The 57,671-nt window shown below is 47.4% G+C and carries 49 protein-coding genes and 1 riboswitch (2 of these 50 running past the window's edge); of the genes, 13 read left to right on the top strand and 36 right to left on the bottom strand.

The genetic code is table 11. The annotated features are described in order from the left end of the window. From WA407_RS20515 to isdC, 7 genes are all read right to left on the bottom strand, one after another. A protein-coding gene (locus tag WA407_RS20515) for an ABC transporter ATP-binding protein (protein ID WP_235309949.1) crosses the window boundary here: on the bottom strand, positions 1–41 show its 5' portion. Its footprint begins 739 nt before the window's first position; the window shows 41 of its 780 coding nt (coding positions 1–41); the start codon lies at positions 39–41; the stop codon falls past the left edge of the window. Next, positions 31–1,014: a FecCD family ABC transporter permease gene (locus WA407_RS20510; RefSeq protein ID WP_336078268.1), complete on the bottom strand. Its 984-nt coding sequence runs from the start codon at positions 1,012–1,014 to the stop codon at positions 31–33. Before WA407_RS20510 ends, WA407_RS20515 begins: the two co-directional genes overlap by 11 nt. A 14-nt stretch (positions 1,015–1,028) precedes the next feature. Then, entirely contained in the window at positions 1,029–1,988 is a 960-nt protein-coding gene (gene isdE, locus WA407_RS20505; RefSeq protein ID WP_235309948.1) for a heme ABC transporter substrate-binding protein IsdE, read from the bottom strand. A 158-nt stretch (positions 1,989–2,146) separates the two neighbouring features. Further along, on the bottom strand, positions 2,147–6,118 hold the full coding sequence (locus WA407_RS20500) for an NEAT domain-containing protein (RefSeq protein ID WP_336078267.1): 3,972 nt from the start codon (positions 6,116–6,118) through the stop codon (positions 2,147–2,149). A gap of 98 nt (positions 6,119–6,216) precedes the next feature. Beyond that, positions 6,217–6,714, bottom strand: a complete 498-nt coding sequence (locus tag WA407_RS20495) for an NEAT domain-containing protein (RefSeq protein WP_071642952.1) — start codon at positions 6,712–6,714, stop codon at positions 6,217–6,219. A gap of 31 nt (positions 6,715–6,745) precedes the next feature. Next, positions 6,746–7,213: an NEAT domain-containing protein gene (locus tag WA407_RS20490; RefSeq protein WP_025718712.1), complete on the bottom strand. Its 468-nt coding sequence runs from the start codon at positions 7,211–7,213 to the stop codon at positions 6,746–6,748. Positions 7,214–7,285: 72 nt separating this feature from the next. Then, the gene (gene isdC / locus WA407_RS20485; RefSeq protein WP_235309946.1) at positions 7,286–7,801 is read right to left on the bottom strand and encodes a heme uptake protein IsdC; all 516 of its coding nucleotides are present in this window, start codon (positions 7,799–7,801) and stop codon (positions 7,286–7,288) included. Between the two features lie 398 nt (positions 7,802–8,199). Here isdC and WA407_RS20480 point away from each other — a divergent pair, with 398 nt between their 5' ends. Genes WA407_RS20480 through isdG form a run of 4 tightly spaced genes read left to right on the top strand, consistent with a single transcriptional unit; the run spans position 8,200 to position 11,328 of the window. Next, a complete protein-coding gene (locus WA407_RS20480; RefSeq protein ID WP_336078266.1) occupies positions 8,200–9,180 on the top strand; it encodes an ABC transporter substrate-binding protein in 981 nt (326 codons plus the stop codon). A gap of 9 nt (positions 9,181–9,189) precedes the next feature. Further along, positions 9,190–10,188, top strand: a complete 999-nt coding sequence (locus tag WA407_RS20475) for a FecCD family ABC transporter permease (RefSeq protein ID WP_235309944.1) — start codon at positions 9,190–9,192, stop codon at positions 10,186–10,188. Continuing rightward, positions 10,185–10,976 (top strand): ABC transporter ATP-binding protein, encoded by a 792-nt coding sequence (locus WA407_RS20470; RefSeq protein ID WP_336078265.1) that lies wholly within the window; start codon positions 10,185–10,187, stop codon positions 10,974–10,976. Before WA407_RS20475 ends, WA407_RS20470 begins: the two co-directional genes overlap by 4 nt. Position 10,977: 1 nt before the next feature. Then, on the top strand, positions 10,978–11,328 hold the full coding sequence (isdG, locus tag WA407_RS20465) for a heme oxygenase (protein ID WP_061831483.1): 351 nt from the start codon (positions 10,978–10,980) through the stop codon (positions 11,326–11,328). A 96-nt stretch (positions 11,329–11,424) separates the two neighbouring features. Here isdG and WA407_RS20460 read toward each other — a convergent pair whose 3' ends face one another. From WA407_RS20460 to WA407_RS20450, 4 genes are all read right to left on the bottom strand, one after another. Beyond that, a complete protein-coding gene (locus WA407_RS20460; RefSeq protein ID WP_336078264.1) occupies positions 11,425–12,435 on the bottom strand; it encodes an MBL fold metallo-hydrolase in 1,011 nt (336 codons plus the stop codon). A 211-nt stretch (positions 12,436–12,646) separates the two neighbouring features. After that, positions 12,647–12,757, bottom strand: coding sequence for a cytochrome bd oxidase small subunit CydS (gene cydS, locus WA407_RS26785; RefSeq protein WP_414126406.1), 111 nt, complete (start codon positions 12,755–12,757; stop codon positions 12,647–12,649). A gap of 6 nt (positions 12,758–12,763) precedes the next feature. Further along, entirely contained in the window at positions 12,764–13,795 is a 1,032-nt protein-coding gene (locus WA407_RS20455) for a cytochrome d ubiquinol oxidase subunit II (RefSeq protein WP_069290393.1), read from the bottom strand. Next, positions 13,792–15,138, bottom strand: a complete 1,347-nt coding sequence (locus WA407_RS20450) for a cytochrome ubiquinol oxidase subunit I (RefSeq protein WP_061831486.1) — start codon at positions 15,136–15,138, stop codon at positions 13,792–13,794. The genes WA407_RS20455 and WA407_RS20450 overlap by 4 nt, the downstream gene beginning before the upstream one ends. Before the next feature lie 416 nt (positions 15,139–15,554). Here WA407_RS20450 and WA407_RS20445 point away from each other — a divergent pair, with 416 nt between their 5' ends. Both WA407_RS20445 and WA407_RS20440 read left to right on the top strand, forming a co-directional pair. After that, a complete protein-coding gene (locus WA407_RS20445) occupies positions 15,555–16,688 on the top strand; it encodes a virulence factor (protein WP_069290394.1) in 1,134 nt (377 codons plus the stop codon). A gap of 121 nt (positions 16,689–16,809) precedes the next feature. Then, a riboswitch (Lysine riboswitch) is annotated at positions 16,810–17,012 on the top strand. 134 nt (positions 17,013–17,146) lie between these two features. Further along, entirely contained in the window at positions 17,147–18,613 is a 1,467-nt protein-coding gene (locus WA407_RS20440) for an amino acid permease (protein WP_069290395.1), read from the top strand. Between the two features lie 119 nt (positions 18,614–18,732). On the opposite strand, the gene WA407_RS20435 is transcribed toward WA407_RS20440, so the two are convergent. Together WA407_RS20435 and WA407_RS20430 are read right to left on the bottom strand one after the other, a co-directional pair. Continuing rightward, positions 18,733–20,109: an MFS transporter gene (locus WA407_RS20435; protein WP_336078263.1), complete on the bottom strand. Its 1,377-nt coding sequence runs from the start codon at positions 20,107–20,109 to the stop codon at positions 18,733–18,735. A 47-nt stretch (positions 20,110–20,156) separates the two neighbouring features. After that, positions 20,157–21,284, bottom strand: a complete 1,128-nt coding sequence (locus WA407_RS20430; RefSeq protein ID WP_336078262.1) for a transglutaminase domain-containing protein — start codon at positions 21,282–21,284, stop codon at positions 20,157–20,159. 217 nt (positions 21,285–21,501) lie between these two features. Here WA407_RS20430 and WA407_RS20425 point away from each other — a divergent pair, with 217 nt between their 5' ends. The 3 genes from WA407_RS20425 to WA407_RS20415 are packed head-to-tail and all read left to right on the top strand — an operon-like array spanning position 21,502 to position 24,023. After that, positions 21,502–21,810, top strand: coding sequence for a FeoA family protein (locus WA407_RS20425; protein WP_231887529.1), 309 nt, complete (start codon positions 21,502–21,504; stop codon positions 21,808–21,810). Beyond that, positions 21,801–23,810 carry a ferrous iron transport protein B gene (gene feoB, locus WA407_RS20420; RefSeq protein ID WP_061828895.1) on the top strand — a complete coding sequence of 670 codons (2,010 nt, stop codon included), beginning with the start codon at positions 21,801–21,803 and terminating at the stop codon, positions 23,808–23,810. Before WA407_RS20425 ends, feoB begins: the two co-directional genes overlap by 10 nt. Positions 23,811–23,846: 36 nt before the next feature. Then, the gene (locus WA407_RS20415) at positions 23,847–24,023 is read left to right on the top strand and encodes a FeoB-associated Cys-rich membrane protein (RefSeq protein WP_081112420.1); all 177 of its coding nucleotides are present in this window, start codon (positions 23,847–23,849) and stop codon (positions 24,021–24,023) included. A 74-nt stretch (positions 24,024–24,097) separates the two neighbouring features. Here the strand turns inward: WA407_RS20415 and xylB are convergent, their stop codons facing one another. Both xylB and xylA read right to left on the bottom strand, forming a co-directional pair. Then, positions 24,098–25,621, bottom strand: a complete 1,524-nt coding sequence (gene xylB / locus WA407_RS20410; RefSeq protein ID WP_336078261.1) for a xylulokinase — start codon at positions 25,619–25,621, stop codon at positions 24,098–24,100. Positions 25,622–25,678: 57 nt separating this feature from the next. Beyond that, positions 25,679–26,995 (bottom strand): xylose isomerase, encoded by a 1,317-nt coding sequence (xylA, locus tag WA407_RS20405; RefSeq protein ID WP_336078260.1) that lies wholly within the window; start codon positions 26,993–26,995, stop codon positions 25,679–25,681. Between the two features lie 134 nt (positions 26,996–27,129). Between xylA and WA407_RS20400 the strand changes: the two genes are divergently transcribed. Then, positions 27,130–28,302: an ROK family transcriptional regulator gene (locus tag WA407_RS20400; RefSeq protein WP_336078259.1), complete on the top strand. Its 1,173-nt coding sequence runs from the start codon at positions 27,130–27,132 to the stop codon at positions 28,300–28,302. 179 nt (positions 28,303–28,481) lie between these two features. Here the strand turns inward: WA407_RS20400 and WA407_RS20395 are convergent, their stop codons facing one another. Together WA407_RS20395 and trxB are read right to left on the bottom strand one after the other, a co-directional pair. Next, positions 28,482–28,712: a glutaredoxin family protein gene (locus tag WA407_RS20395; RefSeq protein ID WP_007432162.1), complete on the bottom strand. Its 231-nt coding sequence runs from the start codon at positions 28,710–28,712 to the stop codon at positions 28,482–28,484. A gap of 58 nt (positions 28,713–28,770) precedes the next feature. After that, complete coding sequence (trxB, locus tag WA407_RS20390) at positions 28,771–29,712, bottom strand: thioredoxin-disulfide reductase (RefSeq protein WP_023990316.1); 942 nt, start codon at positions 29,710–29,712, stop codon at positions 28,771–28,773. A 281-nt stretch (positions 29,713–29,993) separates the two neighbouring features. Here trxB and WA407_RS20385 point away from each other — a divergent pair, with 281 nt between their 5' ends. Further along, positions 29,994–30,725, top strand: a complete 732-nt coding sequence (locus WA407_RS20385) for a ZIP family metal transporter (RefSeq protein WP_061828899.1) — start codon at positions 29,994–29,996, stop codon at positions 30,723–30,725. An 82-nt stretch (positions 30,726–30,807) separates the two neighbouring features. Here WA407_RS20385 and WA407_RS20380 read toward each other — a convergent pair whose 3' ends face one another. Together WA407_RS20380 and WA407_RS20375 are read right to left on the bottom strand one after the other, a co-directional pair. Next, positions 30,808–31,269, bottom strand: coding sequence for a hypothetical protein (locus WA407_RS20380; RefSeq protein WP_336078258.1), 462 nt, complete (start codon positions 31,267–31,269; stop codon positions 30,808–30,810). 10 nt (positions 31,270–31,279) lie between these two features. Then, positions 31,280–31,834 carry an NAD(P)H-dependent oxidoreductase gene (locus WA407_RS20375; RefSeq protein ID WP_061828901.1) on the bottom strand — a complete coding sequence of 185 codons (555 nt, stop codon included), beginning with the start codon at positions 31,832–31,834 and terminating at the stop codon, positions 31,280–31,282. A 132-nt stretch (positions 31,835–31,966) separates the two neighbouring features. Between WA407_RS20375 and WA407_RS20370 the strand changes: the two genes are divergently transcribed. Both WA407_RS20370 and WA407_RS20365 read left to right on the top strand, forming a co-directional pair. Then, positions 31,967–32,602, top strand: a complete 636-nt coding sequence (locus tag WA407_RS20370) for an HlyD family secretion protein (RefSeq protein ID WP_336078257.1) — start codon at positions 31,967–31,969, stop codon at positions 32,600–32,602. A gap of 9 nt (positions 32,603–32,611) precedes the next feature. Then, entirely contained in the window at positions 32,612–34,135 is a 1,524-nt protein-coding gene (locus tag WA407_RS20365; RefSeq protein WP_254350681.1) for a DHA2 family efflux MFS transporter permease subunit, read from the top strand. A gap of 101 nt (positions 34,136–34,236) precedes the next feature. Here WA407_RS20365 and WA407_RS20360 read toward each other — a convergent pair whose 3' ends face one another. The 17 genes from WA407_RS20360 to cydC all read right to left on the bottom strand — a co-directional run. Continuing rightward, a complete protein-coding gene (locus WA407_RS20360) occupies positions 34,237–36,219 on the bottom strand; it encodes a heavy metal translocating P-type ATPase (RefSeq protein WP_336078280.1) in 1,983 nt (660 codons plus the stop codon). A gap of 305 nt (positions 36,220–36,524) precedes the next feature. Further along, positions 36,525–37,976, bottom strand: a complete 1,452-nt coding sequence (locus WA407_RS20355) for a PEP-utilizing protein (protein WP_336078256.1) — start codon at positions 37,974–37,976, stop codon at positions 36,525–36,527. A gap of 306 nt (positions 37,977–38,282) precedes the next feature. After that, a complete protein-coding gene (locus WA407_RS20350; RefSeq protein ID WP_336078255.1) occupies positions 38,283–40,724 on the bottom strand; it encodes a heavy metal translocating P-type ATPase in 2,442 nt (813 codons plus the stop codon). A gap of 186 nt (positions 40,725–40,910) precedes the next feature. Continuing rightward, a complete protein-coding gene (locus WA407_RS20345) occupies positions 40,911–41,279 on the bottom strand; it encodes an ArsR/SmtB family transcription factor (RefSeq protein ID WP_336078254.1) in 369 nt (122 codons plus the stop codon). A gap of 158 nt (positions 41,280–41,437) precedes the next feature. After that, positions 41,438–42,559, bottom strand: a complete 1,122-nt coding sequence (locus tag WA407_RS20340; protein ID WP_254329521.1) for an NADH:flavin oxidoreductase — start codon at positions 42,557–42,559, stop codon at positions 41,438–41,440. Between the two features lie 201 nt (positions 42,560–42,760). Further along, the gene (gene cyoD, locus WA407_RS20335; RefSeq protein ID WP_013311980.1) at positions 42,761–43,096 is read right to left on the bottom strand and encodes a cytochrome o ubiquinol oxidase subunit IV; all 336 of its coding nucleotides are present in this window, start codon (positions 43,094–43,096) and stop codon (positions 42,761–42,763) included. Further along, positions 43,097–43,705, bottom strand: coding sequence for a cytochrome o ubiquinol oxidase subunit III (gene cyoC, locus WA407_RS20330; protein ID WP_023990327.1), 609 nt, complete (start codon positions 43,703–43,705; stop codon positions 43,097–43,099). Then, positions 43,705–45,681: a cbb3-type cytochrome c oxidase subunit I gene (locus WA407_RS20325; protein WP_013311982.1), complete on the bottom strand. Its 1,977-nt coding sequence runs from the start codon at positions 45,679–45,681 to the stop codon at positions 43,705–43,707. Before WA407_RS20325 ends, cyoC begins: the two co-directional genes overlap by 1 nt. A 25-nt stretch (positions 45,682–45,706) precedes the next feature. After that, complete coding sequence (cyoA, locus tag WA407_RS20320) at positions 45,707–46,690, bottom strand: ubiquinol oxidase subunit II (protein ID WP_061828908.1); 984 nt, start codon at positions 46,688–46,690, stop codon at positions 45,707–45,709. Positions 46,691–47,036: 346 nt separating this feature from the next. Next, complete coding sequence (locus WA407_RS20315) at positions 47,037–47,285, bottom strand: hypothetical protein (RefSeq protein WP_061828909.1); 249 nt, start codon at positions 47,283–47,285, stop codon at positions 47,037–47,039. Positions 47,286–47,508: 223 nt separating this feature from the next. Continuing rightward, positions 47,509–48,855 (bottom strand): GH1 family beta-glucosidase, encoded by a 1,347-nt coding sequence (locus tag WA407_RS20310; protein ID WP_254329519.1) that lies wholly within the window; start codon positions 48,853–48,855, stop codon positions 47,509–47,511. After that, a complete protein-coding gene (locus WA407_RS20305) occupies positions 48,852–51,329 on the bottom strand; it encodes a glycoside hydrolase family 95 protein (RefSeq protein ID WP_336078253.1) in 2,478 nt (825 codons plus the stop codon). The genes WA407_RS20310 and WA407_RS20305 overlap by 4 nt, the downstream gene beginning before the upstream one ends. 106 nt (positions 51,330–51,435) lie before the next feature. Then, entirely contained in the window at positions 51,436–53,130 is a 1,695-nt protein-coding gene (locus WA407_RS20300) for an ABC transporter substrate-binding protein (RefSeq protein ID WP_336078252.1), read from the bottom strand. A 74-nt stretch (positions 53,131–53,204) separates the two neighbouring features. Beyond that, a complete protein-coding gene (locus WA407_RS20295) occupies positions 53,205–54,107 on the bottom strand; it encodes a carbohydrate ABC transporter permease (protein ID WP_023990333.1) in 903 nt (300 codons plus the stop codon). 15 nt (positions 54,108–54,122) lie between these two features. Then, positions 54,123–55,136 carry an ABC transporter permease gene (locus tag WA407_RS20290; protein ID WP_254329517.1) on the bottom strand — a complete coding sequence of 338 codons (1,014 nt, stop codon included), beginning with the start codon at positions 55,134–55,136 and terminating at the stop codon, positions 54,123–54,125. Positions 55,137–55,589: 453 nt separating this feature from the next. After that, positions 55,590–56,006 (bottom strand): cupredoxin domain-containing protein, encoded by a 417-nt coding sequence (locus WA407_RS20285; protein ID WP_336078251.1) that lies wholly within the window; start codon positions 56,004–56,006, stop codon positions 55,590–55,592. Between the two features lie 90 nt (positions 56,007–56,096). Continuing rightward, positions 56,097–57,671 carry the 3' portion of a thiol reductant ABC exporter subunit CydC gene (cydC, locus tag WA407_RS20280; RefSeq protein ID WP_336078250.1) on the bottom strand. It continues 192 nt past the right edge of the window, so the window shows 1,575 of its 1,767 coding nt (coding positions 193–1,767); its start codon lies beyond the right edge, outside the window; the stop codon is at positions 56,097–56,099.

Below are 57,671 nucleotides of genomic sequence, written 5' to 3'. Positions count from 1 at the left end.
GTTTTCCGATCATATGAGAAGGTTATATCCTTAATGTCCATAGGTGCGATCCGCCTTTCTGATCAGGAATATCAGGAATGGCCCGCCAATGACGGCCATAATAATAGAAGCCGGGATTTCATTGGGAGCAAGCACTGTCCGCCCCAGTGTATCCGCGAGCAGCAACAGCAAGCCGCCGCATAATGCCGAAAATGGAATCAGCCACTTATGATCCGAGCCAACAAGGTAGCGGGCACAATGCGGAACGAGCAGGCCGATAAAGGCAATTACTCCTGCGATGGCTGTAGCCGTTGCTGCAAGCAGCACTGCAATCACAGAAATCAAAAGTCGTGCGCGCGTTACATTGAATCCTAGATTTTTAGCTGTTTTATCTTGAAGGGACAAGAAATTGCACCAAGAGAACACGAGCATGGCTAAAATTAGCCCAATCCCGCCATAGGTCACAATAACCTCGACATCTACCCATTTTTTCATAGACAAGGTTGATGTGGTAACCTGGTTAATGCTGGTGACCGCATAACTACCTCGATAGTTAAACGACTGACCTAGACCGGAAAAAATGGCGTTCACAGCTACCCCGATCAGAATAAGACGAATCGGATGCAAGCCAGATTTCCACGAAAACCCATAAACCATTAGGCAGGCTAACGCACCGCCAATAAATGAAAAGAACGGCATCCAGAAATAAAGCGCCGGAAAGACCGTCACCGCAATCAGCGAGATCAATGCCGCTCCCGAAGAAATGCCGATAACCCCAGCATCCGCCAGCGGATTTTTCATGACGGCTTGCAGCAAAACACCCGCTACTGCAAGGGCTGCACCTGCCATTACGGACACGAAAATTCTCGGTAGTCTCAGGTCCTTGACCACATTCACCTGATCATCTGTACCTGTCCACAATCCGGTCACCAACTGACTCAAATCCACCTTGAGACTGCCTGTCATCGCTGAATACAGCATGACGCCAACGAGTAAGACAATTACAACAATAAGGCTCCAACCTTTTTTGGTCATGTCATCAGCTTCCTTTAATTCGAAGGATACAGCATTTTCATCAGCTCATCCAGCGCCGAGTTTGCCGCTAAATTCCCTGTTGTGCCAAACAACGGTTCAGGCAGATCATAGACATGCCCATTTTTCACAGCGTTGAAATGCTTCCAGATATCGTTAGTTTTGAACTCTTCATCGAACATTTTCACTACTTCATCCGGCATCCCGTGTGCAGCGCGCAAAATGATATCGGGGTTGGATTGCTGCAAGGCTTCGGTATTGTGGGCAATGAACTCCACTTTCTCGCCCTGAACCACATTGGTTCCGCCTGCAATTTTAACCAGATCCCCAATATAGGAATGCTCTGTAGCCACCAGATAGCTTCCCGGTACTCCCAGCAAAATCAATACTTTAGGGGATTTCTTCCCTTTGATCTTTTGTTGAATCTCGGCTACTTTCGCATCCAAAGCTCCATTAATCTCTTTGGCCTTATCGGCTTTGTCAAACGTGTCTCCCAGTTTTTGGATTTCTTTTTGCATATTCGCGAGACTTTCAAAATTTAAAAATTCGGCATTGATTTTCAAATCTTTAAATTTAGGCTCCAGATCATATTTCAGTGTCGTCACCGACAGTACGTCCGTCGGCTTCAATGACATCACTTTTTCCATATCAGGACTCATCGGATTACCCACATCAGGCACATCCTTGTAACGGTCAGGCAGCACTTTCGTGCTTGTCGGCTTGCCTGCCAAATCCAGGCCCAGTGCATCCGTGATTTCCGCAATGGCTACCGTAGTCGCCACAATACGAGGAGCTTGAGCTTTACCGTCAGACGACTTTCCGGTTGCATTAGATGTTGCCGCTGATTTCGAACCATCGCTCTGGTTCTGCCCGGCCTGTGCCCCTCCCGAACATCCAGCCAGCAACAAGATCACGATGCCGATTAACATATACAAACCAAATGTTTTTCCTTGAGCCAATGCTATATACCGTTTCATGAAAATCCAGTCACCTCAATTTAAAATATAGAAAAACAGTAGGAGCCCCAACTTTTCGGGTATGTAAATGCTGACAAGTCTTGATGCCGGGGCACCAAGACTTGCTCGCATACAAACTTTGCTGTTATTCAGACTACATTGATTATCACAACCTGAGGCTACTTCGCTTTTAGGCTTTCTTCATCAAATTGGAACTGAACTGTATACCAGTGATCATACGGCACTCCGCCAAGGACCAAACCAGGCACAATGACGTGTGTGTAAGCACCCATTTTCTGAGACAAATCCCCTACCTCGAATTGAACGACACGTGTATCGCCGGATGTCGAGATTACTTCCACATCTTTCAGGGTACCGTTTTGCTCTACTTGGAGAGCTGGCATCCAGGAGCTATTTTTCAAAGTAATTTGAATATAGCGCTTGTCTCCCTTTTCAATCAGTGTAGCTGGCTTGTCGAGATAACCGTCCATAACGGAAGCTTCACTCGTTTTATCTTTAAATACGTTGTAATTAATCGTGTATTGCTTCTCGGAAGCCGTTTGAACCGGTTGCTCAACTGCTGGTTTTGTTTCAGCCACAGATGCAGTTGTTTCTGCTGCCTTGTCCGTAGAAGCTGCTGTTGGTTCAGTTGCGGTTGCAGTTGTAGCTGCATTGACTCCCTCACCTTTAAGCGATGCACGGTCAAATTGAATCTGTCCGCCGAATTTCTCATTTAGAATGTATTTCTCAGGCAGATATACCTGTGTGTACACACTCAACTTTTTATCCAGATCAGGCACTTCGAACGCAATAGTGTGCGTGTCACCTTTTGTGTCGGAAGCCACAATCGTTGGATTAGCATAGCGGCCTTCAAAGTCCGTTTGGAATAGCTTCAAAGCCTGGTTGTCCGTAACGGTTACATGGGCCTGAACTTTACCATCTTTCACAATCAATTTCGCTAGATTTTGTACAAAAGGAGCCACCAAAGAATCTTTATCCGTTCCGTTTGCAAGCACACGGAAGTTCGCAGTGTACTCTCCATCGGCTAAGTTATTTTTCCCCTGCTCTACTTCTTCTGCTTTGGTTTGGTTGTGATAAGATACATTACTGGTATCGAATTTAAATTCAAAATCGTATACCTTCTCTACCCGATCCTCAGTCTTAAAGACCATCGGAGTGGCACTTGCCACTTTAGGGGCTTCATAGACAACTAGTTGCCCTTTCACATTGTTTTTAAAGTCATTTACGCTAAAACGAACGTGCTTCGTATTGCTTGCTGCATCTTCCTGGGTCACTTCTGCATCTCGGTAGTCTCCGCTTGCGTTGTCCCAAACGCGCAACGCCTTCACTTCATTACTGTTTTGCAGCTTCAGACCTACAAACCGTTTGTCGCCTTCCACGACCAATTGCGCCGATTCGTCAGTGATGAAGCGTTGAACCGGAGAATCCACTGCTGTTGAGCCATCTGACAATACGATACTGAATTTCAAAGCATATTTGCCATTGACAAGCTTGTCAAAATCTAATTTGACGATAGGATCTGTAGCTCCTGTAGAGGAAGGCTCGACAAAGCTGCGAATAGTAGCAGGCTCGAATTGAAATTGCACATCATATACGTGATCATATGGGATGCCACCCAAATCCAATCCAGGTACGATGACATGTGTATTCACTGTCACTTTATCCGAGAGATTTGGCACTTCAAATTGTACTGTTCGTGTATCTGCGGAGGTCGATTGCTCAACCACCGGAGCTTCTGCACCATTTACTTTAAAGGTTTTGATCCAGCTGCTCTTGTCCATTTTGATCTGAATCACATTTTTACCGGACTGTTTTAGTAGCGTGGCTGGTTTTTGCATATAGCCATCCATCACAGATATTTCATTGCTTCCATTTTTGAGGACGGAGAAATCAATGCTGTATCTGCCGTTTTCAGTTACGGGAGTTGTGCCGCCGTCTGTTCCTTTTACCGCAATGCTGCTGCGGTCAAATTGCAGACGAAGCTTATGATCCATCTCATAAACTCCACCCGGGTAGGTCGTGCTCACGTGTACTTGTGCATTTAAAATCGCGTCCAAATCCGCTACTTTGAATTTCACAACACGTGTATTAGCATTCTTGTCCTCACTTACGATATCTGCATCTGTCAACGTTCCGTTTTGTTCTGTTTTGAACTCCGTCACTGTGGCGCTGTCTTTGATGGTAAAGGAGGCTTCATACTTGCCTTTCAATGCCGTCAGTGTCGCTGGAGATAATAAATATTGCGCCATTGCCGATTTTTGATCCTTTGTTGCGTGCAATGCATCGAAATGGATTGCATACGTTCCATCAGCTAAAACCTTTCCTGGCGTACCTGGCGTCCCAGGATCAACCGGGGATGTTGCCGTTCCTAATTGGAGATCGACATTATATGTTTCCACATAATTTAACTCAGGCCAGTTGATGCTTACCCATGCGTTCAGCTTGGCAGGCACTTCTTTAACCTCAAACTCGATAACACGTGTATTCGCCGTTTGATTTTCGCTTACTACGGCCGTATTGGTCAAAACTTCGTTTTGTTCTACTTTAAAGCCATCAATTTGCTTACTGTTTTTCAATGTAAAACGTACATACTTCTTGCCATTACGTTCAATCAAAGCGCCTGGTTTCTCTGTATAACCATCCATCATTGACTTTTCATTGGTTCCATCCTTTAAAAGGGTGAAATCCAGATTGGAACTTGTTTCTGGAGAGGTTCCATTTCCTGTAATACTATTCTTATCAAATTGCAGACGAAGCTTATGATCCATCTCATAAACCCCACCTGGATAGGTCGTGCTCACATGTACTTGTGCATTTAAAATCGCGTCCAAATCCGCTACTTTAAATTTCACAACACGCGTATTGGCGGCCTTGTCCTCACTTACAATATCCGCATCCGTTAACGTTCCGTTTTGTTCTGTTTTGAACTCCGTTACTGTGGTGCTATCTTTAATGGTAAAGGAGACTTCTTTTTGCCCTTTCGATACCGTCAAAGTCGCTGGAGACAACAGATATTGTGCCATGGCTGACGCTTGATCTTTTGTGGCATGCAGCGCGTTAAAGTTAATCGAGTACGTTCCATCCGCCAAATCTGATGGTACGGGTACAGAGGCCAACTGAAGATCTACATTATAAGTATTCACGTAGCCCAGCTCAGGCCAGTTGATGCTTACCCATGCGTTCAGCTTGGCAGGCAGTTCTTTTACTTCAAACTCGATCATTCGTGTATTCGCAGTTTGATCTTCACTTACAACAGAGGTGTCGGTTAACACTCCATTTTGCTCTACCTTGAAACCATCAATCTGCTTACTGTTCTTTAATATAAATTGGACATATCGTTTACCACCACGCTCAATTAGAGAGCCTGGTTTCTCCGTATACCCATCCATCATTGACTTTTCATTGCTTTCATCTTTCAAAAGGGTAAAGTCCAAATCAGCGAGTTTCTCTCCTGTATTAGGAGGCGTTACCGGTGGTGTTACAGGTGGAACCGTTGGATTCTCCGTTGAGTTTTTAAGTCTCAAACTGGAAGGATCAAACTCAATCCATTCCTTCACTGAACGGTCTGGATCAGTATCTACATACCATGGAGAACTGCTATTAAATCCAAACTCCGTATTTACATTTTGATGGAAATCATAAACATCGAAGCTTACAGTCCCGGAAGTTTTCCCAGAATCCACCTCTATTTTTGCGGGAACTGTTTCCCCGTTTTGTTCAACTAAAAATTTCGAAAGACCTTGAGATTCCGCAAACTTAAATGAAAAATGGTATTTTCCATTCTTAATGATCAAATCTCCAGGATAGGTATAGTTTGTTTTGAAGCTTGAATCCCTAGTGCTACCGCTGACTGTCTTTCTTAAAGGTTTGTAATCGATCAGGTATTCTCCATCTGCATAGGTCGCATCAGTAGTGGTCACAGCATTGGTAGGCTCAGCATATGTGCTGGGCACTTCTACCGGAATCTCATAAGTAGCATAAGTAGCACTAGTGACTGTAGTGCTTAAATCGGGCAAATTCGACGAAGTGGACTCACCCTCAGGTGTTGCTCCTACATATGGTGAAAATAAAGAAAACAACATTAGAATAGCAGCAAATGTCGTTATAAATTTGTTAAATCGGCTTTTCAAGATGATGTATCCCCCTACTTAAAATATACTCATTTGGAGCTTTGAAACTAAGCTCCAAATGAGTATTCAATTTAAAATTATATTTTCAAAAAGAAGTCTTAGATATCGCTGTCGTCGAATTGGAATTGAACAACATAGTCGTGATCGTACGGAATACCACCCGTGTATTCTGCAGGCACACTTACATGCAGTTTAACGTTCAATTTTTGAGACGGGCTAGTTACAGGGAATTCGACTATTCTTGTATCCCCTGATGTGCTTACTACAGTCGCATTCACATACTGACCGTTTTGTTGAGTTTTGAATTCAGTAACCCAAGCACTTTTGGTAATAGCTACTCTCACTTTATATTGACCATTCGTAACAATCAGTGTGGCTGGTTTTTTCACATAACCATTTGTATCCATGTAAGATGGCTGAGTCGTTCCATCTTTATAAACGGTATAAGGCAATTGATACGTTCCATTAGGCAAAGCTGCGTTCGCTTTATTGGAAGAAAATGGAGCTAGTACCACAAAAACAAGCGCTGCCATCAGTACAGTAAGCATTACTTTTTTCAAAGACAATTTTTCCATACGATTCATAATCATGTTCATGTTCTTAATCTCCTTTTAGTTTTATTTTGGATTAGATTTCGTCGAATTGCAGTTGTACATCGTACTTGCCTGTGTAGCCGATTACTGGAATTGTGATTTCAGCGTAAGCATTCACTTTTGCATTCAGATCAGCAACTTCGAATTCCACTACACGAGTGTTGTTCGCAGTATCTGTGCTTACCACAGTCGCATCTTGCAATACGCCATTTTGCTCTACTTTGAACGTTGTAATCAGATTGCTGCTTTTCACAGTCAGACGAACGACATTTTTGCCATTAGCTACCGTAACCTGAGCAGGCTTCGTCAGGTAGCTATCCAATCGAGAAGTTTCATTGGTTTGATCCTTCAGAACGGTATAGTCTACGTTATACGTGCCGTCGGCTGCTGCCGCTTTAGCTGAGAATGGAGCAACGAGTGCAAAAACAAGAGCTGTCATGATCAATGCTACAAATACCTTCTTAAAAGAAAATTGCTCAAAGCGATTCATTACCATATTCATATCTACACACACTCCTCCATTTTTTATGCTTCAATTTGTGTTGATTTTATGAACGATAAAGATGGCTTGAATTTACTTCTTGGAAGATTTAGTTGATTTCGCTGACTGGACGGCTGCTATTTTTTTGAGGCTTTTGGAATCAAAAGCGAAGCGGATCGTATAGTCATGATCGTAGTTATACGCAGGGACAGTAACATGGATTTTAGAGATTAACGGGCTGTTCACACTCGTAACTGGAAATTGTACGGTGCGGGTATCGGTTTTGGCATCCTTATGGATAACCTTTGTATCGATGATTTTGCCTTTGTAATCTACTTTAAACCCAGTTGTCCATTCGCTATGATTCAGCTTAATTTGCATGGTCATTTGACCTTTTTTTACATACAACTTAGCTGGTTTTTCAAAATAATCATTAGCCATGGACACCGAATCATTTTCTGCCTTGAGGATATTGTATTTGAGCGTGTATGTACCATCCGCCAATTTTGGAGAAGCCGCAGCGGCTCCTACAGATGACGAAGTTGGCCAAAAGCTCAGCACACTCACCAGCAGAAACACAGCAATAATTGCAGAATACCCCTTCTTCATTTTGACAGCAGTCCCTCCCCACGAGAATAAACTAATTGATTATCATTCTCAATTGATAGTTTAAAAAAAATAGCTCTTTTCGAGCTTGTCTCCCCACCTCTCTATTCCATAATTTCGCAAAATCAAGTAAACCCATCACCAATATATCTTACACTTTTCGAAAATGTCAATATGTATTTGTGTGTACGTAATCCCTTGATATATGCTATTTTTTAATAAAAATTTGTAGTTCCTTCTTCTATAATTCGAATTACTCTCTTTTATTTTTAGTTCAAAATTTATTTAAAAATTTGCTTTTTTCAATTGACAATCCTCAGTGATATTCATTATCATTCTCTTATACATAAATGAAAATGATTATCATTATTGTTTAACTTGAAAATTGCAGGAGGAATAACATGAAATCTTATGTGTTGTGGTCATCCGCAGCGCTTTTATTAACAGTTACCGGATGCAGTAATGGTACCTCGACCGCAGATCACAAACCAGCCAGTGCTTCCGTATCTACCGCTTCAAGCACGAGAAGTGGCGCGACGATTCAAGTTACTGATTTCTCAAAACGGACGTTGGCCTTTCAAAAGGTCCCTCAACATATCGTTGCGCTCAGCAATGGCGATCTGGATATTATTTACGCATTAGGCGGGACAGCCGTGGGCAGACCCAACTCCAATGGACCTTCCGTCGTACCTGCTGCTGAAAACGTTCAGCAAATAGGCTCCACTCATGAAGTAGATCTGGAGAAAATTACGATGCTCAAACCGGATGTCGTACTAGGCAACTATCCTATGAATGAAAAAGACATCCCAGCCATTGAAGGAGTCGGTTCACAGCTGCTGCTGACGGGAGCCAATTCAGTTCACGATATTCAGTCGCAAATTACGCTGTTCGGACAATTAATGCAAAAGCAGGCTCAGGCCGTGAAGCTAAATCAGCAAATTGACCAACAAGTAGCTAAGCTGCAAAAGGAAACCGCTTCTGCCTCTAAACCGAAGGTGTTGCTGGTCTACGGAGCCCCGGCTACGTATATGGCGGCACTGCCAAATTCACTAAGTGGAAACATTCTGGAAGCTGCGGGTGGCTCGAACATCGCCGCTGATTTTCCGGGCCTGCAAAATTTCCCGCAATATGCGCAGCTGAACACAGAACGCATCATACAGGCTGACCCTGACTACATCTTCATCATGACCCATGGCAATACGGAAGATGTTAAGGCCGCATTTATAAAGGAAATGCAGGAAAATGCAGCCTGGAACGGAATCCGAGCAGTCAAAAACAATCAGGTCGAGGTTTTACCTTCAGATCTGTTCGGTACGAATCCGGGCACACGTGTCACTAAAGCGCTGGATTTGATACATCAAAAGCTGTATCCGGCGAAATAGGCGATGGAGATGAACAAACTACAGCGCGCCAGAAGACGCACCATCGCCTGGATTACCCTTCCGATTCTACTGCTGGCCGTCTCTGTGTACGGTCTGGCCTACGGTTCGGTGTCGATTCCACTTCAAGAAATCTATCATGTTTTGCTACATAATGATGAATCTACCTATCGCACGATCCTGATGGATCTCCGTCTACCTAGAGTATTAGTAGGTTTACTGGTGGGAGCTTGTCTTGCAGCTTCCGGAGCACTTCTTCAAGGTGTGATGAAAAATCCATTGGCTGACCCTGGCATTATTGGTGTATCGGCTGGAGGTGGACTTGCCGCCGTCATTACGATGGTGATGCTTCCACAGCTCAGCTACCTTCTTCCGATAACCGCCTTTTTGGGAGCCTTTCTGAGCGCAATCGTCATTTATCTGCTGGCTTGGGACCGAGGGGCATCGCCTGTCAAAATTGTGCTCGCTGGCGTTGCGATCAACGCGCTGCTGGGCGCACTCACCAACGGCGTAATGGTCATGTACAGCGACCGCGTACAGGCCGTTCTTCCTTGGCTATCCGGCGGATTAAACGGAAGAAGCTGGCATCATCTAGAGTTTATGGCGCCTTACGCCATCATTGGATTAATCGCCTCTTTCTTTGCAATTAAACCTGCTAATTTACTGCTGCTGGGCGACGATTCAGCACAGCTGCTTGGTCAGCGAGTAGAGCTTCAACGTATGCTCATTATCCTGCTGTCTGCCCTGCTCGCCGGTACAGCGGTCAGTGTAGCCGGACTAATCGGCTTTGTAGGGCTGGTCGTTCCCCATGTCATACGGCTGCTAATCGGGGAAGATTATCGTTTCCTCCTCCCCATTTCCATTGTAGGCGGTGGAACGCTGGTTGTCCTGGCAGATACGGTGGCACGATCCTGGTTTGACCCGATTGAACTGCCTGTAGGTATTTTGTTGGCCGTCATCGGGGCACCGTTCTTCTTAATCCTGCTCAAGAAACGGGGGAGTTTCGGATGACAGCCATTCAGGGGGAGCATATCTCCTTACAACGTGGGTATTTCAAGCTGGACGATGTGAATATCACCTTGCCCGCTGGTCAGCTCACAGCGATCGTCGGACCGAACGGTTCAGGCAAGTCCACGCTTTTGCGGATTATGACCCGGTTGCTCAAGCAGGATCAGGGTCAGGTTTCTGTGCTGGGCAAACCCGTGCAGGAATACAAGCGGCGTGATTTTGCCCAGTCGATTACAATGCTACCGCAAATGAAGGATATGCTGCCGTTATTGACGGTCCGCGAGCTGGTCGCTTACGGGAGATCTCCTCATGCCAAAGGCTTGAGGGTACGCCATACTGGACAAGACCAGCAAATCGTGGACCATGTCATGAAGATCACGGGCATCCAGCCCTATGCAGATCGAATGTTCCATACTCTATCAGGAGGTGAACAACAAAAAGCGCGAATTGCAATGGCTTTGGCCCAACAAACAGGTATTCTTTTGCTCGATGAACCGACCACTTTTCTGGATATCGCCCACCAATTTGAAGTTATGGATATGCTGCGGCGTATCAATCACGAGTCCGGCTTGACGATTGTTATGGTACTGCATGATTTGCAGCAAGCTGCGGCCTATTGTCATCATATGATTGCACTTAAAAAGGGACGAATCGCCGTTGCCGGCGAACCCCGTGAGATTTTGACGTCTGCTTTTCTTCGCGACATTTATGAAATGAACGCTACCATCAAATTTGAGGATGGCTATCCGGTTATTATACCGACCATACCACATCATTCAGGAGGAATTTAATATGGTTATCGTTACAAATACATCTAAAATCACACCGGGCAATGCACATTTACTCATCGAAAGATTTAACAAAGAAGGAAAAGTTGAAAAAATGGAGGGCTTTCTCGGTCTGGAAGTACTGCTGACTGAAAACACGAAAGATTATGAGGAAGTAACCATCAGTACACGCTGGAAAGAAAAAGAGAACTTCCAAGGCTGGACGAAAAGCGAAGCATTCCGCGAATCCCATAGCCATCGTCAAATTCCAGACTATATTATTGAAAATAAAATCACGTTCTATGAAGTTAAAATCGTTCGTCATCCCATCGCCAACAGCGATTCCTCTTTGGCAAGTGATTCCGAAGCAGTTTAATCCTGCATTATAGCTAAAAACCAAAAAAAGCGGCTCGGCAGGCAAAATTAATTGTCCGCCGAGCCGCTTTTTGTTATAAGGATTATGTCGAATTCCTCAGATTGTAGTTGAGCAGCGACGTCCAATTTTCAGCGTCTCTCCGTGCCCAAGAACATGAATGCGTTCCTTCGCAATACCCATACGCTCACGCTCCGCTTCGATCCGATCCAGCGCCTCTCTTGGCGTATCATCCGCCAGCTTGAAGGCTCCGTAGTGCATCGGAATCATCTGATCTGCGCCACAATCTACAAACCCTTGCAATGCCTCCTCCGGTGTCACATGCTGCGAGGTCATGAACCATTCCGGTTCATACGCACCAATCGGCATAAAGGTCAGGTCAATGGCAAAGCGCTCGCCAATCTCCTTAAACCCACGAAAATATCCGGTGTCTCCCACAAAATACAACGTTGGTGCATCCTTTGAGTCTGTATTCGAATGAGGATGGGATTCCGTGACGGACGTGGCAGAGCCAATCACCTGCTGCTCATTTTGCAGAACGTATCCACCCCAATGCGAAGTGTTCGTATCAAACGGCGTGCGTCGTGTCCAATGCTGGGCTGGAACAAACGTGAATCGAACCCCTCCTACCGTAAAATGCTCCCACCATTGCAGCTCATGACAGTTACGAAAACCTTTGCGGATCATTTTCGACTTTAATCCCGTGGGTACGAGCATCAGCGTATCTGCACGATATAATTTCCGCAACGATTCTAAATGTAAATGATCATAATGGGAATGAGACAGCAGAATGATGTCCAGTGGTGGTACATCCTGAATACGAATGCCGGGCGGAGCCAACCTTTTATCAAAAGCCATACGCTCTGCCCATACCGGATCGGTGACGATATTCAGCCCAAGATACTGGATGATAAAGGTGGAGTGTCCCACCCAGGTGGCTGTCGCCATCTCCCGATTGCTATGCAGAAATTCCAGCTCCGGGGGATGGTTTGGCACGACGAACGTATAATCCTTTATTTTGCTGCGTCGCTCCTGCCGCCATTGTCTGAATTGCTTGATTGTTTTATCGGTATTTACATGATCCATATTGTTAAAACGTACTTTGGGCATGATGCAGCTCCCTCCCTGATGAACCCGTTCTCCAAAAAACACAGCGGTTCAATTTAACTATATATTGTCACTCGAGTGTGAACATAAAATGATACAACATCCTGATATATGTAAAGTATAATTCAATCACGTCTGTAAAGGAAATTCTGCGATAATACAGCAAAAACAGACCTCCCGTATCAATCAGGAAGGCCTGTTCTACCTGTAGTTGTCAGTCCTGTGGATTTTTAAAGCGTGCCGAATAAATAAACAAAAACGCTATCGCCACGACAATAATGATAGGTGACTCGTACATAATCGTAAAATGCTCGAAAGCAGCCACTCTAACTCACCCTTTCTTCCCTTCATGTCCGCGCACATATTTTGCATCGAACAGAAACAATCTTAATATCAGGATCAGCGAAGGGATCAGCACCAGCAGACCCGCAACAAACGCCGTAATCAACGCATACGCCATCGTAGAATTTGTAAAGCTGTCGTAGACATTAATGTAGGGATACAGAACATACGGGAGATGCGAGCGGCCGTAGCCATACCAGGCAAATGCAAATTGCAGCATCACCAATATGAATGAAACCCCCAGATGCCGCCGCTGCCATACCAGATAAACTGCTCCTGCAAAGCATATGAAGGATGCAACAAACATCCAGGCTATGTTCAGCATATTGGTAAAATGATCTGGATTTTGTTTGTTAATCTGAAAAAATGCGAGCAGACTCGCAACAATCGTTGGACCGCTCCAAAGCAGCGCATATCCCCGTACAATTTCAAAAGCGACCTTGTCTCCCGCCCTTTTGGCATAATAGGCCAAAAACATCGCCGAGATATACAGCACGCTCACCAGCGCCAGAATAATAACCGCCCACGTGTAGGGATTACTTAATAGCTGACCCCATTGCAGGTGTACACCTGTACTGTTTTCTATAATAATGCCGCCCTCCGAAATAGCGAGAACTGTGGACAGTGCCGCCGGAATCAGCAACCCTGTCGCACCGTACAACGCCATGTAGACGATATTATTTTTACCGGAATGCCCATACGTATTGTATGCATAGTACACTCCCCGGATGGCAAGAAGCACAATCGCAATACTGCCGGGAACGAGTAACGCCGTACCATAGTAATATGCTGCATCCGGGAAGAACCCGTTTAATCCCACCACAAAAAAGATGAGAAATACGTTTGTTACCTCCCACACTGGGGATAGATACCGTTGAATGATATTGTGGATTTTGTTCTGGTGGCCTGTTAACACACTGTAAAAGCTGAAAAACCCTGCACCAAAATCAATGGATGCCACAAGCAAATATCCGAACAGGAACGTCCACAAAATGGCGATACCTACAATTTCATAGCTCACTTGCCTTCAGCCCCTTCCAGGCCCAGCTGCCTTATCTCTTCCACTGCATCCTTATTGCGGAATAGCTTGCTGAGTACCTTAATGGCCGAGAAACACAACACCAGATACAAAATAACAAACAACACCAGCATCCACCCGACACTCGTAGAAGTGGTCGCTGCTTCGGAGACCTTCATATATCCGCGTAAAATCCACGGCTGTCTACCGACCTCCGCAAACATCCATCCGAGCTCAATAGCTACCATCGCCATCGGCCCCACCAGAATGAGCGCCAACAGCAGCCATCTGGGGTATGGTTTGCGGCCTGGCAAACGCTTGCGGATCAGATATAACAGTGGAATGACGAGAATCAGCACTCCTGTGGTGATTTTAAGGTCAAACATATAATGAATAGACAGCGGCGGACGCTCCTCCACCGGATAGTCATTTAATCCCTTAACCTCCGTACTGGGCAAATTACCAGCCAGCACACTAAGTGCATAAGGCACTTTCAAGGCATATTTGATTTCACCGTTTTTATCCATGTATCCGCCATATACAAAGGGCGCGTGCGTCATCGTATCAAAATGCCATTCGGCGGCAGCCAGCTTCTCCGGCTGATATTTGGCCAGAAATTTACCGGATGCGTCTCCGATCATCACGGTGCTGATGGCAAACACAATGGTACAGGTGGCAGTCAGCTTTAGCGCCTTTTTAAAATAAGGGTGATTACGCCCTCGCAGCATGCTGTAAGCAGCCAGCCCCATCAGCACACCAGCGCTCAATGTATACGAAGAAGCCAATACATGGGACACTTTGGTTGGCGTAGCCGGATTTAGCATAGCCTCGATGGGATGAATATTTGTCATGACTCCATTTTTGAGTGTAAAGCCTTGAGGTTGGTTCATGAACGAGTTCACAGTCGTAATAAAAACCGCTGAGGCAGACGAGGCAATCGCTACCGGGATGAGCAGCATCAGGTGAAAATATTTGCTTTTAAACCGATCCCAGGTATACAAGTAGATGCCCAAGAATATAGCTTCGATGAAAAAAGCAAACGTCTCCAAAAATAAGGGCAGCGCAATCGCTTGTCCAGCCACACGCATAAAGGTGGGCCAAAGCAAGCTGAGTTGCAGACCAATGGAGGTGCCTGTAACGACACCCACGGCAACGGTAATGACAAACCCTCGCGCCCACCGTCGGGCCAGCAGTGTATAATGCGGATCACCAGTTCGCAGCCCGCGCCATTCTGCTAGTGCAATCATTAAGGGTACGCCGACGCCGATGGATGCAAATACGATATGAACAAACAGGGTAATTCCGGTCAGCATCCGGCTTAGCAATACAGGGTCCAGTGAAGACAAATGGGTTTCACTCCTTCATTTCACATTTTAAACATCGCAGATCACTCTGGATTACCAACTAAGGAGTCAAGCGAGCTATGCTTTTAATTACGGCATATAGCATGATGGCCGCAATTACTATACATACAATAATGAGCGTTCTTTCCTGCTTGCGGAACATAGGAACGCCTCCTTCACTTATCTATTGGCGCATTTTGGTAACCTATTCACAGTTTGGTTCATTCTATCGAGTTTTAACCCTGCTTCTGCATTGAATGTAGCAGTATTTCTTTTTAGTGTTTACCTGAATTAGTGTGAGATATGTCATTGTGTTTTTCCTGTATACGCGAACTTATCTTTGGAGACATTCGCAGAATGAGTTACAATACAGATAAGCTATATATGGAGAACTTTTGAACAGGAGGCTGTACTGAGCTATGAAAATAACATCTATCGAGCCTACTCCCAGTCCGAACACCATGATGCTGCATCTGGATGAGCGACTGGAAGCGGGTATCCGCAGAACATATACACGGGACAATGAGCGTTCCGCTCCCCCATTTATCCGGCGCATGCTGGGCATTGAAGGGGTCAAAAGCGTGTTTCATACGACTGACTTTGTAGCCCTTGACCGCAAAGGGAATGCAGATTGGTCCACCATTCTGGGTCAAGTCCGGGATCAGCTAGGCGAGGAAGGCGCTGACGCCAATTGGGATTTGCCAGAGGAAACCTCTGGAGAAGCATTTGGCGAGGCACAGGTCTTTGTGCAATTTTTCCGTGGTATTCCAATGCAAATTCGAGTCAAGGCGGGGCAGCAGGAGGAACGAATTTCCTTGTCCGACCGCTTCGTGCAGGCCGTTACCCGTGTAGCGAGTGCAACGCTGATCAAGGAACGCAAGCTGAGTGATTACGGCGTCCGCTACGGTGAGCTGCCGGACATTGCACGCGAGGTCGAGCAGGAATTGGAGGCAGCCTTTCCGCAAGAGCGGCTGGAGCAGATTATCCAACAGGCGATTGCCCACGGCGCAAACAACAGCGAATTCGTAGAGGAACGCCGCGAGTGGAGCGATGCCGAGCTGGAGAAGGCCCTGCAGCACGAGGATTGGCGCACACGCTACGCTGCGCTGGATCGGCTGGAGCCGACGCCTGAGCATTTGCCGCTTATCCGGCAAGCGCTGCATGACGACAAAATGCAGCTACGGCGGCTGGGCGTCGTCTATCTGGGCGATATTCGCTCACCGGAGGCGATGGATCTGCTAGCCGAGGCGCTGCGCGATCCTTCAGCGGCAGTACGCCGCACCGCAGGCGACACGTTGTCGGACATCGGCGACCCGGTCGCTACCAGCGCAATGATCGGAGCCTTGTCGGATAGCAGCAAGTTGGTGCGCTGGCGGGCGGCACGTTTTTTATACGAGGTTGGAACCGAGGATGCACGTGATGCGCTGGAGAAGGCTGTCGATGATCCCGAATTCGAGGTTAGTCTGCAGGCTAAAATGGCGCTGGAACGCATCGAATCAGGAGAACAAGCCGCGGGCACAGTTTGGCAGCAGATGGCCAAGCGGAACTCTTAATTTAAGATTCTACGAGTGATTTTCAAAAAATTGTCGATTGTCAGAAGATGTACAGGTACGATATACTGTAGTTCGCTATACAATAAAATATCATGTCATACACCTCATCAACCCTGTTTTATGATGAGGTAGAGGTCGCGGATGTAATCAGTACACCGGAGGAGACGATAAGAGCCGTCTGAGATTCCAGTGGAAAGGTACACCCGCCGAAGTATGCGGAGTTAACTCTTTGTAAATACTCCGAATGCTGGGGCTGCTAACCGAAAGGAGCAGAACTGTCACACGCTGTCCTAACACAGACACGTGTGTTGAGCTATCTTGTTATAGAAGAAGGTATGGTGCGGAATGCATAGACAAAACCGCAGGCGTATTCCCTGCGGTTTTTTGATTTATATACTCCCCCTCCTTCTGGCTCTTGCCCTGACATGAAATACAATTTCATGAAGGAGTGTTTGAACGTGCAACACAAAGCAACACCTGACGCAACCTTGCGTAAAAGTCTCAAAGCCCGCCATATGACGATGATCGCCCTCGGCGGCTCTATCGGTACGGGCCTGTTCCTTGCCAGTGGAGGCGCGGTTGCCGAAGCTGGACCCGGCGGTGCGCTGCTGGCTTATGCAGCAGTTGGCCTCATGGTCTACTTCCTTATGACCAGCCTCGGTGAGTTGGCTACATTTATGCCTGAATCCGGCTCTTTTAACACCTATGCAGGTCGCTTCGTCGATCCGGCTTTTGGTTTCGCCATGGGCTGGAACTTCTGGTACAACTGGGCGGTAACGATTGCTGCCGAATTAGCAGCAGCGACCGTGCTCATCAAATATTGGTTCCCGGAAAGCCACTCTGCCTGGTGGAGTCTATTATTCCTAGCCGTAATCTTCGCGTTGAACGCATTGACAGTCAAAGGCTACGGTGAGTCTGAATACTGGTTCGCCATGATTAAAATTGTGACCGTGGTCATCTTTTTGACCGTAGGTGTGCTGATGATCTTCGGCATTATGGGTGGCCCTGCGGTCGGCTTTGCCAACTTCACGGTAGGAGACGCCCCGTTCCATGGCGGATTCTTTGCTGTATTGGGCGTATTCATGGCAGCCGGCTTTTCCTTTCAGGGAACGGAGCTGATTGGGGTAGCCGCTGGAGAGAGCGAAAATCCGCGTGAAAATGTACCGCGCGCCATCCGTCAAATCTTTTGGCGCATCCTGTTCTTTTATATTCTCGCGATTCTCGTGATTGGGTTGATCATTCCATACACCAATCCAAATCTGCTGCGGGGAGATATCAGTGACATCGGGGTCAGCCCGTTCACGCTCGTATTTGAAAAAGCAGGGCTTGCGATTGCTGCTTCTGTTATGAACGCCGTTATTTTGACTTCCGTATTATCGGCAGGTAACTCGGGTATGTACGCGGCAACTCGGGTACTATACGCTTTGGCACGGGAAGGTAAAGCCCCGCGTTTCCTCGGACGTATCAATAGACGAGGCATTCCTATGAACGCTCTGCTGATCACGACCGCTGTCGGTATGCTAGCCTTTCTCGCCTCCCTGTATGGAGACGGTGTAGTCTATAACTGGCTGCTGAATGCTTCTGGAATGTGTGGGTTTATTACGTGGGTCGGGATTGCAGTCAGCCATTATCGTTTCCGCCGTGCCTTTACTGCACAGGGCCACAGTCTGAGTGAGCTTCCATACAAAGCCCGCTGGTTCCCGTTTGGGCCGTTGTTTGCCTTCGCTCTGTGTATCATTGTCATTATCGGGCAAGGGGCGGATGCCTTCACCGGACAGGAGATTGACTGGAAAACGATGATCGCTACGTATATGAGTGTGCCGCTGTTCCTTCTGCTGTGGCTCGGCTACAAATGGATCAAACGTACTAAAATCGTTCCGTTAAAAGAATGTGATTTGAGTCCAGATGCTTCTTCGGATAAATAATAGAAAACACTAAAAAAAGCCCGTCTCCACATATCAGGGGAAAACACGCTGATAAACCTGGTCCAAGACCATTTATCCGCATTTTCACCTGTATATGCCAGGAGACGGGCTTTTTCTGTTTATTTGGAGGAAGGTTCCAATGAAGCTGACAAAGACATGGATAAGGCACGACGACTTAAAACACCGTATATAACAGCAATCAGCGTCAGCACTGCTGAAAACAAGTACAAATTAACGATGCCTAGATGATCTGCAATCCAGCCCATTAACAGGAGCGAAATACAAAAGGTCAAACTTGTCAGTGTGGCCTGGGCAGACAGCACCTTGGGCAAATCATGTACGGACACACTCATTTGCATCATCGTGCGGCGGGATACGACAGACATTTCCGCAGGTAGTCCCATCAACAACACGATAAGCAGCGTCAGCGGCGGTAATGTGTTCAGTGCGTACCATGCTGTCAGCAGCCCATAACCTGCCATCCCCGCCAACATGGCGGGCAGCAGCCTGCGCTGCAAATGCTTGACGCATGCGAGGACAACGATGCCGCCGCCAATCGCTCCTGCAAAATAAGCTGCATTGATGTATCCCCACCATGCCTCGCTCTTGTGCAAAACCTGCTGGGCGAAAGCAAGCGTGAACGCGCCTACCCAAACCGAACCCCCTAGAAGGTCAATCATATCCATAAAAATAAGAGCTTTCAGTCTGCGACTGGCTCCGATAAGGCTCCAGCCTTCACGGAGTATTTCCTTTTTACGTTTGGGAGGTAGTGCAGGGCTCTCTGATTCCGGGCCATACAGTGTATCTTCCAACTGTGCAGGAGGCAAGTCATGATGTCCTTGCCCGGGCTCAGTACCAGTTTCGGAAACCAAAACATCTCCACCTCGCACCCTTGTTCCAGGTTGCAGCAAATAATGGGCTTTGCCCTCTAGTGGATCTCGAATCAAGCTAGTGAAGATCATTGCTACCATATAGAGTCCGCCAGCCACTAGCAGTGTTTTTTCCGAGCCTAGCATGGCTACGAGCACACCACTAAGCCCCCACCCCGCTAATTGCACCGTCTGATCGCTGACCGACACCAGACTGTTTGCCCGCATGAGTCCTTCCCCGGACGCAAGGCGGGGAATCAGCGCATTACGTGCAGGCGTGGTCCAGCCGTCCAGAAAGGACATGGCTGCCACCAACGTAAACACAATCACCCATATCGGCTCCGTACCCGCTGACCACAAGTGGCCCAGCAGAATAGCGAAGAAAACCAGTTGTCCGAACTGAGAAACGAATAAAATAAAAGGAAGCTGGAATCGGGCCAAAATGAGCGGTGCTAAAAAGCCGCTGATCATCTGTGCTCCCATTCGCAGCAACGGAACGAGCACCGAAGAGAAGATGGAGTCCGTTTCATGAAAAACCAGAGACACAAGTGCCATAATGTAAAGAATGTCGGCCGCATTAGACATGGTCTGCGTGCCAAGCAAATAGGTAAAGGAACGCTTGTGCATATAAATAAAATACTCCTTTGTTAATGTAGCTTTTTACAGCAAGATGATTAAGTCCATTTCAGGGTTACACGAAGATTGTCGGTACTTCCTAGATCCGTAATCTGATAGGAAATGGATTTCAAACCGAGTTGATATAAGGATTGTAAATCCTCCTTGAGACTTCGCTCCGTTCCCTGATAGGCAAAGGTAAGTGTCGTCCCTCCCTTATTTACAATCTTACGTACCTGTTCCTTAATGTCGGCGGATGATTTAACCAGACCCTTGCCGTCTTGCAGCGGATATTCGAGGGTATTGTACAGTTTTTGATACACAGCGGCCTTTGATCCTCCGGCAGTTACCAGTGCTGACAAGGTTTCCCGATACGATGTATTCGCTTGAGGATACGGCTTAACCCATGAGTGATCCCGCCGCATTTCGGTATCCGTCAGCAGATAATATGAAGTGCTTACCTCGTTCGCGCGATCCGGGGTTGGATCATCCCATGTCGTATCCATGTGATACCATCGACCATCTAATAAAACCAGATTCCATGCATGCAGCTGGCCCCCTGCTCTTCCTTCCACAATCCGGTTCGTAATGCCTGCACGTTCCAGCATTTTATAGGCCAGCAGTGAATAACCCTGACAGACCGTGCTTCCCGTTTTCAGGCCATCATAGGCTGTGTACTTTTGCTGTGCTTCATCATACTTCAGGCGAACGACGATCCAATCATGAATGGCCTTTACCTTCTCATGATCCGTCATTCCCTTCGTAATAATATCCCCCAGCACCGCTTTAACTGTGCTATCCACATATGCTGTCTGTTCCTTCGTCTCCCGGTAGCTTAGACGAATCGTAACCTGAGCGGAGGTCGTTGTCCCTGTATAGCTGAATGCGTAGCTTTTGATCGTATAATTTACATACGGATCGCTCTCCATGGCCTGTTGGATGGCCGTCTGTAATTGCTGCTTGAGACCGTTCACTCGCCCTTGATATGTAAAGGTCAGCGTTTCACTCCGCGTAGCCATTGCCTGTAAAAGCTTGTTCTGAAGCTGCTGCGATGATACGGATGGAGCCGGCTTAACCGACGTCGCATACACATTGCTGCCCCACTCCACAGCCTGCGGCAGCAACACAGCCAGCGCTGCACCCGCAACCAGACATTTTACAAGCCTAACCCCGATTTTTCTGTTCATACAGAGCGTTCCTGCCCTTCTTAGCATAGTTGTAAACAGCTATATCTTACCATAAAAACAGTTGCCCCAAACGCTCTAGTTTTGTCGGTTGCAGACGAGTAAGGGTGCAGTTCAAGACAGGTTGTGACATCATACTCGGCTATATAACAGATCGGATAATGAGCAAACATGTCGTTCGTAGAGAGTTTTATCACAGCAATCTAGATTTCCTCATGATATGGTACTGGCATCGGAAGTAAATGATATTGATTCTCATTCTAGATCAGAAAGGCTGAGCACTATGCCAGAATGTATCTCACTCCTTCGTACGCCACTGGGTCAGACTGTGCGTTTGCAATCTCTCGCCCCTCTTCATCCCTCATTGCGCCGCCGCTTAACAGACATGGGCATTAACGAAGGTTCCATCATACGGTTAAAAAAAATCAGTTTATTGGGCGGTCCTATTGTCATTGAATGCAACGGCCAGCTGGTCGGCCTTCGCCAAAATCAGGTGAAGCAACTGGAGGTTGTTCCAACATGGACATGATCGCTCTATTCGGTAATCCCAACACAGGAAAAACCTCATTATTTAACAAGCTGACTCGTACGTATGCAGAAGTAGGAAACTGGTCCGGCGTCACAGTGGAAAAGAAAACAGGAATCCTGCGTGACAAGTCTGCCGTATTGGTGGATTTGCCGGGCGCCTACTCTTTACTCCCTCTTTCGCTGGATGAAGGTGTCGCAACTCGATATTTGCTGGAAGAACCTCCTACGGCCCTGATCAACATTGTGGATGCCTCCCAGCTCCAGCGTAATCTCTATCTGACCGTACAACTACTGGAGTATGGCCGTCCGCTTGTACTTGGGTTAAACATGACTGACGTAGCCGATGCCACGGGTCTTCGTGTAAACAAGGAATTGTTAGCTGATCAATTGAACGTTCCTATCATTCCTATGGTGGCGCGTACAGGCAGTGGAAGTAAGCAAATGCTCGCTTCTCTTCGGGAGGTAAGACGTACATCCAATGCTTTTCAATTGGACTACGGCCCTGCCGTTGAAGCTGCTATTACCGATATTTGCGACTTGCTGCCAAATGCACCTGTGCCGCAACTGCGGTGGGCCGCACTGCAATGTCTGGAAGGCAATCCTGTCGTCATGGAATGGATGACGAATGAGGTACAGCGTGAACAAGTAACTGCACGCATCCACCGTTGTGAGGAAGAACTTCTCGGTAAAGGCCATGCCATCACCCCTGCTCAGCATATTCGTTCTGTACGAACAGCATGGATTGCTGATCTGTGCACCAAGGCACTCGACACCTCCAAACTCAGACCGCACAGCCTGACGGATAGGCTGGATGCACTATTAACTCACCGGTATCTGGGGATTCCGATCTTTTTGCTGCTGATGTACGCTACCTTCAAGTTCACCTTCGATTGGGCGGGTACGATCCTTTCAGATATGCTGGATGGATTTTTTTCAGGGACACTCAGCACTTGGATTTCTGAGTTACTCGTTCACTTGAACGCGTCTGCTTTTACGCAAAGTCTAGTCGTGGACGGCATCGTGGCTGGAGTCGGGGGTGTGCTTGTTTTTCTGCCTCAAATTGCTATTTTATTTCTGATAATTTCAGTGATCGAAGACTCTGGTTATATGGCACGGGTCACGATACTCATGGATCGCCTGATGCAAGCCGTTGGCTTGAACGGGAAAAGCTTCATTCCCTTCATCATCGGATTTGGCTGCAATGTCCCTGCGATTATGGCGGCACGCACCATTGAACAGCCCAGAGAACGCCTCATTACCACATTGCTGGTGCCCTTTATGTCGTGTTCAGCCCGCCTGCCGGTATATGCGTTGTTTGCGGGTGTGTTTTTCCCAACACATGCGGCAAGCATTATCATGCTGATGTATGTGTTAGGAATCATCGTTTCACTTATACTTGCCAAAATTTTTTCCAAAGTATCCATTTTGTCGGGTGAGCCCTCCCTCTTTATCGTGGAACTTCCTCCCTATCGAGTGCCGCAGGCTCTTACACTATTCCGCAGCACATGGGAGAAGGTCAAAGGCTTCGTCCGTAAAGCCGGAACCATTATTCTTGCAGGTTCCGTTGGCATCTGGCTCTTGTCCAATTTCGGTCCGCAGGGCTTCGGGGCAGAAATGAATGACAGCCTGCTTGCCACCATTGGAGGTTGGTTCGCTCCATTACTGGCCCCTCTCGGTTTTGGCACCTGGCAAGCAGGAGCTTCCCTGCTCACAGGCTTTATGGCCAAGGAAGTTGTCGTATCAACGATGAATATTATTTACCACGTTCCCGATATGCAGGGACTTGAACTACAAGTCAGACAGGCCTTTACACCGCTTGCCTCTTTTAGCTTTATGGTGTTCATTCTGCTGTATGTTCCGTGTCTGGCTACGGTAGCGGTCATTCGTAAAGAAACCCTTTCGTGGCGTTGGACCGCATTTTCTGTGATCTATCCTTTGACCGTCGCATATATCATCGCCGTTTTGATCTATCAATGTGGCAGATTATTAGGTTGGGGTTAAGTCAGGCCCTATAGTAAATAAAAGGAAGTGAATTCCATGATCAATATCATCATTTTATTGGCGATCCTCGGTTATAGTGCGTGGGTGCTGGTAAGATTTTTGCGAAAAAGCCGTCAAGGCGCCTGTGCGGGGTGTTCGTCGAGCAAGTCATGTCCTGGCTGTGCCGTGAGTTCTATGAATGAAGATCATGCGAAAATCAAGAAAAGTATTTAATTCAAAAACTCATCATCACAAAAAAAAGCGGCTCCGGGGGTTTCTTACACCCGGAGCCGCTTCTTATTTACGCTTCACCGATATACTGCCAAATGCTCACTTAGCTCTCGCGTGTGCAAGTAAACTTCACGGTACAGCTCGTATAGGCCTTCATACTGTGCCACACGTTCTGGGTTCGGGGAATATCTCACTGCTTCACGCAGAAAAGCTTCAGCGCACGCTTGCAGAGATTCAAACCAGCCGCTACCATAAGCAGCCAGCATGGCCGCTCCCAAGGCAGGTCCCTGTTCGCTTTCCAGCTTAATGATATCCGCGTTAAAAATATCTGCCTGCATTTGCAGCCATGCCTCATTACGCGCACCGCCGCCGATGGAAATCACTTCATTCACCATTTTGCCCGTTCCTCTGAGAATATCAATGGATTCCTTGAGCGAAAACGTAATTCCCTCCAGCACCGCCCGTGTAAAATGCGCAAGCTTATGCCCCGCATCCATCCCGATAAAGCTACCTCGAATGGTTGCATCTGGATGAGGTGTACGCTCGCCGACGATATAAGGCGTGAACAGCAGCCCTCGGCTGCCTGGTTCAATAGAGTTCACATCTGCCAACAGTGCATCAAAAGAATGCTCTGGTGCAAAGGTATCCTTAAACCAAGTCAAGCTGTATCCGGCCGCGAGCGTAACCCCCATAATATAATAAGCATCCTGCTCACTATGATTAAAAAAATGTGCCCGTCCCTGCACATCAATATCCTTGCGCTCCTCATAGGAAAGTACAACCCCTGAGGTGCCGATGCTGCACAGGGTGCGGCCTTCGCTCAAAATGCCAGCGCCAATCGCGCCACATGCGTTGTCGGCACCACCTGCAAAGACCTTCGTTTCAGGCGAAAGCCCGCTCTGCTCCGCAATCTCCGGCAGTAGCGTACCCGTCTGATCAAAGGATTCCACCAGCGGCGGGAACAGCGACAACGGTAGGTCAAACGCGGCAGCGATCTCTTCGCTCCACTGCTTGTTCGCAATATCCAGCAGCAGCGTGCCCGCCGCATCCGAATACTCCGTCGCCAGCTCTCCTGTCAGACAGTAGCGCACATAATCCTTGGGCAGCATAAAATGTGCCGCACGGGCCAGCACCTCTGGCTCATGCTCCTGTACCCACAGCAGCTTGGGCAGCGTGAAGCCTTCCAGCGCGCGATTACGTGCGATGTTCAGCAGCTCCGACCCGAGCTTTCCTTCAATACGACGGCATTGTGCTGTTGTACGCGTGTCATTCCACAGAATAGCCGGACGAAGCACTTGTCCTTCCTTGTCAGTCAGCACAAGCCCATGCATCTGTCCCGAAAAGCTAATACCGTCCACAGCATCTGTGCCGCCGATTCCAGCCTTCTCCACAAGCTGTTTCAGTGATGCTAACGTGCCACTGACCCAGTCCTCAGGGTGCTGTTCGCTATATCCTGCCTTCGGCTGATGGAGCGGATAAGACTGGGAGGTTTCATAGGAAACCTGCCCCTTGCGGTTAACCAGCACCGTTTTGACCGCGCTGGTACCCAAATCTACGCCAATGACATAGCGTTCCTGCTCCTGATTTAGCTTCTCCTGCATTGGAGTTCCTCCTTCCTTGTCATCGTGCAGCCGTTGTTTCATATATAAGTCCTGGTATTAGTCAGCCAAAATGTATTGATTTAATGTTGCTTTCAGATATTCCTGACGACCGGATACGTTTTTGCGTGGTGCTTCGTTCGCCAAAGCATATTCAGCCAGAGAAGCAAGCGTTGCTTTTCCAGATACGATGTCTGCTCCAATACCTTCTTTAAAGCTGCTGTAGCGCTTCTCAATAAAGTCCTCAAACACACGATCCTCGATCAGTTTGGCGGCTACCTTCAGTCCCTTCGCATACGTATCCATACCTGCGATGTGCGCAAGGAACAAGTCTTCCGGCTCAAATGATGCTCTGCGCACCTTGGCATCAAAGTTGATACCCCCACGGCCCAAGCCTTCATTTTGCAGCACTTCATACATGGTTAGTGTGGCATCATACAGATCCACCGGGAATTCGTCCGTATCCCAGCCCAGCAGTAAATCTCCCTGATTTGCATCCAGTGATCCCAGCATGCCGTTAATCCGTGCTACACGTACTTCATGATCAAAAGTATGGCCCGCCAAAGTTGCATGATTAGCTTCCAGATTAAGCTTGAAATGCTGATCCAGATCATATTTTTGCAGGAAGGCAATCGTCGTCGCCGCATCAAAATCATACTGATGCTTCGTTGGCTCCTTCGGTTTTGGCTCAATCAGGAACTGAGCGTCAAAGCCGATTTCACGCGCATAGTCTACGGCCATATGGAACATACGTCCCAAATTGTCCTGCTCCAGCTTCAAATCCGTGTTCAGCAGTGTTTCGTAGCCTTCACGGCCTCCCCAGAAAACATAGTTATCTGCGCCTAGATGTTTGCCCACTTCCAGTCCTTTTTTAATCTGAGCAGCTGCGTGTGCGTATACATCTGCATTGCAAGTCGACGCAGCCCCATGCAAATAACGTGGATGGCTAAACATGTTTGCCGTGTTCCACAGCAGTTTTTTCCCTGTAGCTTTCATATGTTCCTCAATTAGATCCACGATGGTATCCAGATTGCTGTAAAATTCCTTCAATGACGCGCCTTCTGGTGCAATATCCACATCATGGAAAGCAAAATAAGGTAAATTCAGCTTATCTAGCAGCTCAAAGGCAGCCTCCACACGTGCCTTCGCCAAATCCAGCCCGGTAAACTTGGACCATGGACGTTCCGCTGTTTCTACACCAAAAGGATCGGAGCCACCTGCAACCAGTGTATGCCAATAGGCCATGCTAAAACGCAAATGCTCCTCCATCGTTTTTCCCGCTACAATTTCCTGTGGATTATAAAATTTGAACGCAAAAGGATTGTCGGATTGCTTGCCCTCAAAGTTAATTTTAGATACCTGTTCGAAATAAGCCATTATAAGTTCCTCCTTTATAGTAAACGTTTACAAAAACGATTCTAGCACAGCCGAAAGACTTTGTCTATTGCTTAAACTAAGTTTGTTTTTATGATATAATATCAGGAATTACACCAACAGGAAGTGAATTAACCATGAATGTCACTGGCGATCAGGCGCTTGTCAAAAAGCTAAATAAATCCATTGTGCTGGAGCGTATTCGCCTTCATGCTCCGCTATCCCGGGCACAGTTATCCAGTCAAACTGGATTAAACAAGGCTACCGTTTCCAATCTGGTGGCAGAGCTCATCACCGATGGACTTGTATATGAGACGGGGTTAGGGGAATCCAGCGGCGGGCGTAAGCCTTTAATGCTGCTGTTCAACAGCCGTGCAGGCTTTGTACTCGGTATTGAGGTAAGCGTACAGTACATCAAGGGCGCTCTGACTGATCTGGCAGGTACCATTGAAACTGAGCTTACCCTTTCCCTTACTCAGCATGATCCCGCCTTTGTTATGGAACAGATTCGAAAGCTCGTTCAGGAGCTCATGCAGGCCACTCCTCCCTCTCCTCACGGTATTGTCGGCATTGGGCTGGGGGTGCCGGGTATGGTGGATGAAACCGGAACCGTTTTGTTCGCACCCAATCTGGGCTGGGAAGAGGTTCCGCTGCGGCAGCAACTTGAGGCCGAGCTAGGTCTGCCCGTCGTAGTGGATAACGAAGCTAACGTCGGCGCACAGGGCGAGTTGTACTATGGGATGGACGGCGATCACCGACAGCAGGTGCGGGATCTGGTCTACATCAGTGCAGGGTCCGGGATCGGAGCCGGGATTATCATCGATGGCAAACCGTATCAAGGAGCTTGGGGGTACGCCGGAGAGACGGGTCATATGACCATTGATTGGAACGGACGACTCTGCTCCTGCGGTAGTCGCGGCTGCTGGGAACTCTATGCTTCAGAGAAGGCGTATGTAGCATCCACATTGAAACTACCTGCACAGAATACAGCGGAATTACTGCCATTTGCTCAGCAAGGTGAAGAAAGTACATTAAACGTCCTTGATGATATTGGGCGATATTTGGGTGTGGGTATTACCAACATTGTGAACAGCCTCAACCCCGGAATGCTTATCATCGGCGGTCCACTGGCAGAAGCCAGACCTTGGTTGGAACAAAGCATGCGTGATGTGATTGACGAACGTGCCCTGCCCTATCACCGTCGGCAACTACAGATTCGTTTCTCCACGCTTGGCAGCCGTTCGACGATGCTAGGTGCCGCCTATGCAGCAACAGCTCCTTTTCTGGGGCGAGTACGCGTGTCTTTATAAGAAAAAAAGCATACGGGAACACTTAGGTTCCTGTACGCCCACTTTTCTCGGACTTTTGCAAAATCCTATAAAAAAGATTAGGGACTATAAAAAGGCCCCCTCCGCAGTATGTAACTGCGATGGAGGCCTTATCTATACCCTATAACGATCACAGGACCGTCGTCTGCTCTTAGGTTGGATTAAGCGTTCAGTACTTTTTCAAACTTGGTTTTGTTCATACCGGAAATACGTTCTTCCCCGATCAAAGTCAATGGAACGGCACGAATGCCCATATCCCAAACCTCTTGTGCAAAAGCTTCATTGGTTTCAATGTTGCGTTCTTCGTACTCTACGCCTTTTTCACTCAAATAACTTTTTACTTGACGGCAATGCGGGCAGTTTGTAGATGTGTATACTATTGCTTTTTCCATGAATATCACCTCATCATTTATTTTGTTACAACATATTTATTCATATTTCCAAGGATCATTACAGGGCCAGTGCGCTGTGCTCCAGGCTTTCAATGTACTTCTCGCTGTCCATAGCAGCCATGCAGCCACTACCTGCTGCGGTAATCGCTTGTCTGTAGCGAGTATCCTGTACGTCACCACAAGCGAATACGCCAGGCACGTTTGTTTCGGAAGTACCCGGATTTACGACGATATAACCGTTCGCATCCGTTGTAATTTGTCCCTCAAGGAAGCCTGTATTCGGATGATGACCAATCGCCACGAATACGCCGCTAACTGTAATGATTTCCTCTTCACCTGTTGCATTATTTAATACTTTCAAGCCAGTGACTCCATTCTCGTCCGCAATCACTTCTACAGGAGTACGATTAAGCGCCCATTCAATTTTGTTGTTCGCACGAGCACGATCCTGCATAATTTTGGAGGCGCGCATTTCTTCACGACGATGCACCAATGTCACTTTAGAGGCAAATCGAGTCAGGAAATTGGCTTCTTCCAATGCAGAGTCTCCACCGCCGATGACAACAATTTCTTTGCCACGGAAAAAGAAGCCGTCGCATGTTGCGCAAGTGCTTACGCCACGTCCGATATTATCCTGTTCACCGGGAATACCTAGATATTTGGCAGTTGCCCCCGTGGAAATAATCAGCGTATCAGTAACCAGTTCACCCAAACCTTCTACATCCAATGTAAATGGACGAGCCGTTGTGTCTACTTTGTTTACCCAGCCTGTGCGGAATTCAGCGCCAAAACGCTCCGCTTGCTTACGCATATTATCCATCAAATCGGGTCCCATGATTCCTTCAGGAAAACCTGGGAAATTTTCGACTTCCGTAGTCGTAGTTAATTGTCCGCCTGGCTGTGGTCCTTCGATCACCAGTGGGCTCATGTTAGCACGTGCCAGATAAATTGCAGCGGTCAAACCGGCAGGGCCGGTACCTATAATAATGGACTTGTACATATCTTGGTTCCTCCTAAAATATCATAAGTATTATATAACGAGTTTTCGGCACCGGGCGCTGGGCAGCTGCATATACTCTAAAAGTAATTCCACCAGAAGCTTATCCCAAAATGTGGACACCCGGATATTGCAAAAACGAATCACTTGTTTTGTAGCTTCTTATGACTTAGACTGATTCTAAATCCTAATTTCATTATGCGGAAATAGCTGTAAACAGTCAAATGAAGTTTTCATGAAGCGAAGTATAAAGATAAATCAGGTATGGAGGGATTATCCCCATTATGAATGACGTTTTTTTAGGTAGCTTTATTTCTGCCCTGTCCACTGGACTCGGCGCCGTGCCCATACTGTTTATGCGCAATATCACGCATCGGCTTCGCGATGTTCTGTTGGCTTATGCCGCAGGAATTATGACCTCTGCATCCGTGTATAACCTCATTCCCGAAGCAATCCAGCATTCCAATTGGTTCGTGCTGACTGCGGGAATCCTGCTCGGCTGTCTCGTATTACTGGTGATGGAAATGTACATTCCCCATGCGGATTTGGAGGACCCAGACTCCAAGACCTTTCAACTGGAGTCCAAATCTTTTCTCATTATCGCAGCTATTACATTGCACAATTTGCCAGAAGGACTCTCTGTTGGGGTCAGCTATGCAAGTGAAACTCAAAATCTCGGCAATCTGATCGCCTTCTCTATCGGCCTGCAAAATGCCCCGGAAGGCTTTATCGTAGCGTTGTTCCTTGTGAATCAAAATATCGGCCGTTTCAAGGCCTTGGGCATTGCTACCCTCACCGGAGCCGTGGAAATCATTACGAGTCTGATCGGGTTTTATTTGAGCAGCTGGGTGAACGGACTGGTACCTTACGGCCTTGCTTTTGCCGCCGGAGCCATGATGTTTATTGTCTACAAGGAATTGATTCCCGAGAGTCACGGGGATGGCAACCAGCGGATCGCCACATTCTCTTTTATTCTCGGCTTAATTACGATGATTGGGCTAACCGAATGGCTATAGCCGAGCAACACAAAAAGGCTGCCGTCTGCCTGTAATCCAGACAGATAAGCAGCCTTTTTTGGCATGTTCACATGGAGATACCTCATTTTTTTTGGTTCATGGAGCGCAGTGCTTCACGGTACTGCTCGTCCCCACTTTTGTGAGTCTCCTTCTCTCCATTGGATATTTGGGAACGTCCATCCTTTTCTTCGTCCTTCCTGGCAAAACCACGTAAAGCCGCACGATAATCCTGATCTCCGTAAGCATCTTTGATATTCTCTCGATCCTTTTCTACCTTCTTATCCGTCTGGATATCAGGCACCTTGTGTTGTTCCTCCGCATGATGTTCTTCGACGTCGATATCCTTATGCGGCATCTCTCGCGTAGAATCTATCCTTTCACGTGCCTCGGGTTCCACCTGTACAGGATAAGGACGTTTGCTTCTTTGCCGTGACTCCTCTTCCGTGGGGCGAGTTTTGGGAGAGGATTTTCGCGTCATCTTTGTATTAAATACCAGCAAAAAAATAAAGGCAACCGCAGCTACTACGATAAAAGCAATGGTCATCGGTAGCCTCCTATTCTCTTTCAGCGCTACGGTACCGTCCCGCTATCTCAGCGACCCGTTTACCCAAAGAACGACCTAGTGCAAGATCATCACCCGTTGGAAGATTAGGCGGACCATTGGGGTCTGTCTCCACTGGACATGTTACCCCTACGCCGTAATAGGAGCCGTATAATGCATTTTCCGTAATATTAGCGGGCAGTCCTACAATAATCATGCCTTGATGAAGCATCGGAGTAATCAAATTCAGAAGCGTAGATTCCAATCCACCATGAACGGTAGCTGTTGTGCAAAACACAGCGCCGATTTTATCCACCAGCTTGCCCTGCGCCCACAGATACCCCAGCTTATCAATCCAGCTTTTCAAACCGCTGCTGATGGTACCAAAATGGCCCGGGCAACCCCATATAATGGCATCCACACTCACTAGCTCATTCACATCGGCCTCATTCACATGCTTTAACAACACTTCCGTATGCTCAAGGTGTGCTCCTTCTGCGATCGAGCGAGCGAGACGTTCGGTATGCCCATTTTCACTGTCATATACAATCATGATTCTGGTCGTCATTATGCGCATCATCCTTTGTCAGCAAAATCATCTTTTTCGCATGCGCTCTTAACCTTGCCCAAAACCCATCTGAATATTATGAATCATTTGACGCATACTTTGAAAATCCAAGAACTAGGGAGGCATGTAAACATGAATTCACGCGCCATATTAGTCAACCTGCTAGTTATTATCATTATTCTGGCAGGTGGCGGAGCCGCCGCCTATTACTACAATCAATCCGCCAACTACATAAAAACCGATAATGCCCAAGTGAGCGGACAAGCAGTTACCGTTGCCTCTCCAGGCGCTGGCAAACTCACAGGCTGGAATGCTGAAGTTGGTAAGACCTACACCGCTGGAAGCACGCTTGGTAATGTAGAAGGGGGAGGAAGCCGAATTAGCGTTACGATTCCAACCGATGGTACCATCGTACAGCAATCTGCAGTCAACAACTCGATTGTTGGGGCAGGCACACCCTTAGCGAAGGCTTTTGATCTAAACAATTTATGGATTACCGCCAATATTGACGAAACGGCTGTACAAGATCTTCAAGTAGGACAGACGGTAGATGTATATATTGATGCTTACCCGGATACGTCCCTGAGCGGTAAACTCGAAAAGATCGGCCTGGCGACCGCATCAACTTTTTCACTACTGCCCACTTCTAACACCACTGCCAACTATACCAAGGTGACACAGGTCGTGCCTGTCCATATTTCCATTCAAGGTTACAAGGGACTGGGTATTATCCCGGGAATGAGTGCGACCATCAGAGTTCACAAGTAGGAGGCTGTCATGGATCAAAAAATGTCCGTCGGACGTATTCTGTCCGTGCTGCTGCTAGGCGCCTTCATTTCGATTTTGAATCAAACGCTGCTCAACGTGGCCATCCCACATTTGATGAATGATTTTAATGTATCTGCAACAACCGTTCAATGGCTATCCACCGGATATATGCTAACCAACGGGATTTTGATTCCTATCACTGCTTTTCTGATTGAGTCATTCGGAACACGTGCGCTATTCATCTCCGCGATGGGGTTATTTACGGCCGGGTCTGTCGTCTGTGCTACCAGTACCGGCTTTGCGCCTATGCTGGTTGGACGCGTTATTCAGGCCAGCGGAGCGGGCATTATCATGCCTGTGGTCATGAACGTGTTCCTGACTGTGTTTCCCCCCGAAAAACGAGGCGCTGCTATGGGGACCATGGGGATTGCCATGATGTTTGCCCCGGCGGTTGGACCAACTTTATCCGGTTGGATTGTGGAGCACTATAGTTGGAGACTGCTATTTTTGCTGGTGATTCCGTTGGCAATCATTGATATTCTGTTTGCCATACGCTGGCTCAAAAATGTATCCAAGCTAACGAAACCGAACTTTGATCTGTTGGGAACCATCTTTTCCACCCTTGGTTTTGGCTTCCTACTGTATGGCTTTAGTTCAGCTGGAGACAAGGGCTGGGACAGCAATACGGTAATACTTACACTCGCTGCCGGGGTTGTGTTTATTGTATTGTTTATCGTGCGCGAGCTGAATATGATACAGCCGATGCTGGAGTTCCGTGTGTTTAAATATGATATTTTTACCGTATCGACCTTAGTCGGGGCTACCGTCAACATGACGATGTTTGGCGGGATGCTGCTGCTACCGATCTATTTGCAAAATATACGCGGCTTTACGCCGCTGCAATCCGGTCTGCTGCTGTTACCGGGTGCACTGCTGATGGGTGTGATGTCACCGATATCAGGGGCAGTATTTGACCGTATAGGGGCAAGACCGTTGGCGATCATTGGACTGATCATTACAGCAGTCACAACCTGGGAATTCAGTCTGCTGACCGATGCCACCACCTACGGACATATTATGATCATCTATACGATTCGCAGCTTCGGAATGTCATTGCTGATGATGTCCGTCCAGACGGAAGGTCTAAACCAGCTACCTGCCCATCTCGGTAGCCACGGTACAGCCATGTCCAACACAGTACGGCAAATCGCCGGGTCTATCGGTACCGCTTGGCTCATTACTGTAATGAGCAGCCGAACGACAATTCATGTAGCGGATTATGCGAATGTCGCTACCACCGCCAATGTTCCTTTAACCGAAGGGGTAGCACAGTTGGGACAAACCCTCGCGCAAACGGCGGGCATTTCAACAGAAAGTGGTTCATCGTTGGCGCTACAACAGGTGTACCGAAGTGCCGTTACAGAATCAACGATCCATGGCATTAATGATGCCTTCATCATTGCTACAGGGATTGCACTAGCGGGGCTATTGTTTTCCTTGTTCTTGCGACGATCTACGCCGCGCCGAAGATAGACGTACAGCGTTGCGAGGCTGCAAAAGAAGGAGCATTCACCCCCTTGGATTTTAAGAGGTATGAATGCTCCTTCCTGTTTGTCATCTTGTAATTATTAGTCCTATGACCGCAATAAGCGCAGGCCATTCAAAATGACCAGTATTGTGCTGCCTTCATGCCCAATAACCCCAAATGGCAAAGCTATATCCTGCACAAAGTTGCTGATCACAAGCAGCAAAATGACACTTACCGCGAAGACCATATTTTGTTTGACCACCCGCTGCGCCTTGCGCGCCAGTGCTATCGTCGGTGCGATCTCCTCGATTCCATCGTTCATCAGTACCACGTCAGCGACCTCTAGCGCTGCTCCGCTGCCATGCATCCCCATGCCTAGTCCTACGGTTGCTGCTGTCAACGCAGGAGCGTCGTTCACACCGTCGCCGACCATGACGACATGCCCGTACTGCTCCCGCAGCATGCGAATATGGCTGACTTTGTCCTCCGGCATTAAGCCAGCATATACAGCGTCGACTCCGGCCTGCTCCGCGATCACAGCGGCCGTTTCTGGACGGTCTCCGGTTAACATGACAACCCGGATACCCTGCGCTTGCAGGCGTTTCACGGACTCTTGAGCCTGCGGACGCAACTCATCGCGTAGTGCCAGCATTCCAGCAATCCGATCATCCGCGAGGATGATGGATACGGTTTTGCCCTCAGCTTCCAGCCGGGCCCGACTCTCCATCCACTCTGGCTCTGCCAGAGGACTAGGTCCATCCAGCACATCTGTGCGACCGATTTTCCATTTCACCCCGCCTATGATGCCTTCCATTCCCCATCCGGTGAGTGCCTGCACTTGCTCGGTTGGGAGAGGATCTCTCTGTCCCAATTTAGCTTCGGCTTTGGCTACAATCGCTCGCGCCAGCGGATGCAAAGAATAACTTTCAATTGTGGCGACAATGTGCAATAGCTCATCGGCATCGTATTCTGCGGCGGTAATCCAATCCGTGACGACAGGTGACCCCATCGTTAACGTACCTGTTTTGTCAAAAGCAACAACAGAAGTCAATGCCATATTCTCTACATGTGCTCCACCTTTGAACAGAATGCCCCGTCGGGCACGGTTGGAGATGGCCGATAGCATCACTGGCATAATGGATGACACGAGCGCACAGGGTGAGGCCACGACGAGGAACACCATAGCCTTATAGAACGCTGCTGCCCACGTCCAGCCTAATGCGATGGGTGCACCGACAATGACGATCAGCGTGACAGCAACAACAATTCGAGCGTACACCGATTCGAACGTTTTAATAAACCGCTGGGAATCAGGAACTTCGGTCTGAGCCTCTTCCACCATACGAATGATTTTTGAAAATAAAGTGTCCTCCGAGGACTGACTAACCTCTACATATAGCACGCCTTCTCCATTAATGGTGCCCGCATATACTTCGTCACCTTCCACCTTATTTACCGGAACAGACTCCCCGGTAATCGATGCCTGATTCACTGCCGAAACGCCCTTGGAGATTCGGCCGTCCGCCGGAATCAGTTCGCCCGGCTTCACCAGCAGCAGGTCGCCTGGCAACAGCTGTTCAATGCCGACTGTTTCCGTCCCCTCGCGAGACAAGCGTAAAGCCGTTTCCGGCTTCAACGCCATGAGCTCAGAAATATCCTTACTACTACGCTCGGTGGTATAGCTCTCCAGCGCACCGCTGAGTGCAAAAATAAAGATCAGCATGGCTCCTTCATTCCAATAGCCAATGGCCGCAGCTCCTAGGGAGGCAGCGATCATGAGTAGATTAACATCCAGATCATGTTCTCGGATCAGTGTTTCGACCCCTTCCCTGGCTTTGGACCAGCCCCCAAGGGCATAGGACACTACATACAGAATAACCGATAGCCATTGCCACCAATGGGAGGCTCCCCATGCCATCAGCATCAGCAATCCACTACCTAGAGCTGCTTGCATCTCCTTGTTTTTCAGCATGCTTTTAAGCTGAAATTGCGGCTTGCGATTCGGACCGGGTCGTCCGCTACCACTGTTTTTTGAAAGGGTTCGGTTAGAGGGAGACAATGTATCTTGTAATCGTTGAGTAGCTTGCATCATGTCACGTTCCTTTCCATATTTTGTTCCTTGTACTAGCATTTCATTGAGAATGATATCCATTGTTAAGTGCCCTAAAATAGCACATGCTGCTTCGGGAAGTCCGAAGCAGCATGTTTGACAATGAGAATGATAATCATTTTTGCATCTATACAATTATTTTGGATTAGCGAAACTTTTGTTTTATTATATACCTTTTCTTTTCCACTTGTAAACCAGCAATGGCCTAAATAAAAAAAGATACCCGCGCCACCGCAGGTATCCTCCATATTTAAAGCATCCTATTCCAAGAATTCCGGTTATCTTCAGGCTAAAGGAAACTTCCACGCATGATTGTGTGCAGTTCCTGAAGTGTGCTGACGATCTGCGGGCTGTTGCAGTCCCAGACGCGCAGCCGCAAGGCGTACAGTGGGAACCGCTGTGTCCGGGCAAATGACCCCCGTCAGCTCATTCTCCCAGATCGAAATCCTATCCAGAGAATGGTTAATTTCATCTATTGCTACCCATAAAGGAAGCTCAGACTTTACACGTCGAACAGCCTCCATTATGCATTTTATCGTATCACTATTGTTCTCATGACCATCGACACCGGATGGAATCAACTGCTCCTCAGCCCTAATGTCATCGGATGGAGTTGGTATGACTTCTAAAATGACCGTATCGGCAAAACGTGCCAGATCTGCAGCTTGAGCCACCTGCTTGATCTGTCGTGCGCTCACTTCGGACATGTTATTGGAATTAGCTGACTCCCCCGACCGTGCGGCTTGCCTGTTCCCTGTTTGGCTTACGTTAGGCACCAAAGACGGGTCAACTGTCAAAAGCACGCCTACCCGGTATGGAATGCACCGAAGACGCCCGCATAAAGTCTGCTCTGCAACGCCGTCAATCCAGTCTCGCGCTGCCCGGAATTCGTCCACGTCAGCCGGATTGCGCACTATAATCTCCAGCTTGGGTTCTCCCCCCTGCCGCACGCTCCGCAACGCCGCACGCAGTAATGCCTCCAGCTGCATATCTTGCAAGCTTCCAATACCCACTGCATTGTTCTGCTCAATTAGGGCTATAGTGAGTGGTGATCCGTTCAAAGACTCGAATAAGCTTTCATATTGTGTTTCCAGCAAACTGATAATTCGGCGGGACAAATGCTCACACAATCCAGGCAGGCCAGATGCCTGGTTAAAGGTTTTGTACGTGTCAGATGCACGTGAACCGGGAATAAGGATGGGATCGGGCTCCCCGTCAGGGGCATGAATCGTCTGTCCAGACTCTGCTACGTCCAGATAGGCATAGCATAGTTTCCCTACACGGCCAGATGCCTGTGACAAGGGACCTTGCAGAAGACTATAACCGTCATAACTGCCTATTTCCGATGCTGTCTCTGTGCCAATACGACTCAAACTTGCAGGAGCATCGGCATAAATCCGTATGGAGGTGCGCCTGTATTCATCGCTCCATTTTAGGAGTGTGCGCACTGCTTGCCCAATATCGTTGCCGTTATTCAGCATCGTTTCCCCAAGTAATTCCGGATTCGCAGCCATCAAAGCCTCTGCTCGACTGATTACGCCCTGCTCAGCTAAACCAACCAGCCAGCCCAACGGATCTTCCTCCTGCGTAGCAGATACTTCATGGCTGCCTGCCTTTAGCGTCTCCATAGCCAACCTCTGTGCAGCAGCCTCCATACCCGGCTCTGGAACTTTGAGATCCCGGCTATTTTTGCCACCCAACAGCTCTGCGAATACATGCATCAGTTTAGCCTCCATGCTATTAATCCATCCTTTCTTCCGTCAGCAAGTTGGCACACACGAATTCGAGTACCCCTCCAAACAAAGAAAACGCTTACCCATAATGGAGCAACCGAATCTTACATGGGCCTTACTTGTAAAGCCCATACCTTAACGTATTAGGCACGCCACACATTTATACATTTCGGCACAACTACCCTACATCCCAAAATAAATCTCTATCCTGCTGGCACAAGACCACTCGAAAAAGAAACCTATAAAATAAACACCCCCGGTTTTCACAGGATGCCTATACATCCGATGCTAACCCAGAGGTGTTTATTTTTACTCGTAAGAACGAACCTTCAATACACGCATCACATTCAATACAGCTAGCAATGTTACACCTACATCAGAAAATACAGCCTCCCACATCGTAGCAATACCGAATGCTCCCAGCGTAAGAAACACAGCTTTGACACCTAGCGCAAATATAATGTTTTGCCATACGATACGACGTGTGCGCTTGGCGATATGGATCGCCGTAACCAGCCTTGAAGGCTCGTCGTTCATAATTACGATATCTGCCGCCTCAATCGCAGCATCCGATCCCAAACCGCCCATCGCTACACCGACATCTGCCAGCGCCAGTACGGGTGTATCATTAATTCCATCGCCTACGAACAAAATTTTGTCGCTCGTTTTTTTACTTGCAGACAACTGCTCGATGGCTTCGGCTTTGTGCTGAGGTAACAGTTCTGCCCGTACTTCATCCAAACCCAACTGTCGTCCTACGGCCTCGGCAACAGTCCGATTGTCACCCGTCAGCATGATGGTTTTCACCACACCCAACTTTTTCAGTGAAGCAACCGTTTGGGCTGCGTCTTCCTTAACCTCATCCGAAATCAGAATGCACCCGGCATACGTTCCGTCTACAGCCACATGTACGACCGTTCCTTCATCCAGCGTCCCTGCTTGCTGCGCCACGTTAAAAGCCACATGCTCCCGCTCCATCAGCTTGGCGTTCCCGGCTGATACCAGACGACCGTCAATTTGTGCCTGAATCCCGTGACCGGATATTTCACTATATTGCTGAACCCGTTCTGCTCTGAGTTCTTTACCGTAGGATTCACGCAGAGACGCAGCAATAGGATGTGTGGAATGCAGCTCGGCCAAAGCGGCGGTTTCGAGCAGGGTTTCGTTTGTAAAATCTCCGGCAGGATAAATCCCTGTTACACGGAAAACACCTTTGGTGAGTGTACCTGTTTTATCAAAAACAGCGTATTTCACATGATTCAGAGCTTCAAGATAGTTCCCGCCCTTGATCAGAACTCCTGAACGGGAGGCTGCCCCAATTCCCCCAAAGAAGCCCAGTGGAATGGATACTACCAGCGCACAAGGACAAGAAATAACGAGGAAAACAAGCGCACGGTATACCCAATCTGCAAATTGTGCATCTGGCACAACAAGCGGTGGAACAACCGCCAACAACAGCGCTACAATAACCACTACTGGAGTATAGTATCTGGAAAATTTCGTGATAAACTTTTCAGTCGGCGCTTTTTTGGCACTCGCATTTTGCACTAATTCCAAAATTTTCGAGACCGCCGATTCACTAAATTCTTTGCTAACCTCTACCGTTAGAAGTCCGTTCGTATTGATAAATCCACTCAACACGTTGCTTCCCGGCTCTACGGTACGAGGCACGGATTCACCAGTCAACGCAGAGGTATCCACATGCGATTTACCATCTATAACTTTACCATCCAGCGGGATCTTCTCGCCCGGCTTAATTACAATCAAATCCCCAATGCGAACGTCTTCTGGGGACACTCTCCGTACGGACTCAGCCGTCTTCAGGTTGGCATAGTCCGGTCTAATATCCATCAGATCACTGATGGATTTACGTGAACGGTTAACTGCAATGCCTTGAAACAGCTCCCCGATTTGATAAAAGAACATGACAGCTACGCCTTCCGGGTATTCCCCAATCGCAAATGCACCAACTGTAGCCAGCGTCATCAGGAAGTACTCGTCAAAGGCCATTCCACGTACCAAACTGCGTGCAGCCTGCAAGACAACATCACCACCAACGATGATATATGCCAGTAAAAATAGGGCCAGCTTGCCTACACCTTCGACAGGTAACCACCAGGCAACAGCCGCAACGACCGCACCAATAGCTAAACGCGTAATCATGCGGCGCATACCGTCCGTACCGTGATCATGCGTATGCCCAGCGTGGCTATCATCTCCATGCGAATGTGAATGAGTCTGGGTGGCTTCACCATGTTCGTGCTCTGCATGGTGGTTGTGATGCTCGTGTGCATGATCGCCGTGGTCGTGTCCATCGTGCGTGCGGGCTTGCTTATCATGTGCTTCATGATGATGACCAGCGTGGCTGTGAGAAGCATGTTGCCCAACCTCGTGTGTATGCCCTTCACCTTCACCATTATGCTCATGACCGCATGCACAATCCTCTGTGCAATCCGACTGTACTGCACCAGCATTGCTTCGACTGTCTTCACGCAGGCGTCCACGAGCACTTTTTACCACCATCCGAACATGTGGCTCAAGTCTGTGAACCTTCCGTTCAGTCTGGCGAAAAACCTCTTCCTTTTGATCCGAACTTGTGGTCATCGTCAACGTTTTCGTAACAAAATTGACCGAGCAATCCATGACCCCTTCTATTTTACTGACACCATTTTCAATCTTGAGAGCACAGTTGGCGCAATCCAAACCTTCCAAAATCCATTCATGCCGTTCCGTTCTTTTTAGAGCATCCATAGTCATTGGCCTCCAATTAACTATATATGAGCAACTGTTCATATATTATTTGTTAAGGCCATTATATTCAGGTTCAGGGTCAAAAGTCAATGACTCTAGCCCTTTTTAACAAAAAAATCGACTTCAACGGACGAACGCCAAAAGAGCGCCAATCGCTTGGCGCCCTCTGTTGTTTTATCCCCAAAATTATTGATGTGATATGTGCTGATGGGTTTGCAAAAAGATCTGCTCCACATGATTATCATCCAGTGAATAAAACACCGTCTTGCCTACTTTGCGTCGTTTGACAATACGCAGGTTGCGCAAATAACGAAGCTGGTGGGATACCGCAGATTGTCCCATGTTCAACACCTGGGTCAGATCATGAACACACAGTTCTTTTTGTGCCAGGGCATAAATCAGCTTGATTCGTGTCGGGTCACCCAGTGCTTTGAACAGCTCCGACATTTTGTATGCGATGGAATCCTCAACAAGGGAAGATTTTATGCGCTCAATTTCCTGATCTGAACCGTGACAAGCCGGCTCGCAATCCAAAGCTTCCGTTTCAGAATTCATCCTTTTCACCCCGTGTATTTCGACTTGATGCTCCTATTATAGCAAATTCGTAGAGTTTACGAATAGCTTATATTACAGCTTGCCCTGTAACAGAAAACTTCCAAGTCACAATGCTTGCCTAACACTATAGCTTTACAATACTTAGAGCCTAATAAAGCTTAATTCAACGTTTTTAATACTTCATCACTGTAAGGAATAATTTCATCTATTTGTTGATCACGTAACTTCACCGCAAACGCTGGATCAACCAGCAAAGCACGCCCAACCGCAACCAGATCAGCTTCCTCTCGTTCTACTTGCCCCACGAGTTGTTCTAATCTTGTCTCTACATTACTGGATTGATCGGTTTGACGATTATTATTTTCAAAATCACTCAAAAAGGCCTTCTCTAAACCAATCGAGCCCACAGTAATCACTGGCTTGCCTGTTATCTTTTTGGTCCAAGCTGCCAAATTTAGATCAGACCCTTCAAATTCCGGTTCCCAAAAACGGCGGCTTGAGCAATGGAATACATCCACCCCGGCCTTCACTAATGGAGTGAGAAACTGTTCAAGTTCCTGTGGTGTTTGGGCCAGCTTTTCTTCATAATGGTACATCTTCCACTGGGAGAATCGCAATACAATTGGAAAATTCGGCCCTACTGCACGACGACAAGCCTCAATGACCTCCACCGCAAACCGAGTACGCTGGACCAAGTTGCCTCCGTATCGGTCGGTGCGCTTATTGGTTTTGTCCCAGAAAAATTGATCGATTAAATAGCCATGTGCTCCATGAAGCTCAATGCCGTCAAAACCCACTCGCTGGGCATCGGCAGCGGCCTGTGCATAAGCTGAAATAATATCCGCAATCTCAGCCTCCGTCAATGGCTCAACCACCTTTTCGCCGGCGGGAGAGATACCGGACGGACCGACAGGCAATGCCTCGGGATTCGGTTGATTATCTGCACCTATTTTACGGGCCGTACCCACATGCCAGAGCTGCGGTATAATCTTGCCACCTACCGCATGAACCTCCTCAACTACCTTGGCCCACCCCTTTAATCCCTCACCATAAAAATTAGGAATGCTTGTGTGCTCCACAGCTGCGGGATGATTAATAGCAGTTCCCTCTGTAATAATCAATCCTACTGCATTTTCGGCACGGCGACGATAATACGCGGCCACGTCAGGCCCTGGAATACCTTGAGGAGAAAAATTCCGTGTCATTGGCGCCATAACAATCCGATTGGGAAGAGATAAATTACCTAACTTAAAAGGTTTAAACAGTAATTCTGTGTTCATTACTTTTTCCTCCGCTCTCCACTAGTATTATCGTTTTCACTCTACTGTTATACAATTCCATTTTACACATATGTAAACTTGAGTTCAAGAAGCCACAGTTTTTATTTTAATATGCTACACAAAAAAAGAAGAAGCGGCTCTAAGTCCGCTTCTTCTTTCCTAATTCGTTTGTACTTGAGTGATTTTGAAAAATCCTACTTATTAGTGTGCTACCATGTTGTATTCCATAATCCATACAGAACCACCAACAACGGTCAACAGGATAACTACCCCGAAAATCAAAGTCATGACATTCCAGCGTGGTCCATTGCTCTCACGAATGTGCATGAAGAAGAAAAGCTGAACCAGAAATTGCAGCACTGCCGCGGCTAAAATAACAACCATGGTCGAAGTGCGGCTCAACATATGATTCATAACCACACCGAGAGGAATGATGGTCAGTACGATGGACAGAATAAACCCGATAACATAGGATTTCACTGAACCGTGAGAATCATCATGACCATGCGAACCCGCTCCTGTTTGATGCTGTGCCATCTACATCACCCCCATCAAATAGACGACTGTCAGCAAGAAGATCCAGACAGCGTCCAAAAAGTGCCAGTACAAGCTCAATGCCGAAACTTTCCCCTTCGTCTCTGGTGTAAGCCCGCGTTTTTTCAACTGGAACATGAGTCCAATCATCCAAACCAGACCTAACGAAACGTGAAGTCCGTGCGTTCCGACTAAAGTGAAGAATGCCGACAAGAACGCACTGGTTCCAAAATTGGCTCCTTCGTGTACCAACTCAACAAACTCGTAAACCTCAAAACCGATAAAACCAAGACCCAGGATCGCCGTCACGATTAACCAGTTGATTAATCCCTTCATGCTTCCTTTGTTCATGGCCAACACAGCCAGACCACTTGTGAAGCTGCTCGTGAGCAAGAGGAACGTTTCAATAATAACGCCCGTCATGTTAAACAGCTCTGCGCCACCCGGTCCTCCGGCTGTGTTGTTCCGAAGGACGACGAAGGTTGCGAACAAGGTACTGAACAGGATTACGTCCGTTACGAGGAAGATCCAAAAACCAAGCATCTTCAATTCTTGCGGATCGTGATGCCCGTGGTCATGATCATGGCTTTGGTGTGCTGCTGCTTGTGCCATTATACAGACCCCCTTATTGCCGCTTCCGTGCGTTTTACTTCATCCGCAGGGATATAGTAGTCGCCATCATAGGAGAAGAACGAACGGCAAATCATACAAATTGCCACACCGATCAGCCCTGGAATATAGAAGAACGACCATCCGAATACGAACCCGAAACCTGCAATGAAAAAGAATACCGACATAATGAATGGAATCGCCGAGTTCTTCGGCATATGAATCGCTTCAATTGGCGGTTGCTTTCTGAAAATACCTTTTGCACGTTTATCTTTTTCTGCCCACCAGTCATCACGTTCTTCTACTTGTGGAATGGTAGCAAAATTGTACTCTGGTGCAGGTGAAGGAATCGACCATTCCAACGTATGGCCACCCCAAGGATCGCCTGTTGTATCCTTCAGCTTACGGTAATTCTTGATGCCCAGAAGAATTTGAAGAACCTGGAACAAGAAACCAATCCCCATCAAGAATGCCCCAACGGTCGAAACGAGGTTAAGCGGCTGCCAGCCGGTATCCCAGCCGTAAGTGCTCAGACGACGCGTCATACCCATCAGACCGAGAGAATATTGCGGAATAAAACATACATAGAAACCGATGTTCCAGAACCAGAAAGCCCATTTACCAGGCGTTTCAGGCAATGTGAAACCGAACATTTTAGGCCACCAATAGTACAGACCTGCCAAGTAACCGAACACTACACCACCAATCAGAGCGGAGTGAAAGTGAGCGATCAGGAAGTAACTGTTATGGAACTGGAAGTCAGCAGGCGCTACAGACAACATGACGCCCGTCAAACCAGCAATCAAGAAGTTCGGAATAAAAGCAATTGACCACATCATAGGAGTCTTGAATGTAATCTTACCCCGATACATCGTGAACAGCCAGTTAAATACTTTAACCCCTGTCGGTATTGCGATAACCATCGTCGAAATCGCAAAGAATGCATTAACATCTGCGCCTGATCCCATCGTAAAGAAGTGATGCGCCCAGGTGAAGAAGGACAAGATCGCAATAATGAACATGGCGTAAACCATGGACTTGTATCCAAACAATTTCTTTTTGGAGAATACGCTGATAACCTCGGAATAAATACCGAAGGCAGGCAAAACTACAATGTATACCTCAGGGTGACCCCACATCCAGATCAAGTTGATATACATCATCGGGTTACCGCCGAAATCAAGCGTAAAGAAGTGTCCTCCTCCGAAGCGGTCAAGGAACAGCAATGCCAAAGTAACCGTCAGAATCGGGAATGCGAAAATGATAATAACACATGACGAAAATACGGACCACGTAAAGACAGGCATTTTCATCCAAGTCATACCAGGTGCACGCATTTTAATAATAGTAACAATAAAGTTGATCCCCGTAGCCAATGAACCTATACCCGAAATCTGAATACCCCAGATATAGAAGTTCTGACCGACGCCAGGACTAAATTGCAGTTCTGAAAGCGGTGGATAACTCAACCAACCTGCGTCTGGCGAACCACCGATAACGAAGGACAGGTTGAACAACATCGCTCCCATAAAGAAAAGCCAGAAGCTCAATGCGTTCAGGAAAGGGAACGCAACGTCGCGCGCACCAATTTGAAGTGGTACGGCAATGTTAAACAAACCAAACATCAACGGCATCGCCATAAACAGGATCATGATCGTGCCATGTGTTGTGAAAATCTGGTTGTAATGCTCAGGATGCAGTAGTGTAACATCCGGTGTAGCCAGTTGAACACGCATCAATAATGCATCCACGCCTCCGCGGAATAACATCAAGATGGCCGCAAGAATATACATAATACCGACTTTTTTATGGTCAACAGTAGTCAACCAGTTTTTCCAAAGCCAGCCCCATTTTTTGAAATAAGTGAGCACAAACACGATCCCGATTGTTGCCAATGCGATGGAGACGTCCGCTCCATAGATCATCGGATCTCCAGTAACGAAGAAAGTGGATGCAAACTCTTTTATTTTGTCAAGCATTGGGGGCCTCCTTCCCTATAATCATTTAATTGTGTCCGCTCATATTCATATGACTCATGTCCATTGCCGCATGATCTTCTGTGCCGGACTGAGAAGAACCTTCTGTGGATGTAGCTTCACCATGTCCAGCATGTGGGTTAGAAGCACCCTCCACTACATACTTGTTAACAATGTCTTTGAACAAGCCATCTGGAATCGAAGAATACTCATCAGGCTGGGACAAACCTGGTTTTGCAAGCGCCAAATAGCCGTCTTTCGTTAGCGGCTTAGACTGCTTTTTGATGTCAGCGACCCAGTTTTTATACTCTTCATCCGACTGGACTTCTACATCAAAACGCATTTGTCCAAAATGCTCACCGCTAAAGTTTGCACCCGAACCAAAGTAAGTTCCTTCGTGATCGGCCTGCAAATGCAGTTTCATAGCCATGCCTGACATGGTGTAGATTTGTCCGCCCAATTGCGGAATCCAGAATGAGTTCATCGGGGCGTCAGCAGTCAGTTCAAAACGGACTGGAACACCTTTAGGAATGTGAACTTGGTTAACTGTAGCTATACCTTCCTCTGGGTACATAAAGAGCCATTTCCAGTCCAGTGAAGTCACTTGAATGGTTACTGGCTTTTGCGTACTTGCCAACGGCTTGGAAGGCTCCAGCAAGTAGGTATATCTTGCAGTAATGACCGCAATAATACAGATAACGATAATTGGAATAGCCCACCATGTGGTCTCCAGCTTTTTACTGTCATCCCAGTGGGGTTGATACTTCACCTTGTTTGTCGGTGTATCACGATACCGCCAAATGATGAAGAAAGTCAAAATCATGACCGGTACAATTATTAGCGCAGACAATGCCGTTGTAAGAATGATCAGCTCTTTTTGTGCTTGCCCAACGGGTCCTTTCGGATCGAAAACAACGTATTTTCCGCCAGCATAAAAACACGTCCAAATGAGCAATGCTACCGTGAGCACGGTCAAAACCAACGCAATAATCGCTTTTGGTTTTTTGTTCATGTTGTTCCCCTCTCCTTAAATAATAAATTACTCAAAACTTTACGAACTCCTGTAATGTTGCCCCTATATAAGATAGCAGAAAAGTGGCCACTTTTTTTATTGTTAACAGAATTGTCGATTATTTGTCCGTTTTTTGTGAAAAACATCTCTAAAAATAAAATTTCTCTTGCAAATTCAAAATTTCTTATTAATACAAAGATGACATAATAAAAACGTTATTTGTGTATCTTAAAGAAGTTATATTAAAGAAAAAAGCGGGACTCCTTACAGTTATCATCCTACACTGCTCGAAGCCCCACATTGTTGTTTTCGGCATATCTTTGCTTTAAATCATTTTTAAATTGTATTAACTGCGGCCGTTTTCCTGGTCTTCCTTCTTGCGTGCAATGACAAATGATTTCCCAACTAGAAAAATAAAAATCCCGGCAACAACGCAGCCAATGCCTGTCATTAAATATATATTCCGATCAGTTAAATTACCTATATCAAGCAAAATAAGGATAATACCTGCAATACAGGCGATCCAAGCGATAACAGATACCGTCCGGCTCATTTGCCCGTCAGTTGATCCTGATTTCCTAAAATTTGCAGCCATACCCTCCACTCCCTTCGGTCTAAAATAATTTTTAGCGCCCTCGTCCGGTATTTTTGTCAGTATGCACATATCTTGCTTCTTTATTCCCTTGGTCTCTACATACCTGAAACAACCCTCTGCATATCTTGACTATTATTACCCCGGAAGACCCAGTGTTCAAACAAAAGGGAGCAGAGACAGGCCTAAATCTGCCTTATTTTCAAAACATCTCTTCGTTTATCGTTTAACGTCTGGTCTCCAACCAGTTATTACTTACTACATTTCGATACCAATAGTAACTTTCCTTCGGGGTGCGGACCTGTGTGCGGAAATCAACATGAATCATGCCAAATCTCATATTATATCCCTCTGCCCACTCAAAATTGTCCATAAGTGACCATGCCATATATCCTTTGACATGAAGACCGTCATGAATAGCCCGGTGTACCTGCACCAAATGCTGCTGCATATACGAAATGCGACGGTCATCCTGAACCTTGCCATTCACGACATCATCGTTGATACAAGCCCCATTCTCTGTGATATAAATATCGAGGTTACCGTATTTTTGCAAATAATGCAGTACCTCGTACAGCCCACGCGACTCCACTGGCCAACCGATATCCGTTACAGGTAGCCCCATATTGATTTCTTCAGATTGAAGAAACCCGGCTTCAGGATTAAAACGATTAACTGACATAGCATAGTAATTGATACCGATCATATCAATAGGCTCGCCGATAATATCCATATCCCCATCCTGAATAGGCACGCTGGCTCCCTGCTCCGCAAACCAGTCTACCAAAAACTGAGGATACGAGCCTTGATAAATAGGTTGAAGAAACCAGTCACTGTGCAGGGAAATGGTGCGCGCACAAGCGGCTTTATCTTCCTCAGATGTGCTGTAAGGAACAGCCCAGGAGACATTGGGAGCGATACCGATCTGGCCACTGGTGCCCAGCTCGCGGAAACGGCGCACAGAAAGACCATGCGCAACTAGCAAATGATGTCCTACATCAATGGCTGTCTGAAGATTTGTCAGACCCGGGGCATGAACACCCAGCATATTGGATAAAAAGGCGATGCACCATGGTTCATTGAATGTTAGCCAATGGTGTATTTTACCGTGAAACTCGCGGAACATGGTTTCTGCAAACCGGACAAACGCTTGAATCGTGCGACGATTCTCCCATCCTCCAGCATCCTGAAGCGCTTGAGGCAGATCCCAATGGTACAGTGTACAAAACGGTTCAATCCCATTTTCGTTCAACAAATCGACTACGCGATGATAATAGTCCAATCCTTCTTGATTGACTTCACCGTCACCATTGGGAAATATACGCGGCCAGGACACTGAAAAACGGTATGTACGAATGCCCAGCTCCTTCATTAGGCGGATATCTTCCTCGTAGCGATGATAGCTGTCACAAGCTACATTGCCGTTATCACCGTTGAATACTTTGCCAGGCGTATGGGCAAAGGTATCCCAGATCGACAAACCTCTCCCATCCTCCTCATAAGCTCCCTCGATTTGATAAGCTGCCGTCGCGGTCCCCCACATAAAGTCCTGCGGAAATTGAAAAATGGTCATATTATCTCTTCCTCTCCTTCAATTATAATCGTATGTTGGTTCGTTATTTCCTGCTCTTTGGTAAAAATCCATGACAAAATAAATCCTCCATGCTCAGGATCAGGCAGAGCCTGACGAGCATCTGCGCTAAACGGATGTGAATAGCGAATTGTGCAGCTTCCCGTCTGGACAGACGCGGTCAATTCAGCACGGACGAGCCTGGAACCAGACCATTCCATGCCGACCGTCATCCCGCCACGCCCCTTCAATCCACTGACCCTTCCCTCCGACCATGCCGTTGGCAAGGCAGGCAGTAACGTCAGCTCTCCCGGACGGCTTTGTAGCAGCATTTCTGCAATCCCCGCTGTCGCACCAAAATTACCGTCGATCTGAAAAGGCGGGTGAGCATCGAATAAATTAGGATAGATCGATCGCGACAGCAACGTGCGAACATACCGATGTGCGGCGTCGCCATCTTCCAGCCGAGCGTACAGGTTAATCAACCAGGCACAGCTCCATCCGGTATGCCCACCACCGTGATCAAGCCGTCGACGCAGCGATATACGGGCTGCCTCAGCCAGCTCCGGGGTATCACGGATGTGAATTTGTCGACCGGGATATAACCCATATAGATGCGAAACATGTCGATGCCCAGGCTCCGCTTCCTCAAAATCGACAAACCATTCCTGTAACTGGCCGTGACGTCCGATTTGATAGGGCATTAACCGTGCCCGTGTCTCCTCACAGCGGTTGCGGAACTCATCGTCTAATTCCAACAGGTCCGCAGCTTGAATGCAGTTATCCAACAGCTCCCGAATCAGCGTCATATCCATGGTGGAGCCCATAGATATACTGCATTCCTCGCCATCCGGCGTTTTAAATTTATTTTCAGGTGATGTGGATGGGGATGTCACAAGCCGACCCTCCGGGCCTTCCACGAGCCAGTCCATGCAAAAGGCTGCCGCCCCCTTCATGAGGGGATAAGCTTGTTCTGCCAGATAGGCTGTATCCAGGGTAAACAGATAGCGCTCCCATAGGTGAGCAGTGAGCCATACACCCCCAAGCGGCCAAAACGCCCAACTGGCATGGCCCCCTGAAGGTCCGGCGTATCTCCACACATCTACATTGTGATGAGCTGCCCACCCTTGAGCACCATAATGGATGGAGGCTACCCTCCGTCCCGTACGAGCCACTTCTCCAATCATGTGCAGCAATGGTTCATGGCACTCGGCAAGATTGCATACCTCTGCGGGCCAATAGTTCATCTGCGTATTGATATTGGTTGTATAATTACTGTTCCACGGCGGCTGCACCCGGTCATTCCAGATGCCCTGAAGATTGGCGGGCTGACTCCCCGGACGCGAGCTGCCCATGAGCAAATAACGGCCATACTGAAATAACAGCACCTCCAGTCCCGGGTCAGCCTGACCTTTCTGATAACGTTCTAATCGCAGATCGGTCGGTAGAACGGACTCGTCAGTTAGAGTATCACCTCCCAGTTCTAATGCAACGCGGTCAAACAGCTTTCGATGATCCTGTTCATGGCGTTGCCGCACCTGCTCACTTCCCAGCGAAATTGCTCCGTCTAAAATGACTTGACATGCTTCTACTGATTCCGTTGCATCACTATTCGGCATAACGTGGAATCCCTGAAATCCGGTAGCTGCTGCCAAATACACCGTGATTTTATCGGCGCCCGAGATGATCAGTGTTCCATCAGCACCCTTCGTCAAGGTTCCTCCCTCAGGAATAACCCTCGCCTGAACTGCAAAAGCCATCCCCAAATCATTTTCATAAACGACAGACTGTGGATGATTGCCGTGATAATTAGATTCCACATGACTGGGCGCTCGCCCAGTCAACGTAATAAAGTCCCTGATCGGCTCATCGGATGGATCGCCATTATCGCTATCCCATTTGGATGAATCACCAAAATGTGCATCCTCTCCAACCTCGTCTTCACAAGGATGGGGGGAAGTGAGGCGCACAGATGCATGGATCTTCCCAAGCTTATTCGCAGTCAGTGACACCATCATGATTCCATCTGGCGCACTGGCAATAACTTCACGGGTATAGCGGACTCCATCACTTTGAAAAGTGACTGCTGCCATTCCGGTCAGCAAATCCAGTTCCCGTTCATAATGCACAATTTCCCCTAGGCCCTCCTGCGTAATCCACAAATCTCCCAAAGGCTGATAGGCTTCCGTATCGCGACCTAGCATATTCGCATTAATCAGTTGTTCCGCTTCCTTGTATTTTCCATCTGCAATCAGTTTTCTGACAGGCTGCATATATCGCAAAGCATCATACTGAACGCCGTCTCTGGGAAACCCGGACCAGAGCGTATCCTCGTTTAATTGCAAATGCTCCTCTCTGATTCCGCCAAATACCATAGCTCCCAGTCTTCCATTGCCGACTGGCAATGCTTCCTCCCATACCTCAGCAGGTTGGCGATACCATAAACGCAGGGACTGTGGTCTTTTGCCTTTCGTCACATCAAACCCTCCCCCATCAAGATGAAACAGAGCGCTAATCCCGTATGGACCATAAGGACAAGCGCTCTGTCATTCCGGCATTCAAAATTTCGTTAAAAGCAGTCAGCTATTTAGAAGCCTTACCGCTCCATAACTCCACTCTGTCCTTCACCAGTTGCGTGTATTGCTGTTCCATTTGGACAGCTCCGGCGGCATCCAGTTCTTTAATCATGTTGTCGTATACCGTATCAAAATTGGAAGCTGGTGCTAAAATAGCTTCGGGTATACGTTTGCGGATAATGTCTGTCGTTTTTTTGAATGTAACGTTATAGTTGGATTCATTGTCTGTTGTCAGGTTATAGGCTGCGCCCCAAGGCTTTACATCAAATTCTTTCTTGTCCGGGAACAGATCTTTCCACGTTTTTACGCCATACGCTTTAAGTGATTCTTTCTCCGGCTCCGAATAAGCTGCGATAATTTGCTCCGGGAATTTGGCAGTATAGTAGTTACCCGTTGGGTCCTTCACGCCGTCACCATAGTGTCCACTGATGAGCGTGTACAAATCTATACCCGTGGATTTATTGAAGTTGGTTGCATTGTTCGTTTTTTGCTCCAGTACATCGGCAGGAATGACGCGTTTGCCGTCTTTGATCTCATAATGCTTGCCCTCGATCCCCCAGTTCACTAGCACTTGTCCTTCATCAGAAGCTAAATAATCAAGGAATTTAATAGCCCGCACCGGGTCCTTGCAATTTTCCGTAATCCCTACACCATAACCGGACGCAAAGCCCATATCCTGAAAGGAGCTATCCTTGTATTTCTCCGAAAGTGTAACTGGAAAATGCGCGTAGCTGGAATCGGCCTTGCCTGAAGCTTTTAACGCATTTTCGGCATCCTGATACCCCCACTCCTGATCAATCAGACCGAGGACACGGCCGCTGGCAATTTTGGATTTGTATTGATCACTTTTTTGCACAAACGAATCTTTATCGAGCAGCCCTTCATTGTACATGTGGTTCAACCAACGGAAATATTCCTTTTCTTCAGGACGTTTGTAATGAAGCTTCGCTTCAAATGTTGTGGGATCAATAAAATATTCACCATCATCTGGCGCTCCAGTCGTCTGGAAGGCAGGATTCGTTACGGTAATCATAATTCTCCAGTCGTCTGCATCCAGCGTGAGTGGTATCGTTTTTTTGCCATTGATCGTTGGATGCTTGGCTGTATAGGTTTTGAGTACGTTTTCATAATCCTGTAGCGTTCTTACCTTTGGATAACCTAACTCCTTGAGCACCTTATGCTGAATTTCAAATCCGCCCGTCGCGTCAAAGCTCTCCTGTCCCACACCTGCATACGTAGGAAGGACATAGATGGATTGATCTTTATTACTGTATTTCAAACGATCCATATAGGGTCCATATAGCTTTTTGAGATTGGGTGCGTGATCGTTGATCAGATCTGTCAGATCAATCATGGCCCCCGCATCCACAAGCTTGTTAATATTCGCTTTAGGAGAAACCAAGTCCGGGTATTCTCCACTTGCTGCCATCAAAGCAATTCGGTCATCTCCACCTCCGCCGCTGACATCAAATTCCGCATTCAAGGTTACACCTGTTTTCTTGGTCATTTCCTTGCCTATTTCATCCTTCATTCCATTCCATTGCGGGCTTGTATCTGCTCCGAAGAAGCTAAACGTAATCGGGTCTGTGCCGCTGGACGCGCCTTCCTTCGCTGCTTTATCGCTTCCTCCACAACCTGCGAGTGCGGTAAGAGACACCGCGAGCAAGGGAATCAGTGCAAATCTGGACCAGTGTTTGTTCATGTATAAATCCTCCTATATTCCTATGATGACTTCTCCTGCAAATAACTTATATTTCACTACCGGTATCCCGATTTTTATGATTTCACTGCCCCCAGCGTCATACCGCCTACAAAATATTTTTGCAAGAACGGATACACCATCAAGATGGGGAGCGTAACCGTAATCGTGATTGCCATTTTAATCGACTCTGGTGAAATTTGAGCCATTTGCTTAGCCATATCGTTACTATTCGTCATACTGGAGCCGCCTTGCTGCGTACTTTGCAGTATCTTCATCAGCTCGTACTGTAGCGTCGTCCATTGCGGCGCCCCACCATTATACAAATACGTATCAAACCAAGCATTCCACTGACCTACTGCCAGAAAAAGAGCAATCGTTGCCAATACTGGTTTGCACAGTGGCAAAATAATTCTCCAGTAAATCGTAAAATCATTCGCCCCATCGAGTTTGGCTGACTCCTGTAGCGCATACGGCAAACCGTCCATAAAGGAACGAATAACAAACACGTTAAATGCGCTAATTAAGCCTGGAAAAATGTACACCCAAAACGAACCCAGCAGATGCAGATCACGCATCAAAATAAACACGGGCACCATCCCGCCGGAAAAATACATCGTCAACGCCAAAAACGTAGAAATAAACTTACGAGCGCGAAACTCGACCCGACTCAATGTAAAAGCAAGCATAGACGCGCAGATCAATCCGAGTACCGTCCCAACCAAAGTACGAAGAATAGATATTTGCAGTCCCTGAAGAAGGCCATCATACTGGAAAATCGTTTTGTAATTTTCGAGCGTAAATTGGCGGGGCCATATATAAATACCACCGCGAACCGTGTCCGTTGAATTGTTCAGGGAAATCGCAAGTACGTTCAGAAATGGGTACAGCGTCAACACCACGATCAGAGCCATGAGGATATAGTTGAACAGATCAAACAGCTTCTCAGATCGGGTAGCATTAAATGCCTTATTCGTCATTTCGCCTCTCCCTCCCTACATAATGCTTTCTTTAGTTAGTTTTTTGAATATACCGTTCGCCGTAAACAACAGCAGAATGCTAACCAGCGAGTTGAAAATACCAATTGCCGTCCCATAAGAGAAGCGACCCAAATTAATCCCGTAATTGAGCGCGTACAGATCCAGCACCTCGGAATAATCCGTCACGAGACTATTGCCAAGCAAGAACTGCTTTTCAAAACCGTTGCTCACCAGATGTCCAATCGCCATAATGAACAGAACGGCAATCGTCGAGCGGATACCCGGCAGTGTAATATGCCACATCTGTCTCCAGCGGCTCGCTCCATCCACACGCGACGCTTCATACTGTTCTTGATCAATTCCGGTGATTGCAGCTAAATAAATAATCGTATTCCAGCCCGTCTCTTTCCAAATGTCGGAAGCGGTTACAATGTACCAGAACCAGCTCCCCTTTGCCATGAACTGAATCGGTTCATCCACAATATGAAGCGCTACCAATATATCGTTGACAATGCCTCCGTCAATGGACAGCATCTTGGTGACCAAACCGGCTACAACTACCCAGGATACAAAATGCGGAAGGTAGGATATTGTCTGCACAAACCGTTTGAACAGCATACCACGCAGCTCATTTAACAGAATTGCAAAGAAGATCGGTACGACAAAACCAAATATAATCCCCATCAGGCTCATCGCTAGCGTATTGCGTAATACCAGATAAAATCGTTCATCCTGAAATAGCTCAATAAAGTTATTCAGCCCTACCCATTTCTGGTCCGAAAAAGATTTAGCTGGCTTATAATTTTGAAACGCCATCGTCCAGCCCCAGAGCGGAAGATAGCTGAAAACAAACACCCATATGACGAAAGGAATAGACATAAAATAAAGATACTTTTGCTGCTTCACACTGTCCCACAAGCCTTTTCTACCAAGTTCAGGCTTTGGGCCGCGAGCCTTGCGCGGTCTTCCCCGGTTGGATTCAGGAATCACAGCTCCATTACTGGAAGCGGTTTCAGTTGAAGATCCCATAACAAGCTCCTCCTCATCTCTAGATACTATTATCATACTTTGCTGGCTTGAAAGCGGGTACCCGACGAATTAGGAGAAAAATCAGTTCAAAATTAGATATATGGGATGAAAAAAATTACATTCGTACCACTACGCATGCAGATGGTGCTTCCCTCGCTGTTGTCCCCGGATTTCTTGAATAAGCAACCAAAGGTAGAAATCCGGGGACAAAGGCGACCGCTTCGCTTGTCCAGCACCATTCCGCCTGCTCCGTTCTCATGTAAATTTTCTGAGAGAAGTCTTGTAAAAAACAAAAGATCAGCAATGTAAGCTGATCAGAGGTAAAGGATAAAGGATAATGCATATTGCACCACAGGTGGATGATGGTATATATACAGACTGTCGCAATTAACCTAATTGATTAAAGGAAAAAAATAGCTTTCTAGCATCCATGTGCTAGAAAGCTATTTTGATTTATTTTACCGTGATCGTCCCGTAGTACATGTACATGCCACAATTATACTCATATACCCCCGGCTTCAAGTCCTTGACGGTAAAATAATTATTTTCGTGATCCAGGTAAACGTCCATTCCGATCTTCAACGACTGCACTTCATCAATGCAAGTAAAGGATGTCATTTTCTTGAAATTGATTTTGGTTGGAACGCCAGCTTTCACTTCAATATTTTTAGGATAGAAACCGTCCCCTTTTACACCCACTGTAACAATCTCATATTTGGTCTTGTCTGGCTCTTCCTGAGCTTGTTTAGGTTGACTGGCCGGAAACGACGACACGCTCCCCTGAAAATAAAACAAGACAAACCCGCCCATGCTCAGGGCTACAAAACCAATCAGCATCAAATGCCAATACTTAGAGATAAGTGCTTTCATTTATATCAGCCCCTCCAGTTGAATGTCTACATGTGACGCATCCACTCTAACCAGTATATAAAAGTTAATCAAAATTTTAAATACCTCATTTCACAGGCTCGGATGATCCAGCTCATACAGGTTGCGATATCGGGACTGCTCCTGCCACAGCTGTTCATGGCTTCCTCGCATGGAAATGACCCCTTTTTCCATAAAGATCACCTCGTCCATATGCTCCATTCCTGTGAGATGATGCGTGATCCAGATGAGCGTTTTACCCTCCAGCACACGAAACATCGTCTGCATGAGCTCATGCTCTGTCAGCGGGTCAAGCCCCACTGTCGGCTCATCCAGTAAAACAATCGGGTGATTTTGCAGCAAAATCCGCGCCAGTGCAATTCGCTGTTTTTCTCCACCGGAAAAACGAAGACCCGTCTCCTGCATTCGGGTATCGTAGCCCTCTGGCAAAGAATCAATCAGGGCTCCAAGCCCTACCTGCTCTGTTACTGCACGAACCTCATCCAGCGTAGCATCGGGTCGTCCCAGCCGAATATTGTTCGCTACCGTTGTGTCGAATAAATACGGCTGCTGATTTAGCACTGCAAATAGACTGGAGTATGCTCCACCTGTATATACGGGAATCCCTGCGACAGTGACGCTACCTTCATCAGGCTGCAATGCTCCCTGAATCAGGTTCAGTAGCGTGGACTTGCCCGCACCACTGCGGCCAAGCAATGCAACCTTGCCCCCCTGTGGTACGTGCAGGGAGATATTACGCACGTTCCATTCCTGTGTTGTTGCATAGCGGTAGCTTACGTTGCTCAGCAGCAGGTCTCCTCCGTGGCCCAATCGCATAGCGGTAGCCTGTTCCTCTAGAATATCTGCTGTTCCGCCTGCTCCAGGTGTAGGTGTGTCTTTCTCCGAATCCTTTAACCGTCGAAGTGAATCCTGATACTCCGGCGCATGAACCACCGCTTCCCCAGCGCGAACGAAGCCATCCAGCAATGGAAAAGCCACAAGGGCAAAGGATGCCAGCCATGTGGCTTCTATACGATTCTGTGCTACCAGTCCTCCGGCCCACACAGTCATAATCACAACCCCGCCACCTACAACGCATTGTGCGATCCAATGAGAACGCCACTCGCTCCGGCGAAGTGAATTTTCCATTACGGCAGCCCTATTGTGTCGTTGTGTAAAGGTGCTCAGGAAATGCCCAGTCCGTCCGCTCAGCACCAGATCACTCATGCCGAACAGAGCATCCGTCAGTTCCTGATAGGCTTTACTCCGTTCCTGCTTGAACATTCGCCGTTTGGCGAGTGAGGTCCATAGTGAGGTAGCTGGGGCAATAAAAAGCAAAAATCCGCCATATAACGCCATGAGCAAGGCAAAGGTTCCGTCCATCCGTCCAAGCGCCCAGATGCCTGCTGCATAAATTAGCAAAGCCGATAGCGCAGGCAAAACTAGCTTCAAATAGATGTTTTGAAGCTGTTCAATATCCTCTGCCAGCAGTCCCAAGAGGTCCCCTGTACGGAATTTGCTGCGAATCATCAGCGCCAGTGGTTCCACTGCCCGATATAAGCGTACCCGCATACGGGACACAAGGCGCAGTGCGGCATCATGTCCTACCAAGCGCTCCAGGTACTGAATAACCGCTTTACTAAAGCCAAATGTTCGCACAAGCACAAT

Source organism: Paenibacillus sp. 203 (assembly GCF_037027525.1).
GTDB classification, from domain to species: Bacteria; Bacillota; Bacilli; order Paenibacillales; family Paenibacillaceae; genus Paenibacillus; species Paenibacillus polymyxa_B.
Note: the sequence above shows the minus strand (reverse complement) of the source record. Positions and strands in the feature narration are given on the sequence as shown.

Excerpts from the sequence above, each read along its gene's own strand:
- WA407_RS20435 (WP_336078263.1), bottom strand. The coding sequence starts at position 20,109 with ATGCACAAGCGTTCCTTTACCTATTTGCTTGGCACGCAGACCATGTCT.
- WA407_RS20295 (WP_023990333.1), bottom strand. The coding sequence starts at position 54,107 with ATGACGAATAAGGCATTTAATGCTACCCGATCTGAGAAGCTGTTTGAT.
- WA407_RS20350 (WP_336078255.1), bottom strand. The coding sequence starts at position 40,724 with ATGGATGCTCTAAAAAGAACGGAACGGCATGAATGGATTTTGGAAGGT.
- WA407_RS20285 (WP_336078251.1), bottom strand. The coding sequence starts at position 56,006 with ATGAAAGCACTTATCTCTAAGTATTGGCATTTGATGCTGATTGGTTTT.
- isdC (WP_235309946.1), bottom strand. The coding sequence starts at position 7,801 with ATGAAGAAGGGGTATTCTGCAATTATTGCTGTGTTTCTGCTGGTGAGT.
- isdE (WP_235309948.1), bottom strand. The coding sequence starts at position 1,988 with ATGAAACGGTATATAGCATTGGCTCAAGGAAAAACATTTGGTTTGTAT.
- WA407_RS20400 (WP_336078259.1), top strand. The coding sequence starts at position 27,130 with ATGAATGTCACTGGCGATCAGGCGCTTGTCAAAAAGCTAAATAAATCC.
- WA407_RS20495 (WP_071642952.1), bottom strand. The coding sequence starts at position 6,714 with ATGAACATGATTATGAATCGTATGGAAAAATTGTCTTTGAAAAAAGTA.
- WA407_RS20385 (WP_061828899.1), top strand. The coding sequence starts at position 29,994 with ATGAATGACGTTTTTTTAGGTAGCTTTATTTCTGCCCTGTCCACTGGA.
- WA407_RS20355 (WP_336078256.1), bottom strand. The coding sequence starts at position 37,976 with ATGGAGGCTAAACTGATGCATGTATTCGCAGAGCTGTTGGGTGGCAAA.
- WA407_RS20490 (WP_025718712.1), bottom strand. The coding sequence starts at position 7,213 with ATGAATATGGTAATGAATCGCTTTGAGCAATTTTCTTTTAAGAAGGTA.
- WA407_RS20425 (WP_231887529.1), top strand. The coding sequence starts at position 21,502 with ATGGTACTGGCATCGGAAGTAAATGATATTGATTCTCATTCTAGATCA.
- WA407_RS20340 (WP_254329521.1), bottom strand. The coding sequence starts at position 42,559 with ATGAACACAGAATTACTGTTTAAACCTTTTAAGTTAGGTAATTTATCT.
- WA407_RS20510 (WP_336078268.1), bottom strand. The coding sequence starts at position 1,014 with ATGACCAAAAAAGGTTGGAGCCTTATTGTTGTAATTGTCTTACTCGTT.
- WA407_RS20365 (WP_254350681.1), top strand. The coding sequence starts at position 32,612 with ATGGATCAAAAAATGTCCGTCGGACGTATTCTGTCCGTGCTGCTGCTA.
- xylB (WP_336078261.1), bottom strand. The coding sequence starts at position 25,621 with ATGCAGGAGAAGCTAAATCAGGAGCAGGAACGCTATGTCATTGGCGTA.
- WA407_RS20430 (WP_336078262.1), bottom strand. The coding sequence starts at position 21,284 with ATGAACAGAAAAATCGGGGTTAGGCTTGTAAAATGTCTGGTTGCGGGT.
- trxB (WP_023990316.1), bottom strand. The coding sequence starts at position 29,712 with ATGTACAAGTCCATTATTATAGGTACCGGCCCTGCCGGTTTGACCGCT.
- cyoD (WP_013311980.1), bottom strand. The coding sequence starts at position 43,096 with ATGGCACAGCATCAAACAGGAGCGGGTTCGCATGGTCATGATGATTCT.
- feoB (WP_061828895.1), top strand. The coding sequence starts at position 21,801 with ATGGACATGATCGCTCTATTCGGTAATCCCAACACAGGAAAAACCTCA.
- WA407_RS20325 (WP_013311982.1), bottom strand. The coding sequence starts at position 45,681 with ATGCTTGACAAAATAAAAGAGTTTGCATCCACTTTCTTCGTTACTGGA.
- WA407_RS20415 (WP_081112420.1), top strand. The coding sequence starts at position 23,847 with ATGATCAATATCATCATTTTATTGGCGATCCTCGGTTATAGTGCGTGG.
- WA407_RS20475 (WP_235309944.1), top strand. The coding sequence starts at position 9,190 with ATGAACAAACTACAGCGCGCCAGAAGACGCACCATCGCCTGGATTACC.
- WA407_RS20360 (WP_336078280.1), bottom strand. The coding sequence starts at position 36,219 with ATGCAAGCTACTCAACGATTACAAGATACATTGTCTCCCTCTAACCGA.
- WA407_RS20470 (WP_336078265.1), top strand. The coding sequence starts at position 10,185 with ATGACAGCCATTCAGGGGGAGCATATCTCCTTACAACGTGGGTATTTC.
- WA407_RS20460 (WP_336078264.1), bottom strand. The coding sequence starts at position 12,435 with ATGCCCAAAGTACGTTTTAACAATATGGATCATGTAAATACCGATAAA.
- WA407_RS20395 (WP_007432162.1), bottom strand. The coding sequence starts at position 28,712 with ATGGAAAAAGCAATAGTATACACATCTACAAACTGCCCGCATTGCCGT.
- WA407_RS20375 (WP_061828901.1), bottom strand. The coding sequence starts at position 31,834 with ATGACGACCAGAATCATGATTGTATATGACAGTGAAAATGGGCATACC.
- WA407_RS20300 (WP_336078252.1), bottom strand. The coding sequence starts at position 53,130 with ATGAACAAACACTGGTCCAGATTTGCACTGATTCCCTTGCTCGCGGTG.
- WA407_RS20380 (WP_336078258.1), bottom strand. The coding sequence starts at position 31,269 with ATGACCATTGCTTTTATCGTAGTAGCTGCGGTTGCCTTTATTTTTTTG.
- WA407_RS20445 (WP_069290394.1), top strand. The coding sequence starts at position 15,555 with ATGAAAATAACATCTATCGAGCCTACTCCCAGTCCGAACACCATGATG.
- cyoC (WP_023990327.1), bottom strand. The coding sequence starts at position 43,705 with ATGGCACAAGCAGCAGCACACCAAAGCCATGATCATGACCACGGGCAT.
- WA407_RS20310 (WP_254329519.1), bottom strand. The coding sequence starts at position 48,855 with ATGACCATTTTTCAATTTCCGCAGGACTTTATGTGGGGGACCGCGACG.
- WA407_RS20315 (WP_061828909.1), bottom strand. The coding sequence starts at position 47,285 with ATGGCTGCAAATTTTAGGAAATCAGGATCAACTGACGGGCAAATGAGC.
- WA407_RS20290 (WP_254329517.1), bottom strand. The coding sequence starts at position 55,136 with ATGGGATCTTCAACTGAAACCGCTTCCAGTAATGGAGCTGTGATTCCT.
- WA407_RS20480 (WP_336078266.1), top strand. The coding sequence starts at position 8,200 with ATGAAATCTTATGTGTTGTGGTCATCCGCAGCGCTTTTATTAACAGTT.
- isdG (WP_061831483.1), top strand. The coding sequence starts at position 10,978 with ATGGTTATCGTTACAAATACATCTAAAATCACACCGGGCAATGCACAT.
- WA407_RS20370 (WP_336078257.1), top strand. The coding sequence starts at position 31,967 with ATGAATTCACGCGCCATATTAGTCAACCTGCTAGTTATTATCATTATT.
- xylA (WP_336078260.1), bottom strand. The coding sequence starts at position 26,995 with ATGGCTTATTTCGAACAGGTATCTAAAATTAACTTTGAGGGCAAGCAA.
- WA407_RS20345 (WP_336078254.1), bottom strand. The coding sequence starts at position 41,279 with ATGAATTCTGAAACGGAAGCTTTGGATTGCGAGCCGGCTTGTCACGGT.
- cyoA (WP_061828908.1), bottom strand. The coding sequence starts at position 46,690 with ATGAACAAAAAACCAAAAGCGATTATTGCGTTGGTTTTGACCGTGCTC.